Raw genomic sequence first — 57,671 nt, 5'->3', positions numbered from 1 at the left:
ACTACTCCTATCCCAAGATTTCCCATTTGCTCGGCGATTTTTTCCAAATCTTTTGGGTCCATTTTCGCAAGTGCAAAACCGTGGCTTATATAGGTTTTTCCTTGTAGCTGTTTGTTTTCTTCGGTCTTTTTAATCATGTATTGGATCGCCTCTTTACCAGACGGTATCGATTCATGCAAATGAATGTCGACACCTTTATTATTGTCAAGTGCAATTTGAAACATGACATCAAGGGATTTCTCCATATTTCCGTCTACGTTTGTCGGGTCAAGTCCGCCTATGAAATCAATTCCCATCGAAGCCGCTTCTCTTAACAAAGGTTCACATTGCGAATATAGGATTCCGTGTTGCGGAAAAGCTACAATTTCAGATCCAAAACTATCTTTGTTTTTATCTAAAGCCGCTTGCAAATGTTCCAAACTTTTTAGTCCGCTTACAGGATCGATATTACACTGGCAACGTGCAAAATAACTTCCCTGACTTTGCATTAGTTTAATCGCTTCTTCGGCTTTATGCTGAGAATCCGGTAATAATTGCGGGATTAACTTTTGCTCCAGCGTGATCATATCTTTTACAGTATATCCTTTTCTTGGCGCTGCATTCCAGGTTCCGCTGCCGTAATACGTTTTATCGATATGAATGTGCATATCGCGTAATCCCGGAAGCATCAAAAGTCCTTTGGCATCAACTGTTTTCAACTTCAAAGCCGACTTTTCGGTGGTAATACTTTTAATTTTACCATTGGCAATATGAATTGTATAAAGCGCTGTTTTCGTAGCAATTACTTCATTCTTCTCATTGTATTCAAAACCATCTTCTAATCGCACATTAATTAAAAGATATTCGCTTAAAGCTGTTTTGTTTTCTTCAGGCAATACTTGTGCAACGGCATTTCCTCCAATTCCTGAAAACAAAGCTGCGCCTGTTGCTGCGGCTCCCAATCCTAAGAATTTTTTTCGGCTTATTTTATGCTCTTCCATAAATTATATTTTATCTTCTCTGAGTTTGTTGTACGATTTTACAATAACACTCTAATAATCAATAGTATTTATTGCATTGCAAAAATCGTTATAAACTCAAAATGATAACGGTAATATTACGGAGAAAGATGGTAAAAATTATAATTTTTTGAAATCGCCCGGAGTTTTTCCGGCATATTTTTTAAATACTTTACTAAAATATGTATTGTCGTTAAAACCAAGCTGATAGCCAATTTCTTTTATAGACAAATCGGTACTGGTTAATAAACGTTTAGCCTCAAGAATGGTTCTTTGTTTTATAACATCGCTTGCAGGAATCTTTAAATATTTCTGCGAAAGGATATTGAGGTAATTTGGTGTAATATTTAATTTATCGGCATAAAAATTCACCGAGGATTCTTTATTAAAATAATCGTCAATTAAAATAGTAAACCCTTTTATTATTTTCTCCGGCTTAGTCGAAGAATCATGCTCTGGAAATTGAACCAAATATTCTTTTTGCAATAATTTTAGCAGTAAATGTAAACGCAACAAAACTATTTCTTTGGTAAGTGTATCGTTATCAGACAATAATAATTCTATTTCATGCAAATGGTTTTTAAATTCCTCAAATTCTTTTTTGGTTAAAGAAAGACAAGACGGAACACTTTGCTCAAAAAACGAAAATTGTCCTAAATTCGAAAAAACACTAATTACATCTGCCGATAACATCAGCTGAAACCCGGAAGTATCAACATCAAGCGACCAGTTGTGTACCTGTCCCGGCCTGATAAAGTAAACCTGATAATCGTTTACATTATATTGTGTAAAATCGACATTGTGAACTCCCGAACCTTTCTCTACAAAAAACACAAGGTAAAAATCATGTTTATGTGGCTGCTCAAATTCATTTCTCCCCTTTACACTATGGCGAAATAAGGTAATACCCAAAGTTTCTTCCCCGAGTATATTGCCAACAGATAAAATAGGAATCGAATGTTTTTGCAAGAGAAAGTGGTTTGTTATTGAATTTCAAAATTAATAATTAAATAGTATCAATTTTTAAAAGAGAAAAAAAAAGGTCTGACTTTGAAGAGTCAGACCTTTTAAATATTTATTATAGTTCGCAATCCCAATAGCTATCAGTCACTATCATTAAATTAAGAAAAAAATAATATTATGCCGAATAAATCTCGCGTAAAATCGCAAAGGATTGTCATTTCGGCACAGAGGCTCGAGCCTTAGCAAAAAGATGAAGTAAATTTCCATAATTAACTTCACAACGCAAATCCAATCTTTGTCGAGCTTCTCGCGAGGATTTCTCCTCCGTCGAAATGACAATATTGTGTTTAAACTTTGTCTTAGTATCTCAGAACCTTAGTTACTTAGTTACTTCAAAGAAGCCATATCAATTACAAAACGATACTTAATATCCCCTTTTAGTAATCTTTCGTAAGCATCATTTACTTCATTAACACCAATTATTTCGATATCAGCAGTAATGTTATGTTCTGCACAGAAGTCCAGCATTTCCTGAGTTTCGGCAATTCCGCCAATGTTTGAACCTGCAAAGCTTCTTCTTCCTAATAAAAGACTAAATGATGTTACCGGAAGTGGTTCCATTGGAGCCCCAACCAGCGTAAGCGTTCCGTCTACTTTAAGTAAATTCAAATAAGAATCGATATCGTGTGGAGCCGATACGCAATCTAAAATAAAATTTAACGATTTTGCATGTTTTGCCATTTGTTCAGCATCTGTAGATAAAACTACTTGATCTGCACCCAAACGTTTTGCATCTTCGGTTTTAGACAATGATGTGGTAAAAACAACAACATGAGCGCCCATTGCTTTTGCCAGTTTAATTCCCATATGGCCTAAACCACCAATACCAACGATACCTACTTTTTGTCCTGGACCAACATTCCAGTGCTTAAGTGGAGAATACGTTGTAATTCCGGCACATAATAAAGGTGCAACTCCGGCAAGATCTAATTTATCTGAAACATGTAGTACATAATTTTCATCTACTACAATACTTTGAGAATATCCTCCAAAAGTTTGTCCGCCCAAATGAACGTCAGGAGAATTAAACGTTAGCGTATTTCCAGGATCACAAAATTGCTCTAATCCGTCCTTACAATGCTCACACTCTCTGCAAGAATCGACCATACAGCCTACTCCGGCCAAATCGCCAACTTTAAACCCCTTTACGTGATCACCTACTTTTGTTATACGTCCCACAATTTCGTGACCCGGAACTATTGGGTAAATCGTTCCATGCCACTCGTTTCTGGCTGAGTGCAAATCTGAGTGACAGATTCCACAATATAAAATTTCAATTTCTACGTCATGCGCTAGTACTGCTCTACGCTGAATGTCTAATGTTTGTAACGGTGCTTCGGCAGCTTCTGTACCAAAGGCTTTTATGTTTTTTGTTTCCATTTAAAATATTTGTTTAAAATTTCAGGTTTTTAAAATGCCACGAAGGCACTAAGACACAAAGTCTTTTTTTGCTTTATGTTGTGGATAATTTCACGCAGATTTAATTTGATTTAAAATCATTAGCTCAAATCTGTTTGAATCTGCTTGAAAAAAATATCATTTCGCGCAAAGTCGCAGAGTCGCAAAGTTTTCTTTTATAATATGCTTTTAAGATTCTCAGTTTTTTACTTAGTAACTTAGAACCTTAGCAACTCAGAAACTTAGTTTATTTTCCAAAACTAAAATACTCTTCATCGCTTACGCTTTCTAACCAGATTCCTTTTCCTTTGTCTATTTCTGTGATAATGCTAATGTGCGAGAATCGGCTAAAAGGTGTTGCGCCATACCAATGTTCTACGCCAGGTAAAATGGTAACTACCTCATCTTTATGAAGCAAACGAATCGCAGAACCTCTTTCCTGAAAATAGCCAATTCCATCTGTTGCGATAAATAATTGTAAGCTTGCATTAATATGCCATTTGCATCTCGAACCGGGCTCAAAAGAGATTTCTTTAATCATGGTATTGTCCGGATGAATATTGCTGGTTTGTTTTTTATAAGAAACATTACCAGTCATAAAAGTGTTCGGGATTTGTCCCTCTTCAATAGCGGAAGTATAAAGTGTTGACATAAAATTGATTTTTTGAGATTGATTTTTATTTAAATAAGAGCTAACAAAAACCGTTAATTAATCGTTAGATCTCGCCAAACAACACTTTTACTTAATTTATTTAAAGCTATTGTATTGTTCGTCAGTTACTGGTTCAAGCCAGTCTACAATACCTTTTTCGGTATTGGTACTAATTGTAATATGGGTAAACTGACCATCCGCAGAAGCTCCGTGCCAATGTTTTACTTCGGGCTGAATGTTGACAACATCACCTTCCTGAAGTAACTGAATTGGTTTTCCTTCTTCCTGATAATATCCTGTTCCTTGTGTTACAATTAGAATTTGCCCGCCGGGATGTGTATGCCAATTGTTTCTTGCGCCTGCTTCGAAAACTACATTACCCACTGCAGTATTTAAAACCGGATCATTTGGAACTAACATTTTCACCCATGCTTTTCCTGTAAAATAATCCGCTGAAGCCAAATCTCCTTTTGGGAAAATAGTTTCATTTAATTGATTTTCTGATTCTTTCATAATTATTTTGCTTTTTGTATATCAGTGCCTGAAACTAAATTAGAAAGCTAGGATGCGCTTTGTAGAAGTTATATTTAGTCAGCGAAAAACCGATAGTGGTTAATACTAATTATCTGAGGGCAAAATTACTTTAGCAACGACAATCAGAAATAACAATAATCAAACAAAAAATTAAGAATATGAAACAATTTACGATCGCAGCGATTTTGGAATCGTTCCTGTAAGTCTTTTAAAGTAATTATTAAAATAACTCGGATATTCAAATCCCAGCGAATAACCAATGTCTGAAATACTCCAATCAGTGTGTTGCAACAATGCTTTGGCTTCGCCAATGATTCTTTCTGTAATATGCGCCGTTGTTGGTTTTCCTGTTACTTCTTTTACAGAACGATTCAGGTGATTGACGTGTACAGACAAACTTTGCGCATAATCCTGTGGTGTTTTTAATACCAAAGGTTCATTTTTTGTTTCTATAGGAAATTGTCTTTCTAATAATTCTAAAAATAGAGAGGTAATTCTCGAAGATGCATTTTTATGTTTAAAGAAATTCTCCGAAGGCTGCATTTTCATTGATTCATGCAAAATCAAATTGATGTAATTGCGAATTAAATCATCTTTAAAAACATAATCGGTATCTTGTTCTTCGATCATTTTTTTAAATAACGAATCTATAAACACTTTTTGCTCAGCCGATAACGTAAAAATAGGTGTTCCGCCAATTTTAAACAAAGGCGATTCATGAAGACTTTCAGAACGATCGTTTGCTTTTAAAAACTCTTCGGTAAAAACACAGGCATATCCTTCATATTGAGGCGAAATAATTTCCCATGAATACGGAATATGAGGATTTCCGAAAAATAAAATAGTACCATCAGTTTCTATTCCACGATCTGCATAGTGAATCAAACTCTGACTTGTATTAATACAAATCTTGTAAAAATCCCTGCGATTATAGGTCGGAATCTTACTAATTGTATCGTTTACTTCGTATACTTTAAAACCTTTTAGCTTTAAATCGTTTATACCAAGTTCAGAAGCCTGAAAATCTAACTGCTCTTTCATGATGCAAAGTTATGAAAATCAAACAAAAATAAAGAAGTTTTTTTATTTCAGGTTTGAGGTTTGAAATGAGAATAAAAAATTAACCACAGAGAAAATCTGAAACAAAATAAATTCCAAAAATGTTGCCTAATTATACCAATCGGTATATATTTGCGTTTAAATTTTACCAATCATGAGTAAAGCTGAAAAAACCAAGCAATTTATTATCGAGAAAACTGCTCCTCTTTTTAATATGAAAGGATACAGCGGCACTTCGATGAGTGATATTACCGCGGCGACCGGACTTACAAAAGGAAGTATTTATGGTAATTTCGAAAATAAAGATGAAGTGGCTATTGCCGCGTTTAAATTTAATGTAAAAAAGCTCCAAGACACTTTTGCGAGAGAAATTGAAAAGCAAACAACTTTTAAAGACAAATTATTGGTATACCCAAGATTATATTCAGATTACTACGATTTAAGGGTTACAAAAGGCGGCTGCCCTATTATTAATACTGCAACGGAAGCTGACGATACTCATCCTGTTTTGAGAAAAAAAGTCGAAAACACCATTATGGCCTGGAAAAATAAATTAGTCTACTTTATCGAACAAGGAATCCTTGCGGGAGAATTTAAAGCCAAAGACATTGATCCCGAAAAAACAGCTTTGACTATTATTGCCATTATCGAAGGTGCCGTCATGATTACCAAAATCACCGGAAATCTTTCGAACTTATCTGACATTATGCTTTCGCTAAACAAAATCATAGACGACTTAGAATAAAAGTAATCACTACAATTGCTTTTTTTTGACTAAAAATATACCGATCAGTATTAAAAAATAAACTAAAACCTAATGGAAAAATTAACGAGATTACAAGTATTACAAAATCATATTGACAGAGAATTTATAGCTTCGCCATCGCCTTTTATGCTTTGGATGAAACCCATTGTGGTCGCTGCCGAAGAAGGAACGGTTACCTTTAAATATTTGGTTCGCGAAGAAATGTCTAATCCGGTGAAGAGTTTACACGGAGGCGTAACCGCTGCCATTGCTGATGATTGTATTGGAGCAACGATGTTTTCCCTAAATGAAGATACTTTTTATACAACTATAAATCTTGTTGTAGATTACTTTGCTCCTGCTTTTGTTGGAGATACTATTATTGCAAAAACAGCCATTATTAGAAAAGGAAAACAAATCGTCAATGCACAATGCGAAATATGGAACAAAGATCAGACCCGATTAATTGCAAGAGCCACTTCTAATCTTCTTAAAACCAATATCGTTAAGAAAGAATTATAAAAGATCTTAAATGAATCGTTTTTGTCGAATTCTAAATTAAATCTCTGTGCTGGCTATTTTTTTCACGCAGATTTTGCAGATTGAGCGGATTTTTTCATCTGTTACCATAATTTAAAACATATAGAAACATAGATTTTATAAACTTTAAAAAGGCGTTTCAGTTTACATCAATTCGTCCAGTTCCGAAACTTCGGGACGCGACTATGTGAAAGAAACGTGTTTCTTTTTTATATTCTTTTTATCACTATAAAATCTATGTTTCTATGTGCTTAATATTTTACGCATCTCAAGCTAATATCGATAAATTAAACCTTTTTTTTTAACCAAAAATATACCAATCGGTATAAAATGATACTATGACACCATTACACCGAAAACTGCTCATTTTTACAGTCATTCTGGCTGCTATTATGGAACTGATTGATATATCGATCGTAAACGTAGCCCTTTCTCACATGAGCGGAAATCTTGGTGCAACGCTAGAAGATACTTCGTGGGTGATTACAGCTTATGCAATTGCCAATGTGATCATTATACCTATTACAAACTTTTTGAGCGCTAATTTAGGCCGACGCAATTATTATATTGGTTCGGTTATTTTGTTTACGTTTTGTTCTTTTATGTGCGGACATTCTTCTAACATTTGGATGCTGGTATTTTTCAGATTCTTTCAGGGAATTGGCGGTGGAGCTTTGTTGTCTATTTCTCAGGTGGTGGTTTTTGAACTTTTCCCAAAAGACAAACAATCTACCGCAGGGGCTCTGTTTGGAGCAGGAATTTTCATTGGACCAACAATTGGCCCGACACTTGGCGGTTATATCACAGAAAATTATGATTGGCCGTGGATCTTTTTAATTAATGTTCCAATTGGGATTCTGGTAATGATTTCTTGCTATTTTCTTTTACGCGAACCGTCCATTAAACCGGAAATCACCAAAGTCGACTGGACAGGGATTGCCTTATTGGCCATTGGCGTCGGCGCATTGCAAACCGTTCTGGAAAGAGGCGAAGTCGAAGATTGGTTCGAAACACGATATATTATTGTTTTAACCGTTATTGCCGTCAGTACCTTATTATTTTTTATTTATTGGGAATTATCGATAGATAAACCCGTTGTAAATCTTCGGGTGCTTAAAAGTAAATCTTTGAGCATTGCCGCCATTCTGACTTTTGTAACGGGATTCGGAATGTTTATTTCTATCTATATTACGCCGGTTGTGGCGCAACGTCTTTTGAGTTTCTCTCCTTATCAAACCGGACTGCTTTTGCTTCCCGGAGCTTTATTTGCCTTGCTGGCCCTAAAAACCTGCGGAACATTATTGCAAAAAGGAATTTCTCCCGTAATTATCATCGCGTCAGGATTTCTATTATTCATTTATTTCAATTGGAGAATGTCCGAAATGACTTTAAACACCAGCGCTTCTGACGTAGCAACTTCTCTTATTTTTCGTGCTTTGGGTATGGCTTTGCTAACTGTTCCGCTTACCATGCTGGCTGTTTCCTCTCTGAATGATAAAGATGTTGGTCAGGGAGCTGCACTCAATAATATGATGCGACAATTGGGCGGTTCTTTTGGAGTTTCTATCATCAACACTTACGTTGCGCACAGATTTTCAGCACATCGAAATGAATTGGTATCGAATGTTAACCAATACAATATTCTGGCGATGGATCGACTAAATGCTTATATCAAATATTTTCAAAGCAAAGGTTTTGCGTATAATGAAGCCAAATTGAAAGCTCTTAAGCTGACGGAAAATATTATTTTGAGACAATCCTCTTTATTAAGTTATCGGGATGCTTTTTTTCTTGTTGGATTGTTTTTTGTTGTGACATTGCCGCTTCTTTTATTTGTAATGAACAAATCCAAGAAACCAAAAACAAATGTGATTATTTCTGATCATTGAAAAAATACAATCTGTGAATTTTATTATATGTCACCCCGCTGGGGTTTTATGATAGCGATTAGCAATTTTCTATAAATATCCTTGCCAAAGCTCCATCGGAGCGACATATATTACCGCAAAATATAAAAGCTTTATTTTTTCTTCTGATTAACATTCAAAACACCTGCCTTTAGTCCTTTGGCGGAAGCCGATAAAACAACATCATTTGCACCCTCTTCTTTCTGAATAATAATTTGTGCATAACCATTAAACAATTTACGTTTCCACGGTTCTGATGGGGTTATTACTCTGATAATTCCCGGATCTGTATTCATAACGTCCCAGTCTCTTACTTTTTGCAAAGGCGAAGCTCTTATGGTAATAACGTTGGTTCCTTCTTTTAAAACAGCTTTGTCAAGATGATATTTTTGAGAATCGTCTGTACTTGCATTAATTAAATTTCCGTTTACGAAAACAGACTCGTTTGTTCCTATTTTTTTATAAAAGAAATCAACACTATTTGATTGTAAATTATTTTTCAGCTCAAATTTTCCTCTGTAAATATATCCCGACGCCTGATTTTTATAATCTCTGTCTTTAAAAGCTTCTTTCCAGGCATTCGCTTCGTCTAAAGCAGATTCATTTGCATTGTCAACAGACGCCTGCTTTCTTTCTTCAAAATTAGTAATAGGAACAAGCGTAATATCATCCAAAAACTGATCTTTTTCTAACGATATTGGATCTCCGTTTCCTACGCCTAAGATTTTCCCTCCTTTGATAGCAAATGTAATTTCATTATTTGCAGTTGGAACGTGAACACCGTTTTTATCTGTAACTTCAACTGTTATAACCGAAACAGTAGCATCTGAGGGATTTTCTTTATCGATCGAAAGTTTTATGTTTTCAGGATTTCCGGTTGTTTTTTGAATGTCGGTCAAAATCTTTTTTCCTTCTTTATATCCAATAGCTTCGAGAGTTCCGGGCGTATATTTTACTTTCCATTCTAAATGGCCGTATTGCTCCATTTTCTTTTTGCCTAAACTCTTTTTATTCAGGAAAAGTTCGACTTCATCACAATTAGAATGTACCCAGACATCGATTTCCTTTCCTTCCATTCCGCTCCAGTTCCAGTGAGGCATAATATGCAGAACCGGTGTGCTTCCCCACCATGATTTTAGATAAAAAACATTGTCTTTCGGGAAACCGCAGACATCCATCATTCCGAAATAAGACGTTACCGATGGCCATCCATAAGGCGTTGGTTCTCCGCGATAATCAAAACCGGTCCAGATAAACATTCCGGCCAGATAAGGCCTTGAAGCATAAAACTTCCAGCCCTCTTCGATACTGTAAAATGTGGGGCGAGGTTTCTTGTCGTAAGCACTTTGATAATGTTTAGCATCATCAGTAAAATAAATACCTCGGGTTGCAAAAGTCGAACCTTCCTCTGTTCCCATTCCGGGTTGATTTTTAAATTCATTTCTATGAGTATCGATATCTCCGTTGCCCATATAATTATAGCCCATGATTTCGACTACCGAGGATATTCCGCTTTTAAAACCACTGCTTATTCCAACCGTTACAGGCCTTGTAGGATCGATGCTTTTACTAAATCCCTGCATTATATTGGTAATGCGTTCGCCCACGATTCCGCCTTCGATATTCCATTCTTCATTTCCAACCGACCAGCAAAAAATACTCGGATGATTGCGATCGCGCTCTATCATTCGCTTTACATCATTAAGATGATAATCGTTAATTCCCATTAAACGGGTTTCATCAATTACCAGCATTCCCAGTTTATCGCAGGCATCCAGCAATTCCGGAGTTGGCGGATTGTGTGAGCATCGATAGGCATTCGATCCCATTTCTTTGAGCTTTTTTATTCGGTAATATTGTAATTCGTCTGGTAGCGCCTTTCCAATTCCGGCATGATCCTGATGATTGTTGGTTCCTTTTAATTTTACAGATTGTCCGTTAAGAAAAAAACCTTTTTCAGGATCGAACTTAATCGTTCTGATTCCGAAATTCGTTTCATAACGGTCTACAATTTTCCCTTCTTGTTTAATCTGCGTAAGCAAACGATATAAGTTTGGCGCATCTATATCCCATAATAAAGGATTGTTGACTTTTATTTTTGAAGTGAATTTTACTGTTTTATAAAAATCCGGAGCTGATGCATTTTCAGTAATAGTTGCTACTTCTTTACCCGAAGCATCAATAATCGTTTGTAAAACTTCTATTGCACTTTTAAAATTTCCTTTGTTTTCAATAGTAACTTCGGCCGTAACCTCAGCAGTAGCATTTTGAATTTCAGAAGTTACATAAGTTCCGTTTTGGATCACGTGCAACGGATTTGTTTTTTGCAGATAAACATGTCTGTAAATCCCCGCGCCTTCATAAAACCAGCCTTCTTCCATCGAAGCATCGGCACGAACCACAACGGTGTTTTCACCTCCATAATTTACATAAGCCGTAATATCATATTCAAAACCGTTGTAACCACTTTCTTCTGTCCCAAGGAAATGACCATTAAAAAACACTTTCGAATTTCTAAAAACACCATCAAATTTTAGCGATATAATTTTACCCTGATCGCTTTGCGGAATACTGATTTTTTTTCGATACCAGCCAATACTTTTTTCAGGAAAACCTTTTCCGGAAGCTTTAAAACCATGACTGTAACTCGCCTTTTCGCTAAAACCCTGCTCGACTGCCCAATCATGCGGAAGATCAATTTTTCTCCAGGCGCGATCATCAAAACCCGTTGCTGCGGGACCATCACCAAAACCGGTTTTAGCCAAATAGGAGAAGTAACCTTCGGCATGGCCAAAATCCTTTTGAGTATCATACAAATGACCCAACGAAAAACGCCAGTCTTTATCGATTAAAATTAATTCCCGGTCTGATTTGTTCTGGGCGAATGAACTAATCGAAATTAAAACAATAAAATACAGGAGAATTTCTCTGAACGAAATAGTTTTCATAAAAATGTGGTTAGCTAGCAGGGATAAAAATATCGCTTTTAAGCCTACGAAAATAATAGTATTTTATCAAAACCTGATGGTATTTACTTTCGCACGTATAACTGAAAATTAGGCGATAAAAAATTTAGAATCATTCTACGGGCTATACTTTGTTAAATTATTCTCTTTTAATGTAATTTTATCTTGAATTTCAACTAAAAAAAGTATTATCATGAGTGTTATTAAAGACGAAAATACGCTTCTTAATACTATTAAGCGCATTGACCAAAAAATTGACAAACTAAATGATCAAAAAATAATTGCTTTTTTTGAATCACTTGGCTTAACAGAAAGAGAAGACATCCCGCCGGCAACAGAATTCCTGAAATGGGAAACCATACTTGTTGTCGTACCAAACAGACATATATCGCACGAATTAAAATATTATAAATATTCGATTGCAAGGCTTTCATTTGTTACCAACCCAAATGCCAAAACAATACACCTTTTCGATTTTAACGAATGGCAAAATATCACCCGAAACAAAACCCAGTTTCAGGTTAGAGAATTGCTAAAGAATAGTTTTGGCGGTGTAAAGAATCATGAAGAGAGATTAAATTGATACTATTTTAATAAATAAGCGCAATGAAATGGATTACCAGAGAACGACCTAAAATTGACAGAATAGCAAGTCCCTGGTTAATTAAAAAGTTTGTTGATGCTGAAGCTGAATTTATTTATGTCCCGTTTGATGAAGTTTTAAGTAAGGCGGCAACTTTAGAAGCTATTCCGTTTGATATTCCTGATGTCGAATTTACGCATTATAATGATGAATGTACTTTTGACTATATCATTAAAAAATATCAAATTAGCGATCCCGCAATTTTAATAATGTCCCGGATTGTCCGAGGTGCCGATACAGACCGACATGATATTGCCAAAGAATCTGCCGGGCTTTGGGCAATTTCTGCCGGACTTTCGCACAATATTACAGACGATTCTGAATTATTAAAAAACGGAATGATTCTTTACGATGCGCTTTACAGCTGGGCGACGCATCTTTACAAACAAAAGCATTTACAAAATAGTCCTTTCGAAAGTTTACTTCATGAGGTTTATAACAAGTTTTTAAACGAAAAAAAATCAAACAAAAAGATACCTTCATGGGTCAAAGATTTAAAAGAGATTATTCAGGATCAAATAGACGCTCAGTTTACTTTTGATTTAAAGAAAATCTCCAGCGATTTAGAACTAAACCCTTCTTATTTATCACGTGAATTTTCGAAATATTTTGAAGATCTAAATTTTGGTGAATACGTTCGGAAATTACGAATTGAAAAAGCCATAAATCTAATTCAAAACTCAATTTATACACTTACCGAAATTGCCTACATGACGGGATTTTCAGACCAAAGTCACTTTACCAGAATTTTCAAATTGCATACGGGTAAAAATCCGTCTTCGTATCGGAAAAATGCCTTAAAAAGTAATCCAGATACAAAAGGTAAATAGCATTCTATTTATCAATATAAAGTCGTGATAGTTTTGTTTTTTCTAAAACCAAACTATTATGAATTCATTGAAATACCTTTTTATTTTAATTCTAATTGCATCAAAATCAGCGGCATTTGCTCAAACTACTTATCCCAAAATTACCGGCTATTTTGGCATCCTTCACCCTATTGTAATGATTAGTAATGAACAAACCAACTTGAATTTCAGGGATTATTATGCGGTAGGTTTCCCAACAGGAATAAACATTTGGAAAAGCTCTAAAATAGGGTTTTCGTTTGAAATTGTTCCCAATATAAAAGCCGAAGACGGTCATGATAAAGTGACCAACATATTATTTCATCCGGGCGTTTTGGTCGCTTTGGGAAAAGGCTACACTTTTGCAGGAAGGGCTGCTTTTGAAAGCGGAGGAAGATATGGCTTTACGCCTGTTATAAATAAAACGGTTATAAAAAGTGAGAATTGCAGCTATTTTGTAGCGGTTCCTTTTCCAGTTCGATTTGGAAACGATCATCCCGCAACTTTTACAGTAGGTTTTCAATTCGGAATTGCTTTTTAAACATCACTAAGTCAACTGATTAATCATCAAAAAAAAGACAAACTCACTTCCGTAATAAAATATAATTCCTTATATTTCAAACACTTAAAAAAGACAAACAATTACTTATAATACAGGAGTAATTGCGAAGTCTACGTAGTTCTTTTGAAACATAACTAATTTTTTATTCTATGGAAACAAAGTTTGATATCATTGTTATTGGTTCCGGACCTGGCGGTTACGCATCGGCCATCAGATGTTCGCAATTGGGTTATAAAACAGCTATCGTCGAAAAATACAAAGCCTTAGGCGGCACTTGCACCAATGTAGGATGCATACCCACAAAAGCGCTTCTTGACAGTACAGAACATTATCATGAAGCGGCCACCAAATTTGCCACTCACGGAATCATAACAGGAAAATTAAGTCTGGACTTTCCGCAATTCATCAAAAGAAAATCAGAAGTTGTCGAGCAAAATATTGCCGGACTGAACTTTTTGATGAAGAAGAATAAGATCGAGGTTTTTGAAGGATTTGCTTCTTTTTTAAACGATAAAGAAATCAGCGTAAAAGCAACAGACGGTTCTTCCTCTACCATTTCCGCCACTTATTACATTATTGCAACGGGCTCAAAACCCGCTACAATTCCCGGAGTCGAAATCGATAAAAAACGAATCATAACTTCGACAGAAGCACTTTCGCTTCCGGACAAACCCAAAACAATGGTCATTATTGGTGGTGGCGTTATTGGTGTAGAAATGGCTTCGATTTATGCCCGAATTGGTGCTGAAGTTACTATAATCGAATATTTCGACAGCCTGATCCCAACAATGGATAAAGAACTTGGCAAAGAACTCAAAAAAATATTTACCAAACAAAATATCAAAATTTTACTCAGCCATAAAGTACAATCGGCAAAAAATAATGGCAAAAATGCAACCGTTACTTTTCTTGATACTGCAAATGCTACACAAGAAATTACTGCCGATTATTGCCTGGTTGCCGTGGGTAGAAAACCGTATACAGAAGGTTTAGGATTAGAAAACACCAAAGTAGAAGTAGATTCGAAAGGCCGAATCGTAACGAATGAAAAGCTGCAAACCAAATCCGAAAATATTTATGCTATTGGCGATGTTGTTGCCGGAGCCATGCTCGCCCATAAAGCTGAGGAAGAAGGAATATTTGTTGCCGAAACGATCAACGGGCAAAAACCGCACATCAATTACAAATTAATTCCCGGAGTGGTTTATACCTGGCCGGAAGTCGCTTCTGTAGGCTATACCGAAGAAGAACTGAAAGAAAAAGGGATCGAATATCGTGTGGGGAAATTTCCGTTTTCGGCAAGTGCCAGAGCAAGAGCAGCATTAGAAAAAGATGGTTTCTCGAAAGTACTTTCAGATCCTAAATACGGCGAACTTTTAGGCATGCACATCATTGGCCCACGAGCCGCAGATCTGATTGCACAAGGCGTAATAGGAATGGAATATGAAGTGACTGACGAAGATATGTTTAGAATTTCATACGCCCACCCCACTTACTCTGAAACCCTGAAAGAAGCTTATATGATTGCATCGGGGCAAGGGGCGATTAATATTTAAATTACAATTTTAAAATTACAATAGGATTCTCAAATGAAAATTATGATTTGAATTAGGAGCTATCCTGCTATTCACTTGTATCTTTTGTGGCGAACACCGCCACAAAAGGATACCGCTTCTATCAGGGCTAGGGCTCTCGTTTTCAAAATAAATTTTAAGTAAAAACATTTTATATTTCACAAAACACCTCTTACGAAAAATGAAAACTTCAAACAACACTATTCTAATTACTGGCGGCGGATCAGGAATTGGATACGAAATTGCAAAACTATTTTCTGCTGATAACAAAATAATTATTACAGGAAGAAATGCCGAAAAACTGGAAAAAGCGGTTTTGAGTTTAAAAAATGTAACCGGAATCGTTTCAGACATTAACAATGAAGCCGATGTGACTAAATTAACCAAACAATTAAATGAAGATTTTCCTAACCTTAATATAGTCATCAACAATGCCGGTTTAGCCCACTATTTTAAACTAACGGATGAAAATGCCAATGCATTCGAAAAAGCCAGCGAAGAAATCCTGACCAATTATCTTTCGATAGTAAGACTGACCGAAAAATTGCTTCCTTTGCTTCAAAAACAGCCCGAAGCTGCTTTTGTAAATGTTTCGTCTATTGCTGCCTTTTCTCCCGGATATACACTACCGGGTTATGCGATAAGCAAAGCGGCGCTTCACTCCTATTCTCAGGTATTAAGAGTTTCACTTGAAAAACATGAGAAACGACCACTTGTAAAAGTTTTTGAATTGATGCCTCCTTTAGTAAATACCGAATTTTCTAAATCAATTGGTGGCGAAAATGGCATAAGCCCGGAACAAGTCGCTTTAGATCTTAAAAAAGGATTCGAAAATGAAACCTACGAAATTCACGTTGGCGCAACAGCTGATTTTTATAAACTGTATCTTTCTTCTCCGGAAGATGCCTTACAGGCGATAAATGCGAATCGAAAATAATTTTTGAGGTTTTAGGTTTTCCCAACCTTTGTCAAAGTTTTACACATAGAGTATAAGGAACTTTTGTGAAATCCGAATTTTAAAGTTGGCATACGCATTTTTGTCATTTCATAAATGACTAAGTTGTCACCTAATTTAATTTCTATCTTCAAACATAGCCCGTGGTTTCAACCACAGGAGCGCAATACGAGGCGTGATAATATGCCACCCCGTGGTTGAAACCACGGGCTATGTCTGACAAGTTTACAAGTAAAAACTTTAACAAAAATGCGCAAACAAACTTGAAACGTGAAACAAAAAAAACTGAAACAATCCAATCCTTTTATATCTTAATCTCAAAAATCCTGACGAAATTACGCTCTAACTTTTTTCTCTTTCTTTCTTCTTTCCATCTTGAATAAAAAATAAGAATAAGAAGAAACAAACTCACAATTGTAGTGGCTCTTCTAAGACCTCTTCCAAAAAAAAGGAAAAATACATTAATAATTATTAAAAAAACTACCGGAGAAAATCTTGTCCAGATCAACTGGAACTTACTGTTGGGTTCAACGATATAACTTACGTTAACCCTATTATTGATATTCTTGTAATTTCCTCTTATAATAAAATAAGTTGGTGAAGTTCTCGAATTTAGAGTCAATCGAAAACTTTTCTCATCAAAAAGTCCGTAGAAAGGCTTTGTACCTCCAAATCTGGGAAATATTCTAAAGAGACTTAAGTTTGCTTTTAGAGAACCAATTTCTGTGTTAGTTTGTAATCTAGTTCTAAATTCAGCCAGACTGAGTTTTGATTCCATTTAAGCTATTTATTTAAAGCAACTATATTCTTTTTATAAGTTCTTTGACTCTCGCGAAAACGTAATTTGCTTTTTCATCAAAAACTACCATATCAAAATCACTGCTTCCTTCTATAAAATGACCTTCTTTTTTGGTATCAGAATATACTTTCTCAAAATACAGATCGCGTTTCTTTATCCAGTCTAATTGTTCTTTTTTTAATTTTGATTGTTCTTTAGAACTCAATTTAAGTTTTAAATTCTTGTACGCCACATTCAATAAACTATCCGATTGATTGTAATATTCAATTGCACAATTTTTCATACCGCTACCGTTGTTTAAACAACTTTGATAGGAGGTTTTCACTTTATTAACGGTTTCCATTGTTTGTGCATTACTCTGAAACACAACCAAAATAAAGAATAGTAGTGCTGATTTTTGAATCATGATTATATCGTCATTTATTGTTATCACTTTTTTTGAAATAGCAATATACTCAAAGTTTTGATTACTTGCAGTTTTTTTACTGCGCTGTCAACAAACTTTTAAGCATCTCTTCCAAAGCTTTTCCGTGAATATTTTTAGCCAGAATAATTCCGTTTTTGTCTATTAAAAAGTTCAATGGTACAGATTGAAGCATATAATCGCCCACAACAGGAGAATTCCAGTATTTCAAATCACTTACTTGTGTCCATGTCAATTTTTGCTTTGCGATAGCGGCCAGCCAAAGCGACTTTTTAGTATCCATAGAAACGCTGTAAATAGAAAACTTGCCCGCATAGATATTGTTCAATTTTATTAATTGCGGCTGTTCTTTGATACAAGGTCCGCACCATGATGCCCAAAAGTCTACTAAAACTAAATCTCCTCTTAAAGAGGAAAGTGCCACATTATTTCCTTTTGTATCCGGAAGATCGATTTCAGGAGCAATATCTCCAACATCTGTTCCTACCACCTGAGCTTTTGACGTCGTTGTGATACACAATAAAAGTCCTAGAATAAGTAAAATTTTCTTCATAGTTTGATTAAGTTATTTATTTGGGGATTTGTTTTTTTTTATCTCGCAATTTTCTCATTTGCAGAATCACGCGTGTGATTTCTCTCCCGTCGAAATGACAAGTTTGTGGTTAGCCTTTGTGAGATTAATTTTCACAAGCAAATATAATTTTTCTTTATTAAAATCCTCCACTGTTTCATACAACTTCCTTTTCTCCATCTTAATTTTTTGCTAAATAATTATCTCCTTAATTGGTATATCGGGAAAAGTCGATATATTTACGCCATGGAACCAATAGAAATCTTTAAAGCGCTCTCCAACAAATCCAGATTGCAAATGCTGGAATGGTTAAAAGAGCCTGAAATCAATTTTCCGGATCAGCTCCAGCATGCTGGATTTGAGCACGGAGTTTGCGTTGGACAAATACAAGCCAAGGCTGGGCTAACGCAATCGACTGTTTCTGAATATCTCTCTATTTTACAACGCGCCGGATTTATAGAATCTAAACGTGTTGGACAATGGACTTACTATAAACGCAACGAAGGTGCCTTTGAAGCACTCAGTAACTTAATTCAATCTAATTTGTAAATTACTATGAGTACAAACAACCTGTTTTCGCCATTTAACTTAAAAACGTTAAATCTTAAAAATAGAATCGTAATGGCGCCAATGACGCGCTCATTTTCTCCAAACGGAGTTCCAACTGACGAAGTAGCTTCTTACTACCAAAAAAGAGCCGAAGGCGAAGTTGGTTTAATATTATCTGAAGGAACTGTTATCAACAGAGCTTCATCATCTAATGATGCTAATGTGCCGCATTTTCATGGGGACTTAGCTTTAAACGGATGGAAAAAAGTGATCGACGAAGTTCACGCTGCCGGAGGTGCTATGGGACCACAAATTTGGCATATGGGAATTATGGACAATCACCATTCTGGATGGGTGCCACCGGTTCCTTTTGAAGGTCCGTCGGGATTAAACCGTCCTGATTTTAGAAATGGTGTTTCCATGACTGAAAAAGATATCGAAGATACCATTCTTGCTTTTGGTCAGGCTGCAGCCGATGCTAAAAGATTAGGTTTTGATACGATCGAAATTCACGGAGCTCACGGTTATTTGATCGATCAGTTCTTTAGAGCCGAAACGAATTTACGTGAGGATATTTACGGTGGAAAAACACTTCCGGAACGTAACCGTTTTGCTATTGAAGTAGTAAAAGAAATCAGAAAACAAGTAGGGAATGATTTTGCTGTAATCATGCGTTTTTCTCAATTTAAACCTTCTGATTATAATTATAAACTGGCTAAAAATCCACAGGAATTAGAAGCATGGTTAACACCTTTTGTTGATGCTGGTGTTGATATTTTACATTGTTCTCAACGTCGTTTCTGGGAACCTGAATTCGAAGAATCTGATTTGAACTTTGCGGGCTGGGCTAAAAAAGTAACCGGAGCGCCAACTATTACAGTAGGTTCTGTTGGTCTTTCTGGTGATTTCTTTGGTGCATTTGCAGGAGAAAGTTCTCAACCAACTTCTCTGGAGGAATTAAACAGACGTTTCGACAGAGGCGATTTTGATTTAGTTGCTGTAGGAAGACCTCTTTTATCTGACCCGAATTGGGTGGCTAAAATCAAAGCGGGTAAAACGGATGAATTGAAAGGTTTTAGCAAAGAAGCTTTGGGAGCTTTGGTTTTAGAATAAGTTTTTAAAAAAAAAGGGACAAAGGTTCAAAGGCTCAGAGGGACAAAGTTTTTCTAGAGTGGTCTAAATACAAAAGGGATGAAACTTTAAAGTTTCATCCCTTTTTTTATATCTATAAGATAATTAAAATTTGGAGATGCAAAAATACAAACATTCAAACGACAAAATTTTTCGTGTTTAGGACTTTCCCCTTTGAACCTTTGTAACTTTGAACCTATGTCCCTTTAAAAAAAACAAAGGGATGAAAACATGAAATTCCATCCCTTTTTTGAATATCTATAACTAACAAAATTAAGAAATTCAAGATCTTTATACAGGTTCAGAGTTACAAGGTTCAAAGTAGTAAAGTTTCCCCTTTGTCCCTCTAAGCCTTTGAACCTTTGTCCCTTCTCTATTAAGAAACTTTTCTTTTTTGAAATTTATTCTGAAGCCAATTGCGTACGGGTTCATCGTAGAATTTCAAACATAAAATGGCAATTACAATGCTTGAAACCAAAACTCCGATTCCCACCATATAACCGTTTTTCAAAGAAACTTTATTATCTATTACCCAGGCAGTATACCAGTAAATTAAAGGATAATGTATAATATAAATTGGATATGAAATATCGCCAAGAGCTTTGCATATTTTAATAGAAATTGCATTTTTGATCTGTCCTCCTGCTCCAATAGCAACAATTAAAGGAAAGAAAAGAATAATAACAACTGATTCGTATAAACCATTCATCCATAAAGTATTTTCATCGCCAATTCTTGGTATCGAAAAAATAACCACAATTAGAATACTGCAAATCCAGAAAGCGCCTTTTAAGTGAATTAACTTTCCTAATCTTGAAAGTAAAACTCCGGCAAAAAACGGATATAATAAACGGGTAAAACCAACATTCATTTGCTGCAGATTTAAAGACCAGCCTCCAATTACATCTCCATTTGGTCCAAAAACAGTATAGTTAATTAGCATTGCTGCGAATATAAAAACCAAGATTCCCAGGACTTTATTCGAAAATTTACGAAATAATACAGCATATAAAATATTGGCAATATATTCGAAGAATAATGACCATGCCGGCCCGTTAAGCGGATGCATTTCGCCCCAGCCTCTAATTTCTAATGATGGCGGAATTGGAAGTAATGTAAACCCAATTACCATGGTTAGGATCACTTTCCAAACTTCCATTCCGGCAATTAACGGAAAAAGATTGGATGCCTGAAAATAGTAGAAAATAGCTCCAATGATCATTCCCATAATAACCATAGGTTGTAAACGAATTAAACGTCGCTTATAAAATTCCCATTGGGTCATTTTTCCCCAACGATCGTCGTAAGCATATGCTACAACAAATCCTGATAAAAGGAAAAAGAAATCTACGGCGAGATAACCGTGATTGATAATTTGTGCAAAGCGGCTCCCTCCGTTATGGGCTTCAAAAATGTGAAAAATCACTACTAAAATCGCTGCAACCCCTCGCAAGCCGTCCAGAATTTCATAATGTTTTTTAGGTTTAATATCAATAGAAACTGAGCTCATAAAAATATTTTGGTGGTTAAAGGTTAGTTCTTATTTTTTGGTGTAAGCTAAAATAATATTTTTTCTAAACAGTCATAGTTTTCTTTAAATAGATAATCGAAAAGTTCTCAAAGTTTATCGCAGGGCAAACAAAGAAGAGTTTAATTCCACAATACATATTACACACATTACTTAATTTCCTTAATAGTAAAACTTAAAAGTTCCGTAAAGCTTAATTTTCTTACTATCTTAATGGTAAAACTCTCAAACGGTGAAATCATTTTAAAAGTAAAGCTGCAAATTTTTACACTTGCAGCTTTACAACCAACCAATTTAGAAATAATGAAATTATTGAAGTGAGAATCCCACTTTAGATTTTATATCTGTAGAAGAAGCTCCAACGATTGCTTCAAAAGCTCCCGGTTCAGCAACCCAGTCGTGTTTTTTATCATCAAAAAAGCTTAAAGCTGTTTTGTCTACTGTAAAAGTTACTGTTTTTTCTTCTCCCGCTTTAAGCGAAATTTTCTCAAATCCTTTTAATTCTTTAATTGGACGTGGCAATGAAGATTTTAAATCGCTGATATAAAGCTGAACAACCTCAGAACCTTCTCTTGATCCTGTATTTTTTACATTAACTGAGAATGTAATCTTGTCGCTGCTTGACATTTGTTTTTTATCTGCTGTTACTTTTCCGTATGCAAAAGTCGTGTAGCTTAAACCGTGACCAAAAGAGAATAATGGTTTCGCTTTTTGTTTATCTGCCCAGCGGTAACCTACAAAAATGCTTTCATTATATTTTACTTCGTCTCCACCAGGAAATTCTCCTAAAGCATGAGCGCCGTTATCCGCTAATTTTACAGGGAAAGTAAAAGATAATTTTCCTGAAGGGTTTACATCTCCAACCAAAACATTAGCCAGTGCATTTCCTGCTTCTGTACCTAAAAACCATCCTTGTACAATTCCCGGAACTTCTTTTACCCACGGCATTGCCACAGCGTTTCCTGAAATATTTACAAAAACCACATTTTTATTTACTTTAACCAATTCAGTAATTAATTTATCCTGACCATATGGTAAGCCTAATTCTTTACGATCATGTCCTTCTGCATCCTGATTGTCACTTTTGTTTAATCCTCCAATAAAAAGAACGATATCAGCATCTTTAGCTACTTTAACAGCCTCAGCAGTCAATTCTGCCGGAGAACGTTTGTCTTCCAGACTTACTTTTGCTACTACTCCGTTATATTCACTTTTGGGATCTCCAACATAACCACGCGCATAAACGATTTCAGCCTGGTTTCCAATTCTTTTCTTTAATCCTTCAAGAGGTGTAATTTCGTATCTTGCTTTAAGCGAAGAACTTCCTCCACCTACAGTCATCATTTTGATCGCATTTTCTCCAACAACCACAATTTTCTTTGTCTTAGAAAGATTGATTGGTAAAATGTTATTATTGTTTTGAAGCAATACAATTCCTTCTTCGGCAATTTTACGACCTGCATCTGCGTGCTCTTGTGTTCCAAAAGATCCAAACGGACGGTTTCTATCCATTGTAGTAAGGAAAGATAAACGTAAAATACGACGTATTTTTTCGTCTAATTCTTTAGTTCCAACTTCCCCTTTTCTAATCATTTCAGAATATGGTTTCGCTAAGAAATAGTTATCGTATGCATTACTGGTTCCCCATGAAAGTCCGTTAGTCCAAGAACCAAACTCCATATCAAGACCATTAAAAATAGATTGTTTGGTATCGTTAACTCCACCCCAATCTGAAACTACAACACCTTTGAATCCCCATTCTCCGCGAAGAATATCATTCAATAAAAATTCATTATGACAACATTGCTGTCCTTTGTATTTATTATAAGATCCCATAATGGCCCAGGCATCACCTTCCTGAACTGCAGCTTTAAAAGCAGGTAAATAGATTTCGTATAAAGCACGGTCATCAACCACTACGTTTACTGAGTTACGTTTTGTTTCCTGATTGTTTAAAGCGAAGTGTTTTACACAGGCTGCAACTCCGTTTGCTTGTACACCTTTAATATAAGGAACAACCATCTTGGCAGCAAGAAAAGGATCTTCTCCCATATATTCGAAGTTACGACCGTTTAGTGGCGTTCTGTAGATATTTACTCCAGGTCCTAACAATACATTTTTATTACGGTAACGCGCTTCTTCTCCTATCGATTTACCATATAAAGAAGACAACTCTTTGTTCCAGGTTGCAGAAAGTGCTGTAAGAGCCGGAAATGCAATACAAGAATCGTTTGTCCAGCCTGCCTGATCCCATTCGTCCCATTTTACTTCGGTACGAATTCCGTGAGGTCCGTCAGTCATCCAGTTTTCTGGAATTCCTAAACGTGGTACTCCTGGCGAACTGAATTTTGACTGCGCATGAATCATGGCAATTTTTTCTTCTGTGGTCATTCTTTTAAGAGCGTCTTCTACACGCTCATTAATTGGCTTTTTATCATCTAGATAAACCGGAACTTTACTCTGTGCGTTTACACCGATAGAGCTCAACAAAAGTAAAACAACAATTGTTTTAACGTTTTTAAACATAACTATTAATTTATTAAAGCATTTAATGTATAATCTAAAAGGCAGTAATAAGGTCATTATTACCTTTTAATAATATTGTAAAGCTAAAACGTTATAGTTCGTTTTTAATTTTCAAACGAAAAAAAGTAGTGAAACAAAAAAATAAATATTTGATTTACAAATACTTGTACAAAAACACCCCCTAAAAAAAGTAGTGGTTTTAAAATAAATAATTATACTTTCAATGAAATTAAACCAATTTTCATGACCATTTCTTCAAAATCATTTCGCGAAACTGCCGCTTTATTTCGAGCTCTGGTTCGATAATTATAAATTGTGCTTAAAGAGTAACGAAGGAATGCTGCAATTTTTACACTGTCGGTAATTCCTAAACGAATTAGTGCAAAAATGCGAAGTTCAGTATTCAGCAATTCTCCTTGTTTTAAAACGATTTGTTCTTCCTTAATCAAAAGTGCGTTGAAATCTTTCACGAAAGTGGGATACAAATTCAGGAAGATGATATCGAAATTCTTGTACAATTCCTCCAGTTCATTATCAACAAGAGTCGTTGATTTTAGCATTTTATAAATCTCATCAAACTGTTTGGCTGTGGCTTTTTTGTTGAGTATAATGCGATAATTTTCTAATTTATTGATGTAAGTCGAGCAAAGACTGAAAAAATGCGCGATATATTCCTCTTTAATATGATTCGATTCTGATAACTGTGCATTACGTTCCTGCAACTGGTTATTGGTTTCTGTAATATCTTTGTTTAATTCGGCTAATTTTTGACTCGTTTCATAAAGTTCTCCACGTATTCTGGATACTTTTTTCATTTGTTTGTAAACGTAAATAACGGCTACAATCAAAAATGCCGAAAGCAAACTGATGCATAACAAATACAGCTGCAGTTCGGTTTTTCTCTTGGCTTCTTTCTCTAAATAAACGGTATTGATAATCGAATAAACTTCTGACATTAAAAGCGTACGAAACTGAACATTGCAATAAAGTGCGTCTTCGATAGCCGATTGTGTGAGTTTATATGCCATATCTACATCGCCAATTTCATAAAAAACCAATGCCAATTCCTGAAGTGATGCATTGTCTTTATTGGCGTTTTTCAGATCCGAAGTAGCCGAAAGCGCATAAAACTTTTTTCTTGGTTCTAACCGATGTCTTGCCTCATAAATACTGCCTAAAAGATAGGTAATCATGGCATATTGAGGATTATCTTCCTTAATATTTGCAAATAATTGCAGTAACTGTTGTTCTGCCACTTTTAGCTTTTTTTGGGACATCCCCTGCTGAATTTTATTGATCTGATAATTTAATGTATTAGGATCTAAAACAGCAACTAAAGAATCACGGTACTCCCGTATTTTCTGAATGTATTTGATATCATAACTATTGGCAGCATAATGCTCAAAAAACTCACGATAAGCAATATAATAGGTTTGAAGTAACGATTTTGAAAGCGTTTTTTTGTCAATGCTTTTTAAGATAGCTTCGGATTCGCGGTATTTTCCTGAGGAAGAATAAAGGGTTACCAATTGCAGATTGGCTAAGTTCAGCAACTCGTTATTTTGAAGATCGCTGGCAATTTTGAGATTCTTTTTGATATAAAAAATAGCCGAATCTGAGTTGAATTTTTGGTATTCTGTATATAAAGTTTTGTTGTAATTGTATTCTTGTTCCTTAGTTAAATCATCAGATTTTATTTTTTTAAAGTTCAGAATACGCTCTTCTTTGAGCCTCACATAGTGTGCTTTATTTTTTAAAGCCTCATTTAGCTTTGCTAAAATAGTATCGGTGCTGTCTGATGAATAAACAGGGCTACTTAAAAGAACGGAAACAAAAAACAACAGATAATTTTTCAAACCAATTACAGCTATAATGAACTACAAATATAAGAAAGTGCAGATACAAAAATGAATTATTTAGTAAGTCATAAATTTTGAGTTTTGTAACACCAAATCCTGTAAAAACTTAGCAAAGAATATTTAACCTACAGAAACATAATTATCTCAAAAGGATTTTTGTAAATTTGGTTGAAGTCTATTTTTCTAATCTAAAACCACACACAAATGCCTCATTTTATTATTGATTGCTCAGAAAACGTTATACGGTTAAAGTCTGCAGACGAAATTATGCAGGATGTTTTTAATGCAGCATTATCAACTGGTCTTTTTGATGAATCTGAAATTAAGGTTCGTATTAATCCGTTTTCGTATTATAACAACGGAAAATCCCTAAAAGATTTTATTCATGTTTTTGGATATATCATGGAAGGTCGAAATACAGAACAAAAAGCAAATCTTTCGAAAGTAATTGTTTCTAAACTCAATAGAGTACTTCCTGAAGTTTCAGTAATTTCTATCAATATAAAAGATTTTGAGAAGGCAAGTTATTTTAATAAAACGATGCTGTAGTTATAATTTATTTTATTAATGATATAAAAATACTTATATCATTTTGGGGTTTTGCTTTTTTTTGCCACAAATTAAAAAGGATTAGAAAGGATTTTTTTTCTGGTTTGAAAATGAGCAAAATCATTGGCATGCCTAGGAACGAGAGATCTCCACAAGTAACTCTTCATGCAAAATACTTATCTTTGTAGAGCTGCTTGCGGAGATCCCTCGTTCCTCGGGATGACAAAATGCCTCCATAAACTTTGTCAAAGTTCCCGCAAAGATCTATTCTCTTTACTCTTTACTCTTTACTTTTTACTTTTTACTTTTTACTTTTTACTCTTTACTTTTTATCGAACAGCAATTGGCGCCGCCAAACAACTTTCCGGAATATCAAAAGCATTGACCAATGAAACGGCATCCGGACGAATATCCCAACACAACTGATTGACTATCTTACGGATTGCTTTGGTTTTCACGGCTTCCATATAACCGTCTTCAAGATACCAGCCTTTGTTTTTTTCTATTTGTGAAAGCGCGTATAACTGATTCAGTTTGGTTAGTATTTCTTTTGTTTTAATGTCTTTTACGTCTTTTATAGCGAGTTGAAATTGTTCTAAAACCACTCTTTCTAAATACGCCTGAGCGACATCTATCATTTGATGTTGTACAACATTAAAAGCATCATAAGGCTCTAAACCTCCGTCGACTAATTTTTTGATGCGTCGCGCTGCCGAAGCCAAAATTGTTTTTTCTCTATGAATAAAAGCCTGTAAATGAAATTCAGAATCCAGTAAATGTTCATCATCTGTTCTTCGGGTTGCAATTGGATTTTTCTCTGTTAATGCCGTTTTTGCATTTTCGTATACATAATTAATGATTCCCAAAGAACCCATTTCGCCAAACGATTTTCTGAATTCAGCTAAACGGTTTTTAGCCACCAATTGCATCAAAACAGTATTATCACCTTCGAAAGTAGTATAGATTTCGGTGTCATTTTTTAAGGCATCGATTCGGTTTTCAGACAAATATCCTTTTCCTCCAATGGCTTCACGGCATTCCTGCAGAATATCTCTTGTACTCCAGGTCGAATAGGATTTCATTCCTGCTGCAAGAGCTTCGATTTCCTGCATTTCGGCTTCGGTTTTATTCAGGAAGCGATTCGTAAGGTATTGCAAAGCAAAATGAACAGCGTAAGTTTTAGCCAAAGGCGGAATCATTCTTCGCTGATGCATTCTGTAATTTAAAATCGGAACTTCTGATCCGCCTTCTGGTCCAAATTGTCGGCGTTGATCGCTGTAGCGAATGGCAATGGTTAATCCGGATTTGGCTGAAGCCAAAGCAGAACGCGGAATCCCTATTCGGCCTCCAACCAAAGTACCTAACATCGTAAAAAAACGTCTGTTATCACTCGGAATTGGGCTTTCGAATTCGCCTTTGTCATTTACAGAAGCAAAACGATCCAGCATATTTTCTTTCGGAATCACTACATTGTCAAAACTAATTGTTCCGTTATCGACTCCGTTTAATCCCATTTTGTGTCCACAATCGCCAATGGTAATTCCGTTTAAGATATTTCCGTTGGTGTCTCTTAGCGGAACCACAAAAGCATTTACGCCATAATCATGTCCGTCAATAATTAGTTTAGCGAAAACAGTGGCCATTTGGCCGTGAACTGCTGCGTTACCAATATATTCTTTTTGGGCATTTTTATTAGGCGTATGAATCGTAAAAGTTTGGTCGTTATGATTATAGGTTGCTGTAGTTTCAAGACCTTTTACATTCGAACCATGATGTGTTTCGGTCATCGCGAAACAACCTGGAATTTTTAAAGTTCCAATATCTTTTAAGTATTTAGCGTAATGTTTATCGGTCCCTAACGACTGAACGCTCATTCCCCAGAGTCCAAACTGAACGCCAAATTTGATTACTAAACTCAAATCGTGGTAACTTAGCGTTTCCATAATCGCAAAATAATCGGCTATGTTTTCTCCTCCTCCATATTGTTTTGGATAGGCCATATTTCCAAGATTTTCATCGGCCAGGATTTTACACCAATTGTATACGGTTTGGCGGTATACATTGATATCTGTAGAAGTTTCATAAGCAAATTCAGGCCTTGAAATCACCGATTTTACTTTATTGATAATAGCCGCTTCTTTACCATTTAAAATGTCCGTTATTTTCTGAATATCGAAATCTGTATTGGTTTGGGAATTAGCGGTAAATGAACCTGATTTTATTTTAAAGTTCTGAAGTGCTTCTTCGCCCAGAATTCCGAGATCGTTCTCTAATTTTATAAAATCAGATTGCAGCTTCGAAATATCTACATCTTTTTCTGAAAGGGCCACTGCAATGTCAAAAATGGATTTTATATCGGCTTTATTCTGGATGCTGTTTTCGATATCCAGTTTCCATTGGGTGAGTTCATTTCGCGAAGGCGGATTCGAAATATCTAATCTTGAGACTAATTGTTGTTTTTCTTCGGGCGAAAGCCAGGTCAGGTCGTTGATAAATTTCTGAATCGTAGTAAACTCTTTTTGAGTCAGTAAATCATCAGACCACACTAAATAAAATAACGGAATAAAGGCTTGGAGTTTGGTATTTTTCATATAAATAGTTTGTTCAGTTTGTATTTGTTTTTTTGCCACAGATTTCACAGATTAAAAAGTTTTTTTTTAGCCACGAATTCACAATGATTGCGTAAATGGATTTAAAAAAATGTGAATTGCTTCGCCTGTTCGCTATCGCTCGCCTCGTGGCTATTTTTAAGACACAGAAACTAATCCTTTTAATCTGTGAAATCTGTGGCATTTTTTTTTATCCATTTTATTGCATAAAAAAACAGGAATGAAAATAGTCATTCCTGTTTAAACATCCTGTTAAGATTCTGGTAATTTATATTTTAAACCAATAAAAAATATAAAAAACCTCACGTTATTTTAGAATCTTTGGATATTGTGACAAACTTTTGCTTCATGGCAAAAATATGATGTGAATTGAAAACCAAAACGGCCAGAAAAACAATTCCGTACGCTATAATCTGTATTAATCCGAACTGTTCTTTGTACAGAAACATAGCCAATAGAAAAGCAATCATGGGGTTAATATTTAAAAGCATTCCTACGGTTGAAGAATTAATCCCTGAAAGTGCATATAAATTAAGAAATAGCGGAAAAATCGTGAATAAAATCGCAATGGTTTCTATACAGAAATAGAATTTAAACTCGGTTGGAACGGGCCCGCTGTAAATTGGGTAAAAAGGCAATAAAAACAATGCCGCCAAAGTAATATGAAATGTTAGAATTATAAATTTATCAAAACCTTTATTAACTCTTTGACTTACCAGATAAGATGCATATGTAGAACCTATAATAATGCTAAAAAGCATATCCATAATGTTGGCATATGATAAAAGTAAACAACCAGAAATACTCAATCCAACAGCAATCCATTGGGTTTTGCTTAATTTTTCATGTAAAATAAAATAAGCCAATAAAGTGGTTAAAATAGGACAAACCAAATATGCTAAAGAGGTCGCTTTTACGCTAACGTGGTTCATAACATAAATAAATGTAAACCAATTTGCCATTAGAAATACGCTTCCGCCAATATTTAATAATAATGTTTTTCGTTTCTCATATTTTGGCATTAATTTAAAAGTTTCGACTGCTTCTTTTATTTTTTTTCTTTTAAAAACAAAAGCAATCAACAACATTAGAATACTACAGCTAAAAACACGATAGAATAAAATGTCCAACGAGGCATAGTCATGTATTGGCTTTAAAACCAAACTAAAAAATCCCCAGATTACAAAACAAGTAATGGCAGCTATGTAGTATTTTGTTGTTTTCACGAAGTTCTTTTTGTTTAATTTTCTATTAAAGCAAATTTCTAAAAAATAAAACAGCAATACAGATACAGTTTTTGTAAATTGCACCATAACAGTTTTTTTTTTATGAAATTGTTTTGAGCGGCCAATCACGGGGGATGAAAGCCTGTAATTCATTCCGTTAAGCACTAAATATTGATAGAAATTAGTTTCGGAATACCTTGGCGTGCCGTAGGTATGCAACAAAATGATAACTATTGCGTACCTACGGCACGCTAAAATTATTCTTAATTCTGTTTTCTACCAACATATAGTGCCTAACGGCACATCCAACTCTTGATTCGCATTTGATACTAAATAAACTGAAATGAAGAATACCATATTCCGCTAAAAAACAAATATTATCATCTGCTAATGAAAAATTCAAATTACTTATACATGCAATATGCGGACCGTATTGAGAAGCAAATAAAATCCGGCGTTTTGAATGTTGGTGACAAACTCCCATCGATACGCGAAGTCTGCGCCGAAACAGGTTACAGCATGAGCACAGTAAGTAAAGCGTATTACGAAATCGAAAGCAGATCGTTGATTGAATCGCGACCGCAATCCGGTTATTATGTGAGCAATATTTCCGCCAGAGCGATTCCTGAGCCTTCACCAAGCAGTCCTATTTTAAAATGTGTCAATGTTGACCGCGAAGATTTAATCGATCAGGTGTATGGTAATATGACGGATCCTGATATTACGATGCTTTCTTTGGGTTTTCCGTCGAATGAGCTTCTTCCTATTGCGAAGTTAAATAAGGGAATGGTTCAGGCAATGCGACAACTTCCTAATAGCGGCACTAGTTACGAACAGGTAAAAGGTAATCCGAATTTAAGACGGGAAATTGCTCGATGGTCTTTTACCTGGGGCGGATCATTATCTGAAGAAGATATTATTACCATGCCGGGATGCACAAGTGCGATTTCGCATTGTTTGATGACACTGACCCAACCTGGAGATACCATTATTACTGAAAGTCCTGCTTATTTTGGTATTTTGCAACTGGCCAAATCATTAGGATTGTACATTATGGAATTACCTACCAATATGACAACCGGAATAGAACTGGAAGCATTGAAAAAAGCGCTTTCATCTAAAAAAGTGAAGCTTTGTCTATTAATGAGTAATTTTAGTAATCCGTCAGGGAGTATGATGCCGGCGGAACATAAAATAGAAGTCGTTAAGTTGATGGAGTTTTATAATATTCCCCTAATCGAAGATGATATTCACGGCGATTTGTACTTTGGCACAAGCCGACCAACGAATTGTAAAACCTATGACGAAAGTGGTATTGTACTTTGCTGCAGTTCGGTTTCTAAAACGCTGGCGCCGGGTTATCGTGTGGGCTGGGTTTCGCCGGGAAAATTTAAAAAAGAAATATTACGCAACAAAATTTACCATACGCTCTCCTCTCCTACTATTACGCATCAGGTTGTGGGGGATTTTCTGAAAAATGGACGTTATGAAAACCATCTTCGTAAAATACGTCAGATCCTGAATCATAATTGTAATAATTATATCAATACGGTTTTGGAATCTTTCCCGAAAGGAACCAAGGTGAGTCAGCCACAAGGGGGATTTTTTCTTTGGATCGAGTTGGATAAAAGTGTTGATACGGCGGCTTTTTATCATTTGGCGATGCAACACAAGATTAGTATCGCACCGGGAAGAATTTTCTCTTTTCAGGATCAATTTTCGAATTGTATGCGATTGAGTTTCGGATTGGTGTGGACTTATGAATTGAGAGAATCTATACAAATTTTAGGAAGACTGCTTCATCGATGATAATAAACTACACGAAACTCGACAATCTTTGTGATGGTACACTGATTGCAAGGATTTGCTTCGCAAAAACACAGATCTACACAGATTTTTTGTTTTGTTATCCTCAACGAAGGATCATACAAGAAGTTTAGTTTAAAGAAATCCAAATACCCCATAAAAAAAGCCGGACAACGGGTATGAAACGTTGTCCAGCTAACAAATTGAGAAACCAAAATCAATTTTAATTATAAAACAAAATAAGCGTTGTTTTCCGCTTTTTTAGGCTCAGGCTGAAGATGAAACTCGTTGATAATATCAAATTCGCTTTGGTATTCATTCATCATCTGAGTTATATTTCTTTCAATAGTATTGGCAATAGTGGTTACAGGGGTATCTGTAGCTCTGTTTTCGAATGGATCCTGCAAATGAATCGCCATTCTTTCGATCAAAAAGAAAGCGGCTGCGATAGCTGTAATTAACGGAATTGCAAACCAGCTCAATACACTAATTAATCCAAAAGGCAGTAATAAAATAAACAAACACAATGTCAATCTGATGTACATGCTGTAAGTCGTTGGGAAAATGGTGTTTTTGATCCTCTCGCATTTCCCCATTTCATCACATAATCTTGACAAAGTATTATCAATTTCCACCTGCTGATACATATTGATACGTTTATCATTTTTTGCATTTCGAAGATCTCTTGCGTGCAACAATAAAATGGCATTAGGTATGTTTTGATGGTTCTTTACAAAGCGCAATTCTTCGTCGCTTATCAAACCTTCAAGCGGTTTTATGGCATCTTTATTTCGTAAAGACTCGCCTAAACTATAACACCATGCGATTTGTCGTTTGGCAAAATTTTCTTTGAACTCATTTGCTTCTACAGAAAAATTAGGGTCTTTATAAAAGGTCAGTACTTGCCTGATCAATGTTCTGGAATCATTTACAATCGCTCCCCAAACAATTCGGGCTTCCCACCATCTGTCATAAGCCTGATTCGACTTGAAAGCCAATAATAAGGATATAATGGTTCCAATCATTGTTGGAATTGCAATTGGGATATCTACAGGAAGGTTGATGAAATAATTGTGAAAAACTTCAAATAGTATGGTATAAGCCAATACTAAACTAATTTCTACTTTAATTTTCCCGAGAACGTACTTCATTGGTATTCTTTTCTTTAATAACATATTTTCGGTTTTAAATTAAACTTATATATTTTTCGGCGGCAATTGGTCTTACGCCATTTCTTCGTAAAGAGATAAAACCGGAAGCCCTAATCTCTCGTTCATATCTTCTTTTTTTACTTTTTTGAATTTGATTTTCTCTCCTTTACGGGTTTCTACCAGCAAATCGATATCGTATTTTGAGATTGCTTCGGATAAATAAGGAGCGAATTTTTCGTAGTTGTCATCGAAGTTGGCTGTCTGGCTTACAATTTCAAATGAAAAGTTCTCATTCAAAAATTGCTGAACATCTTTTACATGCATATTGGCACGGGCATTTTCGATATAAAGCGCTTTATTAAAGTCTTCTTTGTATTGCTCTGTTCCTAAATGCAATATTGGACATTTTTGGTTGGCTGCCAACTGAATCAAATATTGGTGAATTCGTTTTGTTTCTTGTTTATAAGAGTGTGTAAGAATGACCAATTTTACAGAGAAAACATCTATAATGCGTTTGAAAATTGGAGATGAAAGGCCATACTGGTTTTGTACTTTTATTTTACAATTTGGAGTATGCTCGATAATATAGCGACAAGTATCAAGTACTATTTCCTGACTAGGTGTAAGTCCGGTACGCATTTCGCGCAAATAGCCTGAAGAAGAAAAAGTATCCGGGGCATCAGCAACCATCATTAAAATGATTTCGCAACCTGATGATTTTGCCTGGCTTACTGCTGATTTTACAGCGCAAATAGTATCATCTTTTAAAGTCGTAGGTATAAGGAAATTTTTCATAAGTATAATCGTTTAGTTTATACATACAAAATAACTTCCCTAAAATTAGAAAGGACTTAATATAAAATTAGAACTTTCTAAGATTCAACATTAGAATTTTTAATGTTGTTCTTTTTGATTTTTGATTTATTAAAAACAATAGTTACAATAGTCCCTTTATTTTGTTCTGACTGTACTTGTATTTCACCATCGTGCATGCGAATGATTTTTGAGGCCAAAGGAAGCCCTAAACCATACCCTATATATTTAGTGGCTATTTTTCCTCTAAAGAAAGGCTCATACAAATGCGGAATATCTTCGGGAGGAATACCAATACCAATATCGTTAATCGCTATTTTAATCATTTCCTGATTGGCAGAAAGCGTTACAAAGACTTCATTATTATCAGAATACTTCACGCCATTGGTAACAATATTATTAATTGCCAGTTCTAAAAGAGGTTTATTGCACGGAATTAATAATAGATTAGAATCGTTTGGAGCGAAATTAAATTTCATACTCACACGATTATCAGGATAAATTTTATCTAAATCTGATTTTACATCCATTAATAATTCGTCGATTCTCGCGATATCCAATACTTGCTTTTTACCGTCGTAACCGGTTTGAGTAAGTTTTAGCAGGCTTTCTGTAAGGTTTCCTAATTTTGAAGCCTGGCTGTAAATATTTTCTAATGACTGAATATATTCTGATACTTCGCGTTCTTTAAGAAGCATAATTTCAGACTCAGCAATAATGGTGGTTATTGGCGTTTTTAATTCGTGCGAAGCGTTGTTGATAAAATTGGCCTGAATCTCAAAAGAGGTTTCTAAACGGTCCAGCATATCATTGAATGTTTCAGTAAGATCTGAGATTTCGTCTGAGTTTTTTACTTCCGGCAATCGGTTATGAAGATTAGAAGCACTAATTCTATTTACTTCTTTGGTAATTCTTGCTACGGGATTAATTACTCGTTTTGCAAGAAAGCGCCCTAAGAAAAAAGCCAGAAATATAAATCCGATACCGCCAAAAAGCATGATTTTTACAATATAAATTGTCGTTGTAGGGCCTTTTTGATCCCTTGCTCCCACAATTACAATGTATCTTTGACTTCTTTCTGTAAAAACCTGTCCTAAATAATATTTGTTATCTTTTTCAAAATAATCTTCTCCTGATTTTAGAACATTGGTATAAAATTCATTGGGTAAATTTAAGTTGGTATTGTAATCAAAACTATTGGCGCTGTTTATTTTAAGAACAAATTCTTCTTCTTCTATAAGTTCTTCCAGTCCGTCTTTTTTCAGGTTTTTATAATACTTGATTTTTTCAGGATCATTTTGAAAATGAATTGAAGCTACAATTTTGGCCCTGTCTTCTAATCGTTTTAAGAAATGATAACGATTGTTATCCTGAAACAAGACAAAGACAATAATACACAACAATAGTGTACTAAAGCTGGAAAGAGCTACATAAGTAAAAGTAATTTTTTTTCTTATATCCATTTTATGGTTTTATAACATAACCCAAACCTTTCATGGTATGAATAAGTTTGGTGGCAAAAGGTTTATCTATTTTTTTGCGCAGATAGGTAATATACACGTCAACAACATTGGTATTCATATCAAAATTAATATCCCAGACATTATCTAAGATTTGATCACGCGAAACAATCTGACCGCTATTTTTAGCTAAATAATACAGTAATTTAAACTCTTTGGCAGTTAAAACAATAGATTCTCCCTCTCTTTTTACCGTTTTAGCGCGGGCATTTATTTCTAAATCGCCTACCGTAATACTGTCGATCCTTTCTGTTTCCTGATGTGCTCTTCTGTGCAATGCATTTACCCTTGCGTCAAGTTCCCCAAATTTAAAAGGCTTAACCAAATAATCATCGGCACCGGCGTTAAGTCCGGTTACAATATTTTCTGAAGTTCCAAGAGCTGTTAAAAGCAAAACAGGCACAAAATTCTTGCTGGCACGCAGTCGTCTGCAAATTTCAATTCCGTTAATATCCGGTAACATTACGTCTAAGATTACAACATCAAAATTATAATTATGAAGCATTTCCAGGGCTGTTTTCCCATCCATTGCGACACTAACTTCGTTGTTGTTTTCAGCAAATCCTTTACGTAAAATAGATAAAAGATTTGGTTCGTCTTCGACTATAAGTAATTTCATATTATTAAGTGGTATGAAAAACAAAAATAGGGATTGAGTTTAAAAATATAAATCACAATAGTTATAAATTATGATTTAATTATGAACAATAGCTTTTAGCAACCATAAAAAAAGCACTCACAAATAGTGAATGCTTTTATATTTTTAAGGATGATTTATAGGGGGATTAAATTAGTTTTTAAAGTTAAAACTCAACACAGCACCTAAACCAAACTGATATGTACTTACATGATCCTGAACTGCAACCGGACCAAAATAATAGGACCAATAGTAACTATCTCCAACGGCTGCTGACATCGATTGTAAATAAGCATTGATATTTACAGAAACTGATTAAGCAGTTTTGATTTTTACGCCACCTTTTATATCCCAGGCAAAATAAGTTCCACTGCCGCTCTGAGGCGTTTCGAGAATACTAACCCTGGCACCAGCCCCCAGATAAGGCAATAAATTTGATCCTGTATCAAAATAATGGGTGAAATCTGCAAGGATAAAGTTAAATGCTCCTTTGTCTTTACCTGCATTTAACTGATTTCCTAAGGGGTCATCTAATGGTATTTTGACATCTGTTCTTAAATACTTTAACTCAACTGAGTTATTTGTCGAACAGAAATACTCAAATCCTGCACCGTATTGAAAACCATCTTCAATCGTTGCAGAATAACCGTCATAATCTAACTTATCTGAAAAGTTATAACCACCATACAAATTAAGAGAAAAAGACCTTGCATATTGTGCGTTCGCTCCTATCACCGACGGGAAAAGAACCAAAAAAAAACGTACTGTTTCATAATGTTTGTTTTTGAAAGTTAAATGAATTCCAAATTTAAGTTTTTCCCTTATAAAAATTAATTTTTTTTTTAAGATAAAATTCGTATATAAAACTCACAACAATGTAACATACATCAATTTACAATTTAAAATGTTTCGCCAGCATTTAGATAAAATCCTTTTGAATTATTCCCCCAGGCATAATCTACAATCAAATTGGTTCGTGTTTTTTTATCGATCAAAATGCGCAAGCCAAGACCCGCCGCTGGCTGAATTGACTTGAATAAGGAAATATTATTATCTACATTACTTGCCGTAACAAAGTTGGTAAAAACGGTACCGCTTATCATCTGGTCACAGGTAATTGGAAACCTGAATTCGGTTGAAAGATAGACTAAACCGTTTCCTCGAAATAATCCTTGTGTATAACCTTCTCCGCTTCGACTTCGCTGATCCCAGCCTATTGCAGGCAAATTCAGGTACGGAACTTTTCCTCTGGTTATAAATTGTCCGTAAGCCCAAAGTGCTAAAATGTATCTTTCATTTTTGCTCGAAAGGGGTATGAAATGGCGATATTCAGCGTATAAAACATTACTATATTCCTGATTATTAAACAAAACAGGATTAAAACGATAATTGATATTAGCAAACCAACCGCGGGTAGAATTTACCTGATTGTCTCTGGAATCGTATACTAAATTGAGGCTCACACCACTTAAAAAATATTCTAAATCATTAAATCCGTGTTTTTGACTGTAATTATAATGATAAGTATATTTTCCATTTTCTACATCCAGATCTTTATCTTTTATACTGGCATACCAGTCGAGATTTATTCCTCCGCCTACATAAAAATTTTTATACACTTCAAAAGAAACGGTTTGGTGAAACTTAAAATAATCATAATCCATAGGCTGCGCTAGCGAATCGATGCTAAAATTGTTCTCCTTGCTGTGGTGTGGGATTATATCTGTTCCTAGCCCGTAATTTGGCTGAGAAAAAATATATAGACGATAATCTCCGCTTAAAAAAATCTTGTTGTTATTGAGCAAGATATTATTCTTGGCATTTACCAGCCATTGTTTCTTTGTGGTATAGGTTATCCCCAGATTTGCGATGGAGTATTTATCTGATTCTAGTTTTCCTTTGAAAGTATATTGCGCTACTGCACCAAAAAAAAATCCGGTTGCAGGCTGAGAGCCAATTGCCGGAATAACAAGAAAAAAGTTGTTTTTTGAAGGTTTAGCTACAGATGCAGAATCTTTCTTTTTGAAGATTTCTAAAATGGTTCTTGTGGGACATAATTTCGGATTAACATTTTCTGTTTGTGCTATCGTTTTAAATGAAATAAAAAAGACTAACCCTAAGATTTTATAATGATGAAAATAATTATTTTTTAAAAATTTTATCATCTGAAAGTTTTAATTTTTCGAAATAACATTCAATCCTCACGTAAATATACATCTTATTTCCAACGTTTTACAATTCAATTTTAATAAAAAACAAAATTCTAAAACATAAAAAAAGCCGTCAATACAATTGACAGCCTTATAAACTTATAAGTCTTTTTTCTTATTTCGTGATAAATTTTGGATTGATAAGGTTATCTAGTGAGTAAATTTCATCCCATTTTTCCTGTGTGATTAGTTTTCTCTCTACTACAACAATGTCATGAACACTTTTATTCATTTTTAAAGCTTCTCCCGCGATACTGGCACTTACTTCGTAACCTAAAATTGGATTCAATTGTGTTACAATCCCAATGCTGTTCATTACCAAATTGTAACAATGATCTGTATTTGCGGTAATTCCAATGATACATTTATCAATCAAAGTCTGAATCGCGTTCGAAAGATAATCTAATGAAGTAAACATCGCAAAAGCGATTACAGGCTCCATTACGTTCAACTGCAATTGTCCCGCTTCAGCCGCCATAGTAACCGTTAAATCCTGACCTATTACATAAAAACAAGTCTGGTTTACTACCTCTGGAATTACAGGATTTACTTTTCCCGGCATGATAGAAGATCCTGGCTGACGTGCAGGCAAATTGATTTCGTTGAAACCTGTTCTTGGTCCCGAGCTCAATAATCGTAAATCGTTGCAGATTTTAGAAATTTTTACTGCTGTTCTTTTTAATGTTCCCATAATTTGAACGTAAGCTCCTGTATCTACTGTAGCTTCGATTAAATCAGGAGAAAGTGTCAACGGAATACCAACTTCTTTGGCTAAATAGTTCACGCAAATTTCAGGATATCCTTCAGGTGCGTTTACTCTTGTACCAATTGCGGTTGCTCCCATATTGATTTCGAGAACCAAACTCTGAGCTTCTTTTAATCTTCTAACATCTTCGCCTATTGTAGTGGCATACGATTTAAATTCTTGCCCTAAAGTCATCGGAACTGCATCTTGCAATTGGGTTCTTCCCATTTTAAGAACGCTTTTAAATTCTTGTCCTTTTGCAGCAAAAGCAACTTCTAAACCTTCTAATGTTTTAATAAAGCTTTCCATTTTCATATAAAGCGCAATTCTAAATGCCGATGGATAAGCATCGTTTGTAGATTGGGAACAATTGACATGATTATTGGGGTGCAAAAAATTGTAATCTCCTTTTTTATGTCCCAGATATTCCAGACCAATATTGGCAATTACCTCATTTACATTCATATTTACCGAGGTTCCTGCGCCACCCTGAATTAAATCGCTCACAAATTCCTGATCGAATTTACCAGCAATAACCTGATCACTTCCGTAACAGATGGCTTCGGCAATTTTTGGGTCAAGTGCACCACAATCTTTATTAGCCAAAGCTGCTGCTTTTTTTACATAGCCTAAAGCTTTAATAAATAAAGGTTCTTTCGAAATTGGAATTCCTGTAATATTAAAATTCTCTACAGCCCTGAAAGTTTGGATACCATAATACAAATGATTCGGAATATCTAATTCTCCTAAAAAATCATGTTCTTTTCTTGTTGATCCCATATAATATATGTGTTACGTTTTAACTTAAAAAATCACTGTAAAGCTACTGCGAAATACTATTATAATAAAACATTTCAAATTAAAAATCAATAATTTTTTACAAAAATAAAACCTTAAAATTAAACACTTATCATTTTAAATCCTTAAAAATATCATATTCATAAAAAAACCATGAGTAAAAACCGTCTTAATTTAGAACAAATACAATCTTAACCGGCCTGTTTTCCTGAAAAAAATTCCTCTTTAAAACTAAAAAATTAACACCATTTTGTAGATAATTAATGCAACGTAATTATTATCTTTTCACCCTCAAATAATCATCAAAAATTACCTTGAAAAAAGAGTCTGAATATTTCCTTGATAAAGAATACGATACCATTACTTATGGTAGAGATGATGTGAATTTTAAGGATTTTGAATGTTGCGTTTTCAATAATTGTAATTTTTCGGCCTGTACTTTTTTAGCCGTTACTTTTATTGATTGTGTTTTTAACGATTGTATTTTTAATGAGGCTAAAATAAATTATGTCTCTTTTAGAACAGCAACTTTTAACCGATGCGAAATCAAAGAAGTGAATTTTGCCATGTGCGACAAACTCATTTTTGAAGTTCATTTTTATGATTGCATTCTGGATTTTTCGAAGTTTTATACCTTAAAGATCAAAGGAACTACGTTTACCAATTGTAGCTTAATTGCAGTGGATTTTATGGCTACAGATCTTACAAGCGTTTTTTTTGATCATTGCGATTTATACCGCTCAGAATTTGATAAAGCCATCGCTAACAAAGCCGATTTTAAAACGAGTTATAACTACACCATTGATCCATCAAAAACTAAACTAAAAAAAGCTGTTTTTGCTTTGAAAGAATTAAAAGGTTTACTGTTTAAGCATGATGTGATTGTGAGTTAAAAAAATAAAAAAAGCCAGTTATAAAACTGACTCTTGATTAATATTTTTTACTTGGGAAATTTATCCTATTTATTGTACTATTTTATCTTTATACTTTCAGCGATTTTTGTGTACTCACTAAAATGAGTATATTTTTTTGATATGTCAGTTCCTAAAAATTGAATTATACCTTTTGGTGTTTGCTTTATATACTGATACATTTTTAATTCTTTTCCTTCAAAAACCCCAGACATTTCAACTTTTATAATTTCATTTACACCTTCTTTACATTTTTCTTCAGAGATCACCTTTATTTTAATATTTTTCTCTTTATAAATATTATTTCCATATTTATATATCAATTTATCACTGTAAGTTTTTAAATCAAAGCCATTAAGATTATTGGGTAAAACTCCAATTAAAAAATTATTTATGTAGATCCCATTACCAACTAATTGTTCTTTACCAATAGTATATGTACCAAAATTACTCATGACATTTAATAACTCAAATTCTGATTTTTTTAAATCAACATCATAAAATAAATTATCACTAATATTTACTTTGATATTCTTATCATAATATGTACTTAAAACTAAATCTGTTATTTCCTTTCTTTCTTTTTCATCATTTGGAAAAACTCCCATAACTAAAACTGAAAAAGAAGTATCTCCAAAGGCAAGAATTATTTGCTCTGAATCATTATTTTGAGGAGCAAGAACAAAATAAGCATCATAAAGTCCTAATTTTAATTCTTTCTTTACTCTTGTTCTTCCGCCTTGCTTTTCTAGCTCATCAATTTTATTACTTATTTTAATAACAGACTTATGATAGTCTTGGTTTGGAATTTCAATAACTTGAAAATAATTTTTCGAATCTTTTTGAAATCTTTTTAACTCATTATAATATATATAATCTTTAGATTCATTTATCAATATTTTTGTGCCTTTTACATTTACTTTATTTTCAATGTTTGAAACTTTAATTTGATCAGGAATATTTATTGATTGCGCTGAACTTTCACAACTAAAAATTGAAATTATGAACAAAAATACTATTGCGATATACCTCATTTATTTTGTATTTATTTTTAACTTTTTAAATCTATTCAACGCCAAATCTACAAACGAATCGAACACATAAAAAATTAAAAAATCACAGCTTTTTCTTCATTACATAATCTTCCATCAAATAACCATTTCCAATATTGATATTTACTTCATCAATGATTTCAAAGCCTATTTTTTTATAAAAACCCAGAGCCGAATTAAATCGATTTACATTTAAGAATAAGGCTGTTGAATTATTTTCCAAAGCTAATTTTCCAATTTTGTCAATAACTTTTTTACCAATTCCTTTTCCTTGTGTTTCCGGCAAAAGATATATTTTATGGATTTTAGTTATTGCTTCTTCGTTATAATGATGTTCAATTCCGACAAAACCTATATTAGTTTCATCTTCATCAATCATATAAAATAATTGTATTTTTTTATTGTATTGTTCGTTTAAAGCTTCAGTAGAATAAAAAAGACCCAACATATAATCCAATTGTTCTTTTGATAGGATTTCACCGTAAGTAATTGGCCATGTAATATTTACTATATTCTGAATTTGCTTAATATCGTTTATGGTTGCTGCTGTAATCGTAATCATAATTCTATGTAAAATGCTTTTTATTATTTAGTAAAAATTTGATTTTCCTGTTCGCTTACGCGGATAAAAGTCGTTCGTTTTGTCAATTCTTTTAATCTCGAAGCGCCTACATAAGTACATGTGCTTCGTAAACCTCCTAAAATGTCTAAAACTGTATTAATAGCCTGACCTTTATAAGGAACCTGAACTGTTTTTCCTTCGCTGGCTCTGTATTCTGCAACTCCTCCAACATATTTATCCATTGCCGTTGTAGAACTCATTCCGTAAAATTGTTTGAATTTTTCGCCGTTTATTTCGATCAGTTCTCCTCCACTTTCAGTATGCCCTGCAAGCATTCCGCCCAACATAACAAAATCTGAGCCTGCACCAAAAGCTTTAGCAACATCTCCGGGAGTTTTACATCCGCCATCGCTTATAATATGTCCGCCTAATCCATGCGCAGCATCGGCGCATTCTATAATCGCCGAAAGTTGCGGATATCCTACGCCTGTTTTTACACGCGTTGTACAAACTGAACCAGGACCAATTCCCACTTTTACGATATCGGCTCCAGCCAATAATAGTTCTTCGACCATTTCCCCTGTCACAACATTTCCGGCAATAATGACTTTATCAGGAAATTGTTTTCGGGTTTGTTTTAAAAACTGAACAAAATGTTCTGAATAACCGTTTGCTACATCAATACAAATAAATTTAAGCAAAGGATTTGCAGTTATAATTTGGCTGATTTTAGCAAAATCTTCTTTTCCTGTTCCTGTACTAATAGCGATATAATCGTAAAAATCAGGTGTGACATTTTTCAGGAAATCATTCCATTCTTCTAATGAATAATGCTTATGAATTGCTGTAAAAAGCTTTTCTTTAGCCAGAACCTGTGCCATTTCAAAAGTCCCCACCGTATCCATATTGGCTGCTATAATAGGAATTCCTGTCCAGATTGTGGTAGAATGCAAAAATTTAAAATTTCGCTCCAGCGAGACTTCAGATCTGCTTTTTAGTGTAGATCTTTTTGGTCGAATCATTACATCTTTAAACCCTAATTTCAGATCTGTTTCAATTCTCATGGCTTTAAGTTTTGGTTACTCTCAAATATAAGGAATTTTAGATTGCTGATTTTGGATTTTAGATTATTAAAACTTTGCGCTTAATTTTGGCCACGGATAACACGGATTCGCTATCGCGAAAACACGGATTGATACGGATTTTTATTTCCTCTACTTTTTTATTTCACAGAGATTCACCGAGAATGCACTGAGATTCACAAAGCTTTCTTTAATTTTGGAATTTGGAATTTTAAAAATTGGAATTTTAATTTCACTATCCATGAATCGTTTCTCCTTTTCCGTAATTGGTAATGATCGATTCTTCATAGGCTAACCATTCTCTCCAACGTTTTTCAACATCGATTCCTACTCCGTATTTTCTGGCGTAAGTGATGAAAGTAGTGTAATGTCCTGCTTCGCTTTCCATTAATTCTCTATAAAAAACAGCTAATTCTTCGTCCTGAATATTTTCAGATAAAACTTTGAAACGTTCGCAGCTTCTGGCTTCGATCATTGCTGAAAAGAGTAATCTTTCGACTAAACCTGAGACTCTGCTGCCGTCTCCGCTTTTCTTCATATATAAATACAATTCATTTACATAATCGTCTTTGCGTTCGCGGCCTAGTTTTAATCCTCTTTTGATGATGATATTGTGAACCTGCTCAAAATGATCGATTTCTTCTTTGGCTAAAGCCAATAAATCTTTTACCAAATCCTGATGTTCAGAGTTATTGGTAATAATAGTAATCGCGTTTGTTGCTGCTTTTTGTTCGCACCAAGCGTGATCTGTCAGTATTTCTTCAATATTTTTTTCTACTATATTTACCCATCTTGGGTCTGTTGGCAATTGTAATCTTAATACGCCCATTTCTAAAGTTATGAGTTAAAAGTTATGAGTTATAAAAGCAAAAATCGAAAGTCAAAATAAGACTTTTGACTTTCGATTTTAAAACTTTAAGACTTATCTTAATTAATATACGAAAATCGGTCTTTCGCTCATCATTTCGTTTACTTCGTTAGCTACTTCTTCAATAACTGCTTCATTTGTATGATCAGCTAATACTTTATCGATAAGTGCTACGATAGTTTCCATGTCTTCTTCAACTAAACCACGAGTTGTGATTGCAGCTGTTCCTACACGAATTCCTGAAGTTACAAATGGTGATTTATCATCAAATGGAACCATATTTTTATTTACAGTGATTTCTGCTTTTACTAATGCATTTTCAGCTTCTTTACCAGAAATATTTTTATTTCTTAAGTCAATAAGCATCATATGGTTATCAGTTCCGCCAGAAATAATTTGGTATCCTCTTTTTACAAAAGCATCTGCCATAGCGTTTGCATTTTTTTGCAATTGCATAGCATAAGTAAAGAACTCATCTTTTAATGCTTCACCAAAAGCAACCGCTTTAGCAGCGATAATGTGCATTAAAGGTCCTCCTTGGTTTCCAGGGAAAACAGCAAGATCTAATAAAGATGACATCATTCTGATTTCTCCTTTTGGAGTTTTTAATCCTTGTGGGTTTTCGAAATCTTTACCCATCAAGATCAAACCTCCACGTGGTCCGCGCAAAGTTTTATGAGTTGTTGTAGAAACAATATGACAATGAGGAATTGGGTCATTCATTAATCCTTTCGCAATAAGACCTGCAGGATGTGAAATATCAGCAAACAAAATAGCTCCAACGCTGTCAGCAATTACTCTGAAACGCTCAAAATCCATATCACGAGAATACGCTGATGCTCCTGCGATGATTAATTTTGGCTGCTCTTTAGTTGCAATTTCCTGAATTTTATCGTAGTCTAAACGACCAGTCTCAGCATCTACACCATAAAAAACTGGACGGTATAAACGACCTGAAAAGTTTACAGGAGAACCGTGAGTCAGGTGACCACCGTGAGATAAGTCGAAACCTAATATAGTATCACCAGGATTTAAACACGCATGGTAAACTGCTGTATTGGCCTGAGATCCTGAGTGAGGCTGAACGTTTGCATATTCAGCACCAAATAATTCTTTAGCTCTGTCGATTGCAATTTGCTCAATAACGTCAACTACTTCACAACCTCCGTAGTATCTTTTGCCAGGATATCCTTCGGCATATTTGTTAGTTAAAACAGAACCAGCTGCTTCCATTACCTCATCACTTACAAAATTCTCTGAAGCGATAAGTTCTAATCCGTGAATTTGTCTGTCTTGTTCCTCTAGTATAAGGTCAAAAATTTGTTCGTCGCGTTGCATTTTTTCGTTTTTCGTTAATTTCCTGCAAAAATACAAAAAAACGTTTGTCAAACTGCTAGATTATGATATATTTGACATAGAATTTTTCAACAAAATAATTAACATTCACATGCCAATAACCGCTAACGATACCAAAAGAAAATCATGGTTAGAAGTGCCAGAAAATAGCGACTTCCCTATTCAAAATATTCCTTTCGGTGTATTTCTTACCAAAGAAAATGTCGTTACAGTAGGAACACGAATTGGCGACCACGCTATAGATTTAGGGGCTCTACAACAATTAAACTATTTTTCAGGAATAGATTTAACTGATGATATGTTCATGCAGGATACGCTTAATGATTTTATTTCTGACGGAAAAAAGACATGGCGTTTAGTTCGAAATCGCATTGCTGATATTTTCGACGAAACTAATCCACAACTAAGAGATTCAACAAAAGATCGCGATATTGTTATTTTTAAAATCGACGATGTAGAGATGCAATTACCTGTATTAATAGGTGATTATACGGACTTTTACTCTAGTAAAGAACACGCTACGAACGTTGGAAAAATGTTCCGCGATCCTGAAAATGCTTTATTACCAAACTGGTTGCATATACCTGTAGGTTATCACGGTAGAAGTTCTACTATTGTTCCGTCCGGGATTCCGGTTCACCGACCAATGGGACAAACTTTACCGGCCGGAGAAAAATATCCTGTTTTTGGACCTTCTCGATTGGTAGATTTTGAATTGGAAACTGCTTTTATTACAACCGATGTGAATATAATGGGAGAAAATATCCCAACTTACGAAGCCGAGGATTATATCTTTGGGATGGTTTTACTGAATGACTGGAGCGCACGCGATATCCAGAAATGGGAATATGTGCCGCTAGGACCATTCTTAGCTAAAAACTTCGCAACATCAATATCTCCGTGGATTGTAACAATGGATGCTCTTGAACCTTTTAGAACCAAAGGCCCTAAACAAGATCCTTCGCCATTACCTTATTTACAGACTAAAGGGAAAAAAGCTTTTGATATTCATCTTGAAGTTTCTATTAAACCTGAAGATGCAGAAGAAACGGTAGTTTCTAAATCAAACTTTAAATATTTATACTGGTCCATGAGCCAACAATTAGCACATCATACTTCTAATGGGTGTCGTGTGAATTCTGGTGATATGATGGGTTCAGGTACTATATCTGGTCCAACTCCGGATAGTTTTGGTTCTATGCTGGAATTAACCTGGGGAGGAAAAAATCCTTTGAAATTAAATGACGGAAGCGAACGTAAATTTATCGAAGATAATGATACGGTAATTATCAGAGGTTTTTGCGAAAATGCCGAAGTACGTCTTGGTTTTGGAGAAGTTGCCAGCCAACTTTTACCACCATTTATCAGACCATGAAGAGCAGATAAAATAGCTGAATAATACAAAACCTCGAAATCACTTTCGAGGTTTTTTGTTTTTTTTTGCCACAGATTAAAATGATTAAAATGATTTTTTCTCATTTTTAGATCCTACAATCCTGGTAGTTATTGGGAACCAATTCGCAAAGTTTTATTTGAATTGCTTCATTTTAGCTGGAGCATAATTTTAAGTATAAAAAGGCTTTAGCCAAATTCTTATTTGGCTAAAGCCTTGTAGATTGACTTTATTTTCCTCCAGTTAAGACTGGAGGCTATTTAATAAATTTTAAAACTTTGCACCTCTGCGACTTTGCCGAGATTATTTTTTACGCAAAACAAAAAAACTTAGTGTCTTTGTGCCTTCGCGGCTAAACCTATGCCGGAATCTGCTGACTCAAACAATGTAAAGTTCCAAATCCCCAGATAAAATCGATACAACTAATACCGATTACTTCTCTGTCAGGGAAACATTCTGATAATATGTTTAGTGCAGCTCTGTCGTTGCTGTCATTAAATGTTGGTACTAAAACACAATTATTCAAAATTAAGAAGTTTGCATAACTTGCCGGTAATCTTAAATCTTCAAAATCTACACGTTTTGGCATTGGCAATGCTACAATTGTTGGAGATTTCCCGTCTTCTAATTTTGCATTTTGCAAACGTTTCAGATTATCTTGTAATGGTTTATAATTAGCGTCATTTTTATCCGTTTCAACAATCGTTACAATTGTATCTTCATTTACAAATCGGCATAAATCGTCGATGTGTCCGTGAGTATCATCTCCTTCTATTCCGTCTCCAAGCCAGATTACGTTGGTAACTCCAAGATATTCTTTAAATACCGCTTCGTAATCTTCTTTGGTGAAATTTTTATTTCGAACCTGAATAGATGGATGCATCAAACATTCTTCAGAAGTCAACAAAGTTCCTCTTCCATTTACATCAATTGCACCGCCTTCTACTATTACCGGTTTTCCTTTATAGATCACCTGAGTTAACGGAACATCTATAAAATCGGCAATTTTACCTGGAACAAATTTATCTAACTGATAGTTTTTGTATTTCGCCCAACCATTAAAATTAAAATTCAACGCTTCTCTTTTCGAACCATTTTTTACTACAATTGGCCCTGAATCACGCATCCAGCTTCTGTTGGTTTTATGAATGATGAAAGATACATTGGCAATATTTACACGCGCTCTTTCAAGCATTTCAGCTACTTTTTCTTTTAGTTTTTCATCGGCTACGACCAAAAAAACAGTTTCAAAAGTGGCTACTTTTTTAATAAATTCTACAAAAGCCCATTGAACAGCTTCGTATTTTCCTGGCCAGTCGTTACCATTATGTGGAAAACACAATACGATTCCTTGTTGTTTTTCCCATTCTGCTGGAAATCTTCTATTATTTGTTGACATAAAGAGGTTCTAATTTTGAAAGTGTACAAAGATAAGCATTCGGAAGGATTATAAAATAGCAGACGCAAAATGATATTAATTTTAGATAAATTATCTGATAAAAATTAAGTTAAAGATTAAATAATACAGCCTTAATATAGGACCAATATCTGCTAATTACATTTGGCAAAATTAAAAAACAAAAAAATGAAGAAACTAAGTATTACATTATTAGCCGCTTTATCTATAATGGTGAGCTGTAATAATAATGATGAGAATTCAAGCAACCCGGAACCTGAAGTTGTTGTAAATGAAAATCCGGCATCTTTTAAAGAAATAGGCTCTATCACTATTGGCGGCGAAGGAGCTGCAGAGATTACAGCTTTCGATGAAAAAACAAAAAAACTTTTTACAGTAAATAATAGCGGAACCAACCAAATTGATGTAATTGATTTATCTGATCCGACAAAACCAACTAAAATTGGAAAAATCGACTTAACTCCTTATGAAGGCGCTTCTAATAGTGTTGCTGTATTTGACGGAAAATTAGCCGTGGCCTTAGAATCTACAGTAAACAAACAAGGAAACGGAAAGGTTGTTGTTTTTAATACTACTGATTATAGTTTAATCAAACAAATCACTGTTGGCGCATTGCCGGATATGATTACTTTTTCACCTGACGGAAAATATATTATGACCGCTAATGAAGGTGAACCAAGTACAGATTATTTGCAAGATCCAAACGGAACGATTTCTATTATCGAAATTGCTAATAATTATGCCGTTACAACTTTAGATTTTGCCTCTTTTGCCAGTCAGTCTGCTGCTTTGCAAAAAGAAGGTTTTAGAGTTTCTAAATTCGCTAAAAGTTTTGCTCAGGATATTGAACCTGAATATGTAACCATTTCTGATGATTCTAAAACTGCATGGGTAACATTGCAGGAAAATAATGGTGTAGCAAAAGTAGATTTAACTTCTAAAACTATTACAGCTATTTATCCTTTAGGTTTTAAAGATTTTAATACTGCAGAAAATGCTATTGCTGTAAGTGACAAAAATGAAACAGCTGTTTTTAGTCCATGGAAAGTAAAAGGTATGTATATGCCAGACGGAATTAGTCATTTTTCTGCCAATAACGTCCCTTATTTTGTTACAGCAAACGAAGGTGATGCCAGAGAATATACAGCTTATAGTGATATTAAAAGAATGAAAGACATGAAGCTTGATCCAACTGTTTTTCCTGATGCTGCAACTTTAAAACTAGAAACCAATTTAGGAAGATTAAATCTAATTACCGATACGGGTGATACTGATGGCGACGGAGATCTTGACGAAATGGTAGCTTTTGGAGCGCGTTCTTTCTCGATCTGGAACGGAAATACCGGAAAAATTGTTTACGACAGTAAAAATGATCTTGATAAAAAATCAAATGATTTTGGAACTTATGACAATAAACGCAGTGATGATAAAGGCTCAGAACCGGAAGCTGTCGTAGCAGTTAAGATGGGAAGTCAGAATATTCTGTTTGTTGGCTTAGAAAGATCAGATGTTTTCATGACTTATGATGTAACCAATCCTGCGTCGCCACAATATTTGCAAACAGTAAAAACAGGTGATGCTCCTGAAGGAATATTATTCATTCCGGCTTCTAAAAGTCCAAATAAGAGAAGTTTGTTAGTCGTTAGTAGTGAGGGAGATGGAACGGTAAAAATCTACCAGCCAGCATTAAAATAACTTTCACATTTACAATTTTAAAAGGGAGCTAAATTTATATTTAGCTCTTTTTTTTGCCCCAAATTTTTGTTTCTTTTAACGTATTTACATAAATAAAACCCAAAAGGTGGGAATTATGTAAGACCAAATAGAACACATTCTAGAACTCGTAGTATAATTTTGTCCTGAGTTTAAAAAGAAAAACTTATAATAATCAATTAAATTAAAATTTGGATATCATGAAAAAGAAATTAGCTTCAGTATCACTTTTACTACTAACATTTGCTGCGGGTGCACAAAATATGGCAACGACATCAGCTCAACCTACAATTGAAAAACCTGCTTACAATAAATGGTCTTTAGAATTAAATGGTGGTTTAAACAAACCTCTTAGAGCAATAACTCCTGGTTACTCTACAGAAACTGCTAGTCCGTTTCACGCAGATTTAGGTGTAAGATATATGTTTAATCCTAAATTTGGTTTGAAACTGGATGTTGGATATGATCAATTTCAGGAACGCGACAACACGCCTGAATTCGATAGCAAATATTACAGAGCAAGTTTACAAGGGGTAATTAACCTTGGTAGAGCTTTAAACTTTGAAACCTGGACAAACACTTTTGGTTTATTAGCACATGGTGGTTTTGGTGTTTCTCAATTAAGCAATGATGACGGTTTTGACGGAAAAGATTACATGGCTCATGGAATCATGGGATTAACTGGACAAGTTAGATTAAGTAACAGAATCGCTTTGACAGGAGATCTTACAGGTATTGTTAACGGAAGACAAAATCACAATTTTGATGGTCACGGAGTTCCAACTACTGGTTCATTAGATGGTGTATTATTAAATGCTTCTGTTGGTTTGACTTTCTACTTAGGTAAAAACGAAAAACATGCTGACTGGTATTCTGAAGAAAATGAAAGATTAAACCAATTAGAAAACAGAGTTACTACAATCGAAACTGGTCTTATTGATACTGATAAAGATGGTGTTGCAGATCTATACGATTTAGAGCCTAATACTGTTTCCGGAGTTGCTGTAAATACTAAAGGACAATCTATTGATACTAACCAAAATGGTGTTCCGGATGAATTAGAAAGTTACTTAGACAAAACTTATGTTAGACAAGGTAGCCAAACTGCAACAAACAATACTGTTGAAGAATTGATCAATGGAGGATATGTTAATGTTTATTTTGACTTTAACTCTTCTAAACCAACAAATGCTTCTTTATCTGGTGTTGACTTCTTAGTGAAATACTTGAAAAACAATCCAGGAAAATCTGCTGATATCGTAGGATATGCTGACGAAATTGGAAGTTCAAGCTACAACACTGAATTATCAAGAAAAAGAGCTGAAGCTGTGAAAAAAGTAGCTCAAAATGCTGGAATTGATGCATCAAGATTAAATGTAATTGCTAACGGTGAAGATACTTCTGTGAACAAAGATTCTAAAGAAGCTCGTCAAATCGTAAGAAGAGTTACTTTTAAAGTAAAATAATCTTAATTATATATTTCTAAAAAATCTGCTTGGGAAATTTCTCAAGCGGATTTTTTTTTGCTTTAAGAATAAAAAAAAGGACGAAATGTAGATTTCGTCCTTTTCTGTTTTTTTTATAAAGATCACTCTTAATTAGTCAATCGCTCTTTTTGTGATATCACCAAAAGCATCGATTCTTCTGTCTCTGAAAAATGGCCAGTTCTGACGTACATTTTCCTGTAGATCCAAATCAACCTCAGCAATTAGAATTTCTTCCTGATCGTGAGAAGCCTGTGCTAAAATTTCACCTTGTGGCCCTGCAATAAATGAAGCTCCCCAAAACTGAATTCCTTCTGTTCCTTCGATATATTTTTCTAAACCAATTCTGTTTGCAGCGGCAACAAAAACTCCGTTTGCTACAGCGTGACCTTTCATTACGTTCATCCAGGCACCGTATTGGTTTTCTCCATATTGTTCTTTTTCTTTTGGATGCCATCCAATTGCAGTTGGGTAAAACAATACCTCTGCTCCTTTTAATGCTGTAATACGTGCTGCTTCCGGATACCATTGATCCCAACAAATAAGGGTTCCAATTTTTCCTTTTTTAGTTTCGATTGCCTGAAAACCTAAATCACCCGGAGTAAAATAGAATTTCTCATAGAAATGAGGATCATCCGGAATATGCATTTTACGGTATAGTCCAGCTTCTGTTCCATCAGTATCAATGATATAGGCACTATTGTGGTAAATTCCAGCCATTCTTTTTTCGAAGAAAGGAACGATGATCACTACTCCTAATTCTTTTGCCAATTCGCTAAAAGCAATAAAGGAAGTGCTGTAAAGTGGCTCTGCTAATGCAAAATTGTCTACATCTTCGCTTTGGCAAAAATAATGACTGCTATATAATTCAGGCAACAAGATTACTTCTGCTCCTTTACTGGCAGCATCTTTTACCCAGCTGATACATTTTTTAAGATTATTTTCAGCAACGTCGTTAAGATTTAACTGAATAACGGCGATTTTATATTTTCTTTTCGGCATGACATAAAATTTAGAGTGCAAAAATAGTAATTTTTAAAGGAATGGCAAAGGGTTGTTATTAACCGAAAAGTTTGCCAAAGAATGAGTCCCGATGTTTGCTTCGTAATTCATAAAATTTATTACTTCTTAATTTCACCCGATTTATATTATCAATCATAACGAGACTTTCATAAATAAAAAAAACCATTTTACAAATATTTGTAAAATGGTTTCTAACCAAAAATTTATCTCTAAATAGCCTAATTATTCGATAACCACTTTTTTAGTTACGAATTCCTTATCTGATTTTTTGAATTTAAATTCAAAAGTTCCTTTTACTGCTGATTTGAATTTGTAAACAGTTTTCTTAGGATTCGGAACTTGTAGTGTGCAAACTTCCGACGGGTCCTTTACCTCAACTTGTAATCCTTTTACATCATTTATGTATGTCTCACTAAATTTACTGAATTCTGCGCAAGCATTGTCTGCTACAAAAGTGATATCATAACTCAATTCTTCGTTTATTTTTCCAGTTGCAGGACCGGTTATTTCTGTTACAGATGCTACTTTTACAACCGGGTTAGGTCCGCTTGGTTTATCATCATCATTACTGCAAGATATCAATACTGTTGCTAGAAATAATACTACAAATACTGATTTGAATTTAAAATTTTTCATATAAAATAATAATTAATTGTTAATTACTATGAAGATGCAAAAGAGTTGCATTGGTTGCTTTAGTAATTTGTTAAATAATTACATAAAAATAATAAACAATTAAATATCAAAAACTTAACAGAATAAAAAAATTCACAAAACAACAGTTATTTCTGATAAAAATTAAATTTCCGGGTATAACCCCGATAGAAAAGGTATCCTTTTTATCCGTTTTTTAACGGCTAAAAAGATATAGTGTATAACGGGACAAGTGGTGTTTTTAAAATAATTATTTTTGCTTCTAAAAAAAAAAAAAAAAAACACCATTCGCCGCGACGAATAGTGTTTTGATATTTATATATTTAGGAGCTGTTATGCGATTTCTTTCTTTTTAAATATTTTTTTGAGTAGGTTTACAAATCCTAAAACTACAATTCCTAAAGCCAGACCAATTACAAACTCTTTTATAATAGAAGGAATATTAATTTTTGGCATTAAATGATGAAAAAATGGGATATAATGCACAAAGATTCCGCCTGCTACCAGAATTAAAGCTATGGTACCAATTACAGATAAACTTTTAATGACTATTGGAAGGGCTTTTACTAATATATTACCAATAAAATTTGATATACTTTTTTCGCTTTTACTAAATTTAATTAGTTTATAACCTGCTTCATCCATTCTAACAATAAGAGCAACAATACCATATACACCAATAGTTGCAATTAAGGCAATTATCGATGTTACAATGATTTGCTGTATAAGCGGCTCCTCAATTACTGTACCCAGGGCAATAATTACAATCTCTACAGATAAAATAAAATCGGTAATGATAGCTGATTTTACTTTTCCTTTTTCTGCTTCCAGAATTTCTTCTTCGGTTAAAGTTTCGGCTGTTATACCTGCTGATTCTTCATGGCTGTGCGGAAATATGAATTCATAGATTTTTTCGGCTCCTTCATAGGCCAAAAATAATCCTCCAAGTACAAGAATGACAATGATTGCAACTGGCAAAAATGCACTTAATAAAAAGGCTATTGGTAAAATAATTATTTTATTAAGGAGCGAACCTTTACTGATTGCCCACAATACCGGAAGCTCTCGTGATGAGGCAAAGCCAGAAGCTTTTTCAGCATTTACTGCCAAATCATCACCTAAAATTCCGGCCGTTTTTTTTGCTGCAATTTTACTCATTACTGCAACATCATCCATAATTGCTGCAATATCATCTAATAGTACGAAAAAACCTGATGCCATTATATTTTATTTGGTTTTAAAAACTGTGTAATTCATTGACATTGAGTATTCAATTTAATGCACACGTTTGGTTATTTATAGGCGCTAATCTAAGACTTTTTTTGTTTATTTTTTAGTCTAAAATTAACTACATTGCCCTAAAAGCACCCAAATAATTATAAAAACGAAAATAGTACCAAAACATCCTCCGCCTAATTTTTTTGCTCCGTAACCTGCTAGTAATCCTCTGAAAATATTGTTCATAGTGTTTATTTTTTTATGATTTGTAAATAAATTTGCGAACGTAAAGTTCTCACTTTAATCCCTGAATCTATTTATATGACTTTAAAAAAAAGTTTCATGATTTACGGATTTGATATTTTTATAAAAAAAAGCACCAGTCTTTCGACTGATGCTTTTTCAAAAATATTAAAATCAAAAAACATTATTTTTCAATATGGGTTTGGTTTCTAAAGACCAATTGCCCATCGAAAGCATCTAATAAAATAATGCTGTCTGTAGTGATGTTTCCTGCCAAAATTTCTTTCGACAATTGATTCAGCACTTCTCTTTGCACGACACGTTTTACTGGTCTTGCACCAAACTGCGGGTCGTAACCTTTATCAGATAAATACTTAATCGCTTCCGGAGTTGCATCCATAGCAATACCTTGTAAAGCCAACATTTTTGTAACGCTCTTAAGCTGTAAACTCACAATTTTAGAAATATTCTCAACTGTTAGAGGTGTAAACATTACGATTTCGTCGATACGGTTTATAAACTCCGGACGAACGGTTTGTTTCAACAATCCTAAGACTTCTGTTTTTGCAGCTTCTGTAGCCGCTTCAACACCACCTTTTAAGTTCTCAAATTTCTCTTGTATGATATGACTTCCCATATTGGATGTCATGATGATAATTGTATTTTTAAAATCAGCCAGACGTCCTTTGTTATCTGTTAAACGACCTTCATCTAAAACTTGCAATAGAATATTAAACGTATCCGGATGCGCTTTTTCGATCTCGTCTAACAAAATTACAGAATATGGTTTTCTACGTACGGCTTCCGTCAACTGACCACCTTCGTCATAACCTACATATCCTGGAGGCGCACCTACCAAACGACTCACGCTGTGACGCTCCTGATATTCACTCATATCGATACGCGTCATGGCGTTTTCATCATCAAAAAGATATTCGGCCAGGGCTTTTGCAAGCTCGGTTTTACCCACTCCGGTTGTTCCTAAAAATAAGAAAGTTCCAACTGGTTTTTTCATGTCCTGTAAACCTGCACGGCTTCTACGAACGGCATCACTCACGGCTTCAATGGCCTCTTCCTGCCCTACTACACGTTTATGTAATTCGTCTTCAAGATGCAATAGTTTTTCGCGTTCTGTCTGAAGCATTTTCATCACAGGAATTCCTGTCCATTTTGCTACCACTTCTGCGATATCTTCGCGGGTTACTTCTTCTTTAATCAAAGAAGTTCCGGATTGATATTCCTGCAATTGTTTTTGTAAAACATCAAGACGTTCTTGCGCTTCTTTAATTTTTCCGTAACGAATTTCAGCTACTTTTCCGTAATCACCCTCACGTTCTGCACGTTCAGCTTCGTATTTAAAGTCTTCTATTTCCTGTTTTACAGTTTGAATTCCGTCAACAACATCTTTTTCTGATTTCCATTTTGCATAAATTTCGTTGCGTTCTTCTTTCAAGTTCGCCAAATCCATGCGCAGGATTTTAAGTTTGCTTTCTTCTTTTTCACGTTTAATGGCTTCGATCTCAATTTCAAGCTGCATGATTTTACGATCCAAAACATCTAATTCCTCCGGTTTTGAATTGATTTCCATACGCAGTTTAGAAGCTGCTTCGTCCATTAAATCGATGGCTTTGTCCGGTAAGAAACGGTTCGTAATATAACGTTGCGAAAGTTCAACTGCTGCAATAATCGCCTCATCCTTAATTTGAACTTTATGATGCGTTTCGTACTTTTCTTTGATTCCACGCAAAATAGAAATCGCACTTTCAGTATCCGGTTCATCAATTAAGATTTTTTGAAAACGACGCTCCAGCGCTTTATCTTTCTCAAAATATTTTTGATATTCGTCTAATGTTGTTGCACCAATCGCTCTTAACTCTCCACGAGCCAAAGCTGGTTTAAGGATATTGGCCGCATCCATTGCTCCTTCTCCTCCACCGGCGCCTACAAGCGTATGAATCTCATCGATAAATAAAACGATATCACCTTCGGCGGCTGTAACCTCTTTTACAACGGCTTTTAATCGTTCTTCGAATTCTCCTTTAAATTTAGCTCCGGCAATCAGCGCTCCCATATCCAGTGAGAAAACGATTTTATCTTTTAAGTTTTCAGGCACGTCACCATCAACGATTCGGTGTGCCAATCCTTCAGCAATAGCAGTTTTACCAACTCCTGGCTCTCCTATTAGCATTGGGTTATTTTTTGTTCTACGCGTTAAAATCTGTAATACACGACGGATTTCTTCGTCACGGCCAATAACCGGATCCAGTTTTCCGTTACGTGCTAATTCGTTTAGGTTTTTAGCGTATTTATTTAAGGAATTATAGTTCTCTTCGGCCGAAGCAGATGTCACCCTTTCTCCTTTACGAAGTTCTTCAATCGCTGCTTTAAGACCTTTTCCTGTAACTCCCTGATCTTTTAAAATCTGAGAAACTTTGCTTTTTGAGTCGAAAATTGCCAAAATCAAATGCTCAATAGAAACATACTCATCGTTCATTTTTTGAGCGATAATCTCCGCTTCATTCAAGGCTTTATTAGCATCTCTGGAAAGCAAAATATCACCTCCTGAAACCTTTGGAAAGCTCTGAATCGTACTATCTAATATTTGTAAAAACAACGGAACATTTACATTGAGTTTCTTCAAAATAAACGGCGCTACATTTTCGTCTACTTCAAAAATAGCTTTAAAAATGTGTTCGTTTTCTATTTGCTGCTGTCCGTTGCGTTGTGCCAATTGTTGCGATAACTGTATGGCTTCCTGCGACTTAATTGTAAATTTATTTATGTTCATATGTATACGTTTTAGGTTTGATTTTTAGTTATAAAGTTCGATACCATTAAAA

49 protein-coding genes (1 of these 49 only partly in view) are annotated in these 57,671 nt (G+C 34.7%); 16 read left to right on the top strand and 33 right to left on the bottom strand.

Features of this window, described 5'->3' with window-relative positions; all coding sequences use genetic code 11:
• The 6 genes from IRZ78_RS11160 to IRZ78_RS11135 all read right to left on the bottom strand — a co-directional run.
• A protein-coding gene (locus IRZ78_RS11160; RefSeq protein WP_194616618.1) for an amidohydrolase crosses the window boundary here: on the bottom strand, window positions 1-980 show its 5' portion. The gene continues 382 nt to the left of window position 1, outside the view; the window shows 980 of its 1,362 coding nt (coding positions 1-980); its start codon is at window positions 978-980; its stop codon lies beyond the left edge, outside the window.
• A gap of 138 nt (window positions 981-1,118) precedes the next feature.
• Window positions 1,119-1,967 carry an AraC family transcriptional regulator gene (locus tag IRZ78_RS11155; protein ID WP_194616617.1) on the bottom strand — a complete coding sequence of 283 codons (849 nt, stop codon included), beginning with the start codon at window positions 1,965-1,967 and terminating at the stop codon, window positions 1,119-1,121.
• A gap of 381 nt (window positions 1,968-2,348) precedes the next feature.
• Window positions 2,349-3,401: an NAD(P)-dependent alcohol dehydrogenase gene (locus IRZ78_RS11150; RefSeq protein ID WP_194616616.1), complete on the bottom strand. Its 1,053-nt coding sequence runs from the start codon at window positions 3,399-3,401 to the stop codon at window positions 2,349-2,351.
• A gap of 265 nt (window positions 3,402-3,666) precedes the next feature.
• On the bottom strand, window positions 3,667-4,071 hold the full coding sequence (locus IRZ78_RS11145; RefSeq protein ID WP_194616615.1) for a cupin domain-containing protein: 405 nt from the start codon (window positions 4,069-4,071) through the stop codon (window positions 3,667-3,669).
• Between the two features lie 96 nt (window positions 4,072-4,167).
• Window positions 4,168-4,584 (bottom strand): cupin domain-containing protein, encoded by a 417-nt coding sequence (locus IRZ78_RS11140; protein WP_194616614.1) that lies wholly within the window; start codon window positions 4,582-4,584, stop codon window positions 4,168-4,170.
• Between the two features lie 189 nt (window positions 4,585-4,773).
• Window positions 4,774-5,646, bottom strand: a complete 873-nt coding sequence (locus IRZ78_RS11135; RefSeq protein ID WP_194616613.1) for a helix-turn-helix domain-containing protein — start codon at window positions 5,644-5,646, stop codon at window positions 4,774-4,776.
• A 172-nt stretch (window positions 5,647-5,818) separates the two neighbouring features.
• Here IRZ78_RS11135 and IRZ78_RS11130 point away from each other — a divergent pair, with 172 nt between their 5' ends.
• From IRZ78_RS11130 to IRZ78_RS11120, 3 genes are all read left to right on the top strand, one after another.
• The gene (locus IRZ78_RS11130; RefSeq protein WP_194616612.1) at window positions 5,819-6,409 is read left to right on the top strand and encodes a TetR/AcrR family transcriptional regulator; all 591 of its coding nucleotides are present in this window, start codon (window positions 5,819-5,821) and stop codon (window positions 6,407-6,409) included.
• Window positions 6,410-6,481: 72 nt separating this feature from the next.
• Entirely contained in the window at window positions 6,482-6,931 is a 450-nt protein-coding gene (locus tag IRZ78_RS11125; RefSeq protein ID WP_194616611.1) for a PaaI family thioesterase, read from the top strand.
• 356 nt (window positions 6,932-7,287) lie between these two features.
• Window positions 7,288-8,838: a DHA2 family efflux MFS transporter permease subunit gene (locus IRZ78_RS11120; protein ID WP_194616610.1), complete on the top strand. Its 1,551-nt coding sequence runs from the start codon at window positions 7,288-7,290 to the stop codon at window positions 8,836-8,838.
• Window positions 8,839-8,969: 131 nt separating this feature from the next.
• On the opposite strand, the gene galA is transcribed toward IRZ78_RS11120, so the two are convergent.
• Window positions 8,970-11,804 carry a beta-galactosidase GalA gene (galA, locus tag IRZ78_RS11115; protein ID WP_194616609.1) on the bottom strand — a complete coding sequence of 945 codons (2,835 nt, stop codon included), beginning with the start codon at window positions 11,802-11,804 and terminating at the stop codon, window positions 8,970-8,972.
• Between the two features lie 211 nt (window positions 11,805-12,015).
• Here galA and IRZ78_RS11110 point away from each other — a divergent pair, with 211 nt between their 5' ends.
• The 5 genes from IRZ78_RS11110 to IRZ78_RS11090 all read left to right on the top strand — a co-directional run bounded on the left by IRZ78_RS11110 (window position 12,016) and on the right by IRZ78_RS11090 (window position 16,386).
• On the top strand, window positions 12,016-12,405 hold the full coding sequence (locus tag IRZ78_RS11110) for a hypothetical protein (RefSeq protein WP_194616608.1): 390 nt from the start codon (window positions 12,016-12,018) through the stop codon (window positions 12,403-12,405).
• Window positions 12,406-12,428: 23 nt separating this feature from the next.
• Window positions 12,429-13,295 (top strand): chromate resistance protein ChrB domain-containing protein, encoded by an 867-nt coding sequence (locus IRZ78_RS11105; RefSeq protein ID WP_194616607.1) that lies wholly within the window; start codon window positions 12,429-12,431, stop codon window positions 13,293-13,295.
• A 58-nt stretch (window positions 13,296-13,353) separates the two neighbouring features.
• Window positions 13,354-13,854, top strand: coding sequence for a hypothetical protein (locus IRZ78_RS11100; protein ID WP_194616606.1), 501 nt, complete (start codon window positions 13,354-13,356; stop codon window positions 13,852-13,854).
• A 170-nt stretch (window positions 13,855-14,024) separates the two neighbouring features.
• Window positions 14,025-15,431 (top strand): dihydrolipoyl dehydrogenase, encoded by a 1,407-nt coding sequence (lpdA, locus tag IRZ78_RS11095; protein WP_194616605.1) that lies wholly within the window; start codon window positions 14,025-14,027, stop codon window positions 15,429-15,431.
• Between the two features lie 199 nt (window positions 15,432-15,630).
• Complete coding sequence (locus IRZ78_RS11090; RefSeq protein WP_194616604.1) at window positions 15,631-16,386, top strand: SDR family NAD(P)-dependent oxidoreductase; 756 nt, start codon at window positions 15,631-15,633, stop codon at window positions 16,384-16,386.
• A 322-nt stretch (window positions 16,387-16,708) separates the two neighbouring features.
• Here the strand turns inward: IRZ78_RS11090 and IRZ78_RS11085 are convergent, their stop codons facing one another.
• The 3 genes from IRZ78_RS11085 to IRZ78_RS11075 are packed head-to-tail and all read right to left on the bottom strand — an operon-like array spanning window position 16,709 to window position 18,180.
• Window positions 16,709-17,182: a hypothetical protein gene (locus tag IRZ78_RS11085; protein ID WP_194616603.1), complete on the bottom strand. Its 474-nt coding sequence runs from the start codon at window positions 17,180-17,182 to the stop codon at window positions 16,709-16,711.
• A 22-nt stretch (window positions 17,183-17,204) separates the two neighbouring features.
• Window positions 17,205-17,636 carry a lysozyme inhibitor LprI family protein gene (locus tag IRZ78_RS11080; protein ID WP_194616602.1) on the bottom strand — a complete coding sequence of 144 codons (432 nt, stop codon included), beginning with the start codon at window positions 17,634-17,636 and terminating at the stop codon, window positions 17,205-17,207.
• Window positions 17,637-17,685: 49 nt separating this feature from the next.
• Entirely contained in the window at window positions 17,686-18,180 is a 495-nt protein-coding gene (locus tag IRZ78_RS11075) for a TlpA disulfide reductase family protein (protein WP_194616601.1), read from the bottom strand.
• A gap of 264 nt (window positions 18,181-18,444) precedes the next feature.
• Between IRZ78_RS11075 and IRZ78_RS11070 the strand changes: the two genes are divergently transcribed.
• Together IRZ78_RS11070 and IRZ78_RS11065 are read left to right on the top strand one after the other, a co-directional pair.
• Window positions 18,445-18,747: a metalloregulator ArsR/SmtB family transcription factor gene (locus IRZ78_RS11070; protein WP_055097872.1), complete on the top strand. Its 303-nt coding sequence runs from the start codon at window positions 18,445-18,447 to the stop codon at window positions 18,745-18,747.
• 6 nt (window positions 18,748-18,753) lie between these two features.
• Window positions 18,754-19,860: an NADH:flavin oxidoreductase gene (locus IRZ78_RS11065; protein WP_194616600.1), complete on the top strand. Its 1,107-nt coding sequence runs from the start codon at window positions 18,754-18,756 to the stop codon at window positions 19,858-19,860.
• A 394-nt stretch (window positions 19,861-20,254) separates the two neighbouring features.
• Here the strand turns inward: IRZ78_RS11065 and IRZ78_RS11060 are convergent, their stop codons facing one another.
• The 3 genes from IRZ78_RS11060 to IRZ78_RS11050 all read right to left on the bottom strand — a co-directional run bounded on the left by IRZ78_RS11060 (window position 20,255) and on the right by IRZ78_RS11050 (window position 25,788).
• Window positions 20,255-21,388 carry an acyltransferase gene (locus IRZ78_RS11060; protein ID WP_194616599.1) on the bottom strand — a complete coding sequence of 378 codons (1,134 nt, stop codon included), beginning with the start codon at window positions 21,386-21,388 and terminating at the stop codon, window positions 20,255-20,257.
• 327 nt (window positions 21,389-21,715) lie between these two features.
• Window positions 21,716-23,932, bottom strand: coding sequence for a glycoside hydrolase family 3 C-terminal domain-containing protein (locus IRZ78_RS11055; RefSeq protein ID WP_194616598.1), 2,217 nt, complete (start codon window positions 23,930-23,932; stop codon window positions 21,716-21,718).
• A 212-nt stretch (window positions 23,933-24,144) separates the two neighbouring features.
• Window positions 24,145-25,788, bottom strand: coding sequence for a DUF6377 domain-containing protein (locus tag IRZ78_RS11050; protein ID WP_194616597.1), 1,644 nt, complete (start codon window positions 25,786-25,788; stop codon window positions 24,145-24,147).
• Between the two features lie 207 nt (window positions 25,789-25,995).
• Between IRZ78_RS11050 and IRZ78_RS11045 the strand changes: the two genes are divergently transcribed.
• Entirely contained in the window at window positions 25,996-26,340 is a 345-nt protein-coding gene (locus IRZ78_RS11045; protein ID WP_194616596.1) for a 5-carboxymethyl-2-hydroxymuconate Delta-isomerase, read from the top strand.
• Between the two features lie 329 nt (window positions 26,341-26,669).
• Here IRZ78_RS11045 and IRZ78_RS11040 read toward each other — a convergent pair whose 3' ends face one another.
• The gene (locus IRZ78_RS11040) at window positions 26,670-28,931 is read right to left on the bottom strand and encodes an acyl-CoA dehydrogenase (RefSeq protein WP_194616595.1); all 2,262 of its coding nucleotides are present in this window, start codon (window positions 28,929-28,931) and stop codon (window positions 26,670-26,672) included.
• A 320-nt stretch (window positions 28,932-29,251) separates the two neighbouring features.
• Window positions 29,252-30,175 carry an EamA family transporter gene (locus IRZ78_RS11035; RefSeq protein ID WP_194616594.1) on the bottom strand — a complete coding sequence of 308 codons (924 nt, stop codon included), beginning with the start codon at window positions 30,173-30,175 and terminating at the stop codon, window positions 29,252-29,254.
• Between the two features lie 390 nt (window positions 30,176-30,565).
• On the opposite strand from IRZ78_RS11035, the gene IRZ78_RS11030 reads away from it, so the two are divergent.
• On the top strand, window positions 30,566-31,984 hold the full coding sequence (locus IRZ78_RS11030) for a PLP-dependent aminotransferase family protein (RefSeq protein WP_194616593.1): 1,419 nt from the start codon (window positions 30,566-30,568) through the stop codon (window positions 31,982-31,984).
• Window positions 31,985-32,208: 224 nt separating this feature from the next.
• Here the strand turns inward: IRZ78_RS11030 and IRZ78_RS11025 are convergent, their stop codons facing one another.
• The 8 genes from IRZ78_RS11025 to aspA form a co-directional block, all read right to left on the bottom strand.
• A complete protein-coding gene (locus IRZ78_RS11025; protein WP_194616592.1) occupies window positions 32,209-33,156 on the bottom strand; it encodes a bestrophin family ion channel in 948 nt (315 codons plus the stop codon).
• Between the two features lie 48 nt (window positions 33,157-33,204).
• Window positions 33,205-33,927: a hypothetical protein gene (locus IRZ78_RS11020; RefSeq protein ID WP_194616591.1), complete on the bottom strand. Its 723-nt coding sequence runs from the start codon at window positions 33,925-33,927 to the stop codon at window positions 33,205-33,207.
• Window positions 33,928-34,004: 77 nt separating this feature from the next.
• Window positions 34,005-35,408, bottom strand: coding sequence for a HAMP domain-containing sensor histidine kinase (locus IRZ78_RS11015; protein ID WP_194616590.1), 1,404 nt, complete (start codon window positions 35,406-35,408; stop codon window positions 34,005-34,007).
• Window position 35,409: 1 nt separating this feature from the next.
• Window positions 35,410-36,084, bottom strand: a complete 675-nt coding sequence (locus tag IRZ78_RS11010) for a response regulator transcription factor (protein ID WP_194616589.1) — start codon at window positions 36,082-36,084, stop codon at window positions 35,410-35,412.
• Window positions 36,085-36,255: 171 nt separating this feature from the next.
• Window positions 36,256-36,381 (bottom strand): hypothetical protein, encoded by a 126-nt coding sequence (locus IRZ78_RS26315; protein ID WP_255474397.1) that lies wholly within the window; start codon window positions 36,379-36,381, stop codon window positions 36,256-36,258.
• A gap of 36 nt (window positions 36,382-36,417) precedes the next feature.
• Window positions 36,418-36,855: an outer membrane beta-barrel protein gene (locus IRZ78_RS11005; protein ID WP_228520437.1), complete on the bottom strand. Its 438-nt coding sequence runs from the start codon at window positions 36,853-36,855 to the stop codon at window positions 36,418-36,420.
• Window positions 36,856-37,001: 146 nt separating this feature from the next.
• Entirely contained in the window at window positions 37,002-38,267 is a 1,266-nt protein-coding gene (locus tag IRZ78_RS11000; RefSeq protein ID WP_194616588.1) for a BamA/TamA family outer membrane protein, read from the bottom strand.
• 160 nt (window positions 38,268-38,427) lie between these two features.
• Window positions 38,428-39,837, bottom strand: coding sequence for an aspartate ammonia-lyase (gene aspA, locus IRZ78_RS10995; RefSeq protein ID WP_194616587.1), 1,410 nt, complete (start codon window positions 39,835-39,837; stop codon window positions 38,428-38,430).
• Window positions 39,838-40,169: 332 nt separating this feature from the next.
• On the opposite strand from aspA, the gene IRZ78_RS10990 reads away from it, so the two are divergent.
• The gene (locus IRZ78_RS10990; RefSeq protein WP_194616586.1) at window positions 40,170-40,748 is read left to right on the top strand and encodes a pentapeptide repeat-containing protein; all 579 of its coding nucleotides are present in this window, start codon (window positions 40,170-40,172) and stop codon (window positions 40,746-40,748) included.
• A 77-nt stretch (window positions 40,749-40,825) separates the two neighbouring features.
• Here the strand turns inward: IRZ78_RS10990 and IRZ78_RS10985 are convergent, their stop codons facing one another.
• The 5 genes from IRZ78_RS10985 to glyA form a co-directional block, all read right to left on the bottom strand.
• Window positions 40,826-41,800, bottom strand: a complete 975-nt coding sequence (locus tag IRZ78_RS10985; RefSeq protein ID WP_194616585.1) for a hypothetical protein — start codon at window positions 41,798-41,800, stop codon at window positions 40,826-40,828.
• A gap of 82 nt (window positions 41,801-41,882) precedes the next feature.
• The gene (locus IRZ78_RS10980) at window positions 41,883-42,380 is read right to left on the bottom strand and encodes a GNAT family N-acetyltransferase (RefSeq protein WP_194616584.1); all 498 of its coding nucleotides are present in this window, start codon (window positions 42,378-42,380) and stop codon (window positions 41,883-41,885) included.
• 23 nt (window positions 42,381-42,403) lie between these two features.
• Window positions 42,404-43,444: a GMP reductase gene (locus tag IRZ78_RS10975; RefSeq protein ID WP_194616583.1), complete on the bottom strand. Its 1,041-nt coding sequence runs from the start codon at window positions 43,442-43,444 to the stop codon at window positions 42,404-42,406.
• A gap of 253 nt (window positions 43,445-43,697) precedes the next feature.
• Window positions 43,698-44,291 carry a tRNA-(ms[2]io[6]A)-hydroxylase gene (locus tag IRZ78_RS10970; RefSeq protein ID WP_055097892.1) on the bottom strand — a complete coding sequence of 198 codons (594 nt, stop codon included), beginning with the start codon at window positions 44,289-44,291 and terminating at the stop codon, window positions 43,698-43,700.
• A 102-nt stretch (window positions 44,292-44,393) separates the two neighbouring features.
• A complete protein-coding gene (gene glyA / locus IRZ78_RS10965) occupies window positions 44,394-45,668 on the bottom strand; it encodes a serine hydroxymethyltransferase (RefSeq protein ID WP_194616582.1) in 1,275 nt (424 codons plus the stop codon).
• Window positions 45,669-45,777: 109 nt separating this feature from the next.
• On the opposite strand from glyA, the gene fahA reads away from it, so the two are divergent.
• Complete coding sequence (gene fahA, locus IRZ78_RS10960) at window positions 45,778-47,061, top strand: fumarylacetoacetase (protein ID WP_194616581.1); 1,284 nt, start codon at window positions 45,778-45,780, stop codon at window positions 47,059-47,061.
• A gap of 376 nt (window positions 47,062-47,437) precedes the next feature.
• Here the strand turns inward: fahA and IRZ78_RS10955 are convergent, their stop codons facing one another.
• Window positions 47,438-48,478, bottom strand: a complete 1,041-nt coding sequence (locus IRZ78_RS10955; RefSeq protein ID WP_194616580.1) for an agmatine deiminase family protein — start codon at window positions 48,476-48,478, stop codon at window positions 47,438-47,440.
• Between the two features lie 186 nt (window positions 48,479-48,664).
• Between IRZ78_RS10955 and IRZ78_RS10950 the strand changes: the two genes are divergently transcribed.
• Window positions 48,665-50,191 carry a choice-of-anchor I family protein gene (locus IRZ78_RS10950; RefSeq protein ID WP_194616579.1) on the top strand — a complete coding sequence of 509 codons (1,527 nt, stop codon included), beginning with the start codon at window positions 48,665-48,667 and terminating at the stop codon, window positions 50,189-50,191.
• Between the two features lie 218 nt (window positions 50,192-50,409).
• Window positions 50,410-51,675 carry an OmpA family protein gene (locus IRZ78_RS10945; protein ID WP_194616578.1) on the top strand — a complete coding sequence of 422 codons (1,266 nt, stop codon included), beginning with the start codon at window positions 50,410-50,412 and terminating at the stop codon, window positions 51,673-51,675.
• 132 nt (window positions 51,676-51,807) lie between these two features.
• Here the strand turns inward: IRZ78_RS10945 and IRZ78_RS10940 are convergent, their stop codons facing one another.
• The 4 genes from IRZ78_RS10940 to clpB form a co-directional block, all read right to left on the bottom strand.
• A complete protein-coding gene (locus IRZ78_RS10940) occupies window positions 51,808-52,695 on the bottom strand; it encodes a carbon-nitrogen hydrolase (protein ID WP_194616577.1) in 888 nt (295 codons plus the stop codon).
• Between the two features lie 243 nt (window positions 52,696-52,938).
• Window positions 52,939-53,352 (bottom strand): hypothetical protein, encoded by a 414-nt coding sequence (locus IRZ78_RS10935; RefSeq protein WP_194616576.1) that lies wholly within the window; start codon window positions 53,350-53,352, stop codon window positions 52,939-52,941.
• Between the two features lie 351 nt (window positions 53,353-53,703).
• On the bottom strand, window positions 53,704-54,591 hold the full coding sequence (locus IRZ78_RS10930; RefSeq protein WP_194616575.1) for a DUF808 domain-containing protein: 888 nt from the start codon (window positions 54,589-54,591) through the stop codon (window positions 53,704-53,706).
• 424 nt (window positions 54,592-55,015) lie between these two features.
• Complete coding sequence (gene clpB / locus IRZ78_RS10925) at window positions 55,016-57,619, bottom strand: ATP-dependent chaperone ClpB (RefSeq protein WP_194616574.1); 2,604 nt, start codon at window positions 57,617-57,619, stop codon at window positions 55,016-55,018.
• Between the last annotated feature and the right edge of the window lie 52 nt (window positions 57,620-57,671).

This window comes from Flavobacterium sp. CSZ, from assembly GCF_015350725.1.
Lineage (GTDB): Bacteria > Bacteroidota > Bacteroidia > Flavobacteriales > Flavobacteriaceae > Flavobacterium.
This window is presented reverse-complemented; position numbering and strand designations above follow the sequence as displayed.

Excerpts from the sequence above, each read along its gene's own strand:
- IRZ78_RS11020 (WP_194616591.1), bottom strand. The coding sequence starts at position 33,927 with ATGAAAAATTTCCTTATACCTACGACTTTAAAAGATGATACTATTTGC.
- IRZ78_RS11000 (WP_194616588.1), bottom strand. The coding sequence starts at position 38,267 with ATGATAAAATTTTTAAAAAATAATTATTTTCATCATTATAAAATCTTA.
- IRZ78_RS11090 (WP_194616604.1), top strand. The coding sequence starts at position 15,631 with ATGAAAACTTCAAACAACACTATTCTAATTACTGGCGGCGGATCAGGA.
- IRZ78_RS26315 (WP_255474397.1), bottom strand. The coding sequence starts at position 36,381 with ATGTCAGCAGCCGTTGGAGATAGTTACTATTGGTCCTATTATTTTGGT.
- lpdA (WP_194616605.1), top strand. The coding sequence starts at position 14,025 with ATGGAAACAAAGTTTGATATCATTGTTATTGGTTCCGGACCTGGCGGT.
- IRZ78_RS10935 (WP_194616576.1), bottom strand. The coding sequence starts at position 53,352 with ATGAAAAATTTTAAATTCAAATCAGTATTTGTAGTATTATTTCTAGCA.
- IRZ78_RS11125 (WP_194616611.1), top strand. The coding sequence starts at position 6,482 with ATGGAAAAATTAACGAGATTACAAGTATTACAAAATCATATTGACAGA.
- IRZ78_RS11140 (WP_194616614.1), bottom strand. The coding sequence starts at position 4,584 with ATGAAAGAATCAGAAAATCAATTAAATGAAACTATTTTCCCAAAAGGA.
- IRZ78_RS11025 (WP_194616592.1), bottom strand. The coding sequence starts at position 33,156 with ATGTTATTAAAGAAAAGAATACCAATGAAGTACGTTCTCGGGAAAATT.
- IRZ78_RS10940 (WP_194616577.1), bottom strand. The coding sequence starts at position 52,695 with ATGCCGAAAAGAAAATATAAAATCGCCGTTATTCAGTTAAATCTTAAC.
- IRZ78_RS11105 (WP_194616607.1), top strand. The coding sequence starts at position 12,429 with ATGAAATGGATTACCAGAGAACGACCTAAAATTGACAGAATAGCAAGT.
- IRZ78_RS10975 (WP_194616583.1), bottom strand. The coding sequence starts at position 43,444 with ATGAGAATTGAAACAGATCTGAAATTAGGGTTTAAAGATGTAATGATT.
- IRZ78_RS11055 (WP_194616598.1), bottom strand. The coding sequence starts at position 23,932 with ATGTTTAAAAACGTTAAAACAATTGTTGTTTTACTTTTGTTGAGCTCT.
- IRZ78_RS11065 (WP_194616600.1), top strand. The coding sequence starts at position 18,754 with ATGAGTACAAACAACCTGTTTTCGCCATTTAACTTAAAAACGTTAAAT.
- IRZ78_RS10970 (WP_055097892.1), bottom strand. The coding sequence starts at position 44,291 with ATGGGCGTATTAAGATTACAATTGCCAACAGACCCAAGATGGGTAAAT.
- IRZ78_RS10980 (WP_194616584.1), bottom strand. The coding sequence starts at position 42,380 with ATGATTACGATTACAGCAGCAACCATAAACGATATTAAGCAAATTCAG.
- IRZ78_RS11085 (WP_194616603.1), bottom strand. The coding sequence starts at position 17,182 with ATGGAATCAAAACTCAGTCTGGCTGAATTTAGAACTAGATTACAAACT.
- IRZ78_RS11015 (WP_194616590.1), bottom strand. The coding sequence starts at position 35,408 with ATGGATATAAGAAAAAAAATTACTTTTACTTATGTAGCTCTTTCCAGC.
- IRZ78_RS11150 (WP_194616616.1), bottom strand. The coding sequence starts at position 3,401 with ATGGAAACAAAAAACATAAAAGCCTTTGGTACAGAAGCTGCCGAAGCA.
- IRZ78_RS11120 (WP_194616610.1), top strand. The coding sequence starts at position 7,288 with ATGACACCATTACACCGAAAACTGCTCATTTTTACAGTCATTCTGGCT.
- aspA (WP_194616587.1), bottom strand. The coding sequence starts at position 39,837 with ATGGGATCAACAAGAAAAGAACATGATTTTTTAGGAGAATTAGATATT.
- IRZ78_RS11135 (WP_194616613.1), bottom strand. The coding sequence starts at position 5,646 with ATGAAAGAGCAGTTAGATTTTCAGGCTTCTGAACTTGGTATAAACGAT.
- IRZ78_RS11130 (WP_194616612.1), top strand. The coding sequence starts at position 5,819 with ATGAGTAAAGCTGAAAAAACCAAGCAATTTATTATCGAGAAAACTGCT.
- glyA (WP_194616582.1), bottom strand. The coding sequence starts at position 45,668 with ATGCAACGCGACGAACAAATTTTTGACCTTATACTAGAGGAACAAGAC.
- IRZ78_RS11045 (WP_194616596.1), top strand. The coding sequence starts at position 25,996 with ATGCCTCATTTTATTATTGATTGCTCAGAAAACGTTATACGGTTAAAG.
- IRZ78_RS11040 (WP_194616595.1), bottom strand. The coding sequence starts at position 28,931 with ATGAAAAATACCAAACTCCAAGCCTTTATTCCGTTATTTTATTTAGTG.
- IRZ78_RS11075 (WP_194616601.1), bottom strand. The coding sequence starts at position 18,180 with ATGAAGAAAATTTTACTTATTCTAGGACTTTTATTGTGTATCACAACG.
- IRZ78_RS10945 (WP_194616578.1), top strand. The coding sequence starts at position 50,410 with ATGAAAAAGAAATTAGCTTCAGTATCACTTTTACTACTAACATTTGCT.
- IRZ78_RS11010 (WP_194616589.1), bottom strand. The coding sequence starts at position 36,084 with ATGAAATTACTTATAGTCGAAGACGAACCAAATCTTTTATCTATTTTA.
- clpB (WP_194616574.1), bottom strand. The coding sequence starts at position 57,619 with ATGAACATAAATAAATTTACAATTAAGTCGCAGGAAGCCATACAGTTA.
- IRZ78_RS10950 (WP_194616579.1), top strand. The coding sequence starts at position 48,665 with ATGAAGAAACTAAGTATTACATTATTAGCCGCTTTATCTATAATGGTG.
- IRZ78_RS11070 (WP_055097872.1), top strand. The coding sequence starts at position 18,445 with ATGGAACCAATAGAAATCTTTAAAGCGCTCTCCAACAAATCCAGATTG.
- IRZ78_RS11110 (WP_194616608.1), top strand. The coding sequence starts at position 12,016 with ATGAGTGTTATTAAAGACGAAAATACGCTTCTTAATACTATTAAGCGC.
- IRZ78_RS10985 (WP_194616585.1), bottom strand. The coding sequence starts at position 41,800 with ATGAGGTATATCGCAATAGTATTTTTGTTCATAATTTCAATTTTTAGT.
- IRZ78_RS11145 (WP_194616615.1), bottom strand. The coding sequence starts at position 4,071 with ATGTCAACACTTTATACTTCCGCTATTGAAGAGGGACAAATCCCGAAC.
- galA (WP_194616609.1), bottom strand. The coding sequence starts at position 11,804 with ATGAAAACTATTTCGTTCAGAGAAATTCTCCTGTATTTTATTGTTTTA.
- IRZ78_RS11060 (WP_194616599.1), bottom strand. The coding sequence starts at position 21,388 with ATGAGCTCAGTTTCTATTGATATTAAACCTAAAAAACATTATGAAATT.
- IRZ78_RS11100 (WP_194616606.1), top strand. The coding sequence starts at position 13,354 with ATGAATTCATTGAAATACCTTTTTATTTTAATTCTAATTGCATCAAAA.
- IRZ78_RS10930 (WP_194616575.1), bottom strand. The coding sequence starts at position 54,591 with ATGGCATCAGGTTTTTTCGTACTATTAGATGATATTGCAGCAATTATG.
- fahA (WP_194616581.1), top strand. The coding sequence starts at position 45,778 with ATGCCAATAACCGCTAACGATACCAAAAGAAAATCATGGTTAGAAGTG.
- IRZ78_RS10955 (WP_194616580.1), bottom strand. The coding sequence starts at position 48,478 with ATGTCAACAAATAATAGAAGATTTCCAGCAGAATGGGAAAAACAACAA.
- IRZ78_RS11030 (WP_194616593.1), top strand. The coding sequence starts at position 30,566 with ATGAAAAATTCAAATTACTTATACATGCAATATGCGGACCGTATTGAG.